We start from the raw sequence: 55,218 nt of genomic DNA, 5'->3' as shown, positions 1-55,218 counted from the left end.
TCGGGCGGAACCCCGACGGCCGCGGCGACAAGGATCCGGGCGAGCGGTTTCAGCCCGCGATCGCGGGCATATCCGGTGCTGGCGACGATGGCGGCGGCCGCGCCGTCGACCACGGCGGAGGAATTGCCGCCGGTCTGGACCCCGCCAAAGGCCGGGCGGATCTTGCCCAGCGCCTCGACCGAGGACGGCCGGATATGGCTGTCGAGCGCGACGTGAGCGCCCTTCTTCAGGTGGATGCCGCGCGGCGCGAGACCGTCGCGCTCGAAGGTCTCGTCGGTCACCGCGACGATTTCGCCGGCGAGGAACCCGCGCTCCTGGGCCGCGACTGCGCGGGCAAAAGAGCGCGCGGCATAGGCGTCGACCTCGTCCCTGGTGATCTGGTAGCGCCGGGCGAGATTTTCCGCGGTGCCGCCCATGGTGACATTGGCGGCCGGGTCCAGGAGCGCTTCCCAGAGGAAATCCTTGAACTCGACCTGGCCCATGCGGAAGCCGCCACGATGGGTATAGGCGGCCACCGGATTGCGGCTCATCGATTCCGCGCCGACGCAGAGCGCCACCTCGGCACGGCCGAGCGCGACAGCGTCGGCGGCCTGCGAGAGGACCTCGACGCCGGTGCCGCAGACGCGCTGGACCAGATGGGCCGGGACTTCGATCGGCGCGCCGGAATAGAGCCCGACATGGCGCGGCAGCATATAGGCGTCGTAACTGGCCTGGGCCATGGAGCCGCAAATGACGGTGCCGACGTCGCCAGCCTCGATGCCGGTGCGCTTCAGCACCTCGCGGCCGACCTTGATGCCAAGATCGATCGGCGAGACCAGGCCGAGCGCGCCATTATAGTCGACGAAGGGGGTGCGCAGGCCGTCGACCAGGACAACCTCCGACCAGCTTGAAACCAGGGGCTTGGGGCTCATCGAAACCTCACTCGGTGGCACGGATGACCCGCGCCGAGGGCACGGGTGCGTAGAGGTCCTCGACCAGGGCTTGCCGGCATTCGAGCACGGCGCGCTGGTTGATCGAGCCCTTGTCGGTGATCTCGCCGCGGTCGATCGACGGCGGCACGTCCATCAGGATGGCGCGGACGACCCGCGTGGCCGAGCCGGAAGCGCTGGCCGCCATGGCGGCGAGCCGGGCTTGGACGGCCGCGCGCAATGCCGGATCGGCAGTGATCGCGGCGAGGTCGCTGACCCCGCTCAGATGTGGCGAGGCGGCGCGCACGCCATCGAGATCGAGAATGACGATGGCCGACAGGTCCTGCCGGTCGATGCCGGCAATGACGACGTCGCGCACCAGCGGCGCGCAGGCGGCAATGATCTGGGCGCGCAAGGGGCCGACGCTGACCCAGGTGCCGGTGGCGAGCTTGAAATCCTCGGCGATGCGGCCGTCGAAATCGAAACCCTTGGAAAAATCCGTGGGATCGACCGGCTTCAGCGCGTCACCGAACTTGTAGAAGCCCTCTTCGTCGAAAGCCTTTTCGGTCATCTCCTGTTGGCGCCAATAGCCCGGCGTGACATTGGGCCCGCGCACGCGCACCTCGAGCTTGTTGCCCGAGGGCACCAGCTTGATCTCGTTGCCGGCGACCGGCAGGCCGACATGGCCGGATCGGCTGGTCTGCGGCGTCACCGACATGCAGAACGGCGCGGTTTCGGTGGCGCCGAGCCCGGTGAGCATGGGAATGCGCGCGCCCGTCTCGGCAATGGCGATCTGGTCGAGCGCGTCCCAGACATGGCGCGCCAATGATGCGCCGGCAAAGAACAGGCAGTTCAGCCGCGAGAAGAAGCTGCGGCGCAGGCTTGCATCGGCGCTGAGATAGGCGACCAGCGCCTCATAGCCCTTCGGTACGTTGAAATAGACGGTCGGCGCGATCTCGCGCAGGTTCCGGACCGTCGCCGCGATGCCGTCGGGCGTCGGCTTGCCGTCGTCGATATAAAGCGAGCCGCCGTTGAACAGGACGAGCCCGACATTGTGATTGCCGCCGAAGGTGTGGTTCCACGGCAGCCAGTCGATGATGACCGGCGGTTCGTGTTTCAGGAAGGCCAGCGTCTCGCGCAGCATGACCTGGTTGGCGCAGAGCATGCGCTGGGTGTTGATCACAGCCTTCGGCATGCCGGTCGAGCCGGAGGTCAGCAGGAATTTGGCGATGGTGCCGGAGTGGACCGCGGCCCTGGCCGCCTCGACCCTTGCATCGTCGGCCCTGGCCAGAAGCGCGGCAAGTGGCGTCACCGCGCGGCCGGCGATCTCACCGGTGGCGGCGACCACCTCGGTGCCGGCGGGCACGGTAGCATCGATCGCGGTGGCGTAGGCGGCCGCCTTGTCGACGAAGACGAGACCGGGCGTCAGAAGCCCGACGGCGTGTCGGAGCTTGCCGAAATCCTTCGATACCAAGGAATAGGCGGGCGAAACCGGACAGACGGGAATGCCGGCATAAAGCGCTGCCAGCGCCATCAGGCCATGATCGATCCCGTTGCCCGACAGGATCATCAAGGGCCGTTCGGGCGACAGGCCGCGCTCCAGAAGCGCACCGGCAATGGCGCGCGCTTTTGCCCGCGCGGTTGCATAGGTGACGCTCCGCCAGGCGGTCTCGCCAGCCCGTTCGGCCAGGAAGACGCGGTCCGGCGCCGCCGCGGCCCAATGGTCGAGCCGGTCGGACAGACGCTCCGGATAGGCCGCCAGCGGCTCGCGCGGGCGAAGCAGCATGACGCCATCGGGCCGGTGTTCGACGTCGACGGTCGGGCTGCCGAACTGGATCGGGCGCAAGGGCTGCGCCTGAGCGGCTGTCATGCCGTGTCTCCCCTTGATCATCCTTGCCGCGCCCTCTTGCTGGAGCGCTTTGACAATGCCGGTCCGCCAGGGTCTGGACCCTAGCTGTTTAGTCCCGGCATTTGATGGAGTGGATCGAGCCTGAATCGTTGAGGCTCTGTTGTCCAGAGTTTGCAGATGAATTCGTAGGGTGTGAGGCCCTTGAGGGTCTTCAGCCTCCGCCCGAAATTGTAGGCGCTGACGAAGTCGGCGAGATGCGCTTCGAACTGCCGGTGGCTGTCGTAGTGGTAACGCTTGACGGTGGCTTCTTTGATGGTGCGGTTCATGCGCTCGACCTGGCCGTTCGTCCAAGGGTGCTTCACCTTGGTGAGGCGGTGCTCGATGCCGTTCTCCTGGCAGCGCATGCCGAACATGTGCGTCACGTAGCGCGCCGTCGGACCATCGGCATACCGTGGCGGGAAGGTGAACTGGATGCCGTTGTCGGTGAGAACGGTATGGATCTTGTAGGGGACGGCCTCGATCAAGGCCGAGAGGAAGGCTGACGCGGAGGTCCGCCCCGTCTTCCTGACGATCTGTACGACGGCGAATTTGCTCGTGCGATCGATGGCGACATAGAGGTACAGCTTGCCCTCAGCGGTCTGCACCTCGGCGATATCGATGTGGAAGAAGCCGATCGGATAGGATTTGAACTTCGTCTTCGCCGGCTTCTCGCCTTCGACCTCGGGCAGGCGGCTGATCCCGTGACGCTGCAGGCAGCGGTGCAGGGATGACCGCGTCAGCGTCGGGATCGTCGGCTGTAGCGCATAGAGGCAGTCGTCGAGCGGCAGCAAAGTATGCTTCCGGAAGGCGACGATCACGGCCTCTTCCTCAATCGTCAGCACTGTCGAAGTCGGGTTCTTCGGCCCGGTCGGCACATCGGTCACCGAGGTCCGCTTCTTCCACTTCGCGACCGTCTTCTGGTTAATCCCGTAGCGCTTAGACAGAGCCCTCAGGCTCTCTTGACTATGTTGTATCGCTCGACGGACCGCCTCAGTCGTCGTGGCGCTCCCGTGGAGAACCTGGCCCATAGCGCGTCCCTCGATTCCTGCATCGAGATTGCACCATCAAAGCCCGGGATCAAACACCTAGCCCGGCTTCACCTTGCCGGCCTTCTTGGTCAGGAAGGCCTGGATCCGGCTCTTCGCCTCGTGGTCGTTCTGGGCGACCGCCGCCATCAGCGATTCCATCAGGAGGCCGGCCTGCGGGTCCAGGTCGGCAATGCGCGGCAAGGCCTGCACCACCGCAAAATTGGTCATTGGCGCATTGGCTGCGACCTTGGCCGCCAGATCGCGCGCGGTCGCGAGCCCCTGGCCATTGTCGACCAGATATTGCGAGAAACCGAGCGGCACGCCCTCTTCGGCGCCATAGGTGCGGCCGGTCAGCATCATGTCCGCCATCCGGGCAACGCCGATCAGGCGCGGCAGGCGAACCGAGCCGCCGCCGCCGACAAAGATGCCGCGCTGGCCTTCCGGCAGGGCATAGAAGGCGCTCCGCTCGGCGACCCGGATATGGCAGGCCGAGGCCAGCTCCAGGCCGCCGCCGATCACCGCGCCTTGCAGGGCGGCGATCACCGGCACCGGGCCGAACTGGATCTTGTCGAAGGCCCTGTGCCAGAGCCTGGAATGCATCAGGCCTTCGGTGGTGTCGCGCTCGGTCAGTTCCGACAGGTCGAGACCGGCGCAGAAATGCTCGCCGACACCATGGATGATCGCCACCCGGACACCCCCAGGGATGGCCTGAAAACAGCCGTCCAGCGCCAGCACGGTCGCGTCGTCGATGGCGTTGCGCTTGTGCGGCCGGTTGATGCCGACCGTCATCACGGCGCCTGCGACCACGACGGTCAGCGGGCCCGATAAGGGGCGGGCGGAAGCGGTTCCGGCTTTGGACATCGGCGAACTCCGACTGCAATATAACAATTATAAATCATAACTAAATGATCATGGCAAGTGGCAAGCGCTGCGCGGCATCCGGCGAACCGGCCCAGGGGCGCGGATGGCAGGTCTTGAAGGAGGTCAGGCCCGAAGGGGATCAGGTCTGGCGGTCGCGCCTGGCGCGGAACGCCGATGGCGGCTCGGGAGTGTCGAGCCGGAAGATCGCATCGGCCAGGCCCGATATCGCGCCGGCCTGGTGGCGCGCCTGGTCGGTCGGCAGCAGCACGGCCACCGGCCCGACACCGAGATCACGCAACTGGAAAGGCGTGCCATGGCCATATTCGAGATGGCCGCGGCCAATGATACCGACCACCAGCGGCGGTTCGGCTTCGTCGAGCACGCGGGCGATATTGCAGGCGAAAGCCCGGTCCCAGGTCTGCTGCGCCCGGACGAAACGATCAAAGGCCGGATCCTGGGCGCTTGCCGCCGTGCGGGCCGGGCCGGCGCCTCCGGTGATCGCGAACAGATAGTCGCGATAGGCAGGCGTCGCCGCAGCCGCCGGCGTCAGGCCGTCGCGTTCGTCCTCGGGGATCGCCTTCCAGCCCTCCTTGCCGACCCGCGTGACCAGCGGCCGATGGCAGTTCAGCGCCAGCATGCGGACGCGTTGCTGGCGGCAGAAATGCAACAGCGGCAGGTAGAGTTCGGCGTCGAAACCCCAGACATCGGGCCATTCGACCGCCTCGAGAAAGCCCGCGGTCGAATAGGCGCCCTCGACCCAGCGATCGAGCACCGGCTGTACGCGGCGCGGGAACATCTCGTAGCCGACCGCCAGATGGGGCCTCAATCCGTGCAGATAGGTCGTGACGTGCAGCTGCCAGCGGTGGATTTCAGCGACATCGTGGGTTTCGCCGAGCAGCACCACCTGCTGCCGGGCCACGGCGTGCATCAGTTCGGCCTGGTCGCGCAAACCTCCGGAGGTCGGATCGAGCCAGGTGGCGCGCGGGTGCTCAAGAAAGGTCATGTCGAGGGAACTCGCGATCGGGAGACGGGATCTGTCCGGATCGCTTGACGGCGCCGTGGACGCAGCTCTCCCAAGACGCATATTCGCGGCCGCCGTCAAGCCGCCGGCACTGCCGAGCGGAACCAAGGCGGCCGGTTCGCGTTGACCCGGGACCCTCGTTGCCCGTTGCGATGGGCCCTTTCCCGAAAAAGCAGAGGATGGCGTGATGGCATCCGGCTCCGGCCGCTTCGGCTTGTCGCTACCGGTGTCGCTCGCGATCGTGCTGATCGTCGCGGGCCATGCCTCGCCAGCCGAGGCCGCCCGCCGGTACCGGTCACGACCGGTGCCGGCCCGCATGGTGCCGCCAGCCCCGGTGCCGCTGCCAAGGCCGCCGGAGGCCCCGGCCGTCGCAGCACCTGGCCCGGCTGCGGCTCCGGCCGCCGCGGCCGCGGCCGAGACCCGATCCGGCGAGCCCGCCCCGGTGGCTCCAGCGACCGCCGCCTGTCTCGATCGGCTGCGCGCCATCGGCGTGCGTTTCGTGGCCGCGCCCGTGCCGGACACGGCGGCGAACATCTGTTCGATCGCTACCCCGGTTCGCCTCGAGGCCCTGGATCTCGGCGCCGGACAGGTGCTGGACCTGCCGGACCGGCCGCTGGTCGACTGCCCCTTCGCCGAGACGCTCGCGCTGTTCGCGCGCGACCTGATGGCGCCGCTGGCCAGGAGCCAGTTCGAGACACAGCTGGCGCGGCTCGGCACCGGCCCGGGCTTCGAATGCCGGCCGCGCAACCGGGTCGCCGGCGCCCGGATCAGTTCCCACGGCCAGGGCCGGGCCATCGACATCGCCTGGTTCGGGCTCGCCGACACCAAGCGGATCGTGGTCGAACATCCCGCCGACGACACGCAGAAGCGCTTCATCGACGCGGTCCGCCGCGCCGCCTGCGGCTGGTTCACCACCGTGCTTGGCCCGGGCTCCAACGCAGCCCATGCCAACCATCTGCATTTCGACCGCGAGCCCAGGGGCCGCAACGGCGAATCGCGCCTGTGTGAATAGCGGCTAGCGGCTCATTTGGCCGGCTATTCGCCCATCCGGTAACCGATGCCCGGCTCGGTCAGGATCAGCCTGGGCTCGGCCGGATCGGCTTCGATCTTCTGCCTGAGCTGGCCGACATAGACACGCAGATATTGGGTGTCCTCGACATGGGCCGGTCCCCAGACCGCCGCCAGGATCTGGCGATGGGTCATCACCTTGCCGGCATTGCGGGCGAGCAGCACCAGCAGTTCGAATTCCTTCGGCGTCAGTTTCAAATCGCTGCCGGCGCTGGTGGCCCGATGGGCCGGCACGTCGATCTCGATCGGCCCGACGGCGAAGACCGATTGTTCGGCCGCCCCGCCCTTGCGATGGCGCAGCGCGGCACGGACCCGCGCCAGGAGCTCGCCGATGCCGAACGGCTTGTTGACATAGTCGTCGGCGCCGAGATCGAGCGCCTCGATCTTCTCGGCCTCGCGGTCGCGCGCCGACAGCACGACGATCGGCACGTCGGAGAAGGCGCGCACCTTGGCGATCACCTCCTTGCCGTCCATGTCCGGCAGGCCGAGATCGAGGATCACTCCGTCGGGCGCCGAGCCGGCAATGCGGCGCACCGCGTCGCTGCCGTTGGTGACGCTGACCACCTGGTAGTCGGAGGCCTCCAGGGCCGGCGTCAGGAAGCGATGAATCGCGGCCTCGTCGTCGACCACCAGGATGCGGGTCTTCATGCTCATGACGCCTTCGTTTCCGCCGGTTTCGCGAGCCTGATGGTCAGCCGCGTCCCGCCCTGTCCATCCACCGGGCTTTCGGCCTGGATGGTTCCGCCATGCGCCTCGACAATGCCTTTGGCAATGGCCAATCCGAGCCCGGTGCTCTCGCCGCCGTCGCGCCGGTCGCGGGCGCCGCTGGAGGCGAATTTCTCGAAGATATGCGGCAGGGCCTCGGCGGTGATGCCGGCGCCGTCATCGGTGACGGCAATCACGGCATCGCCCGCCGCCTCGCGCACCGACAGGACGACGCGGGCCTCGGGCCCGCCATGCCTGAGCGCGTTCTCGACAATGTTGGACAGCGCCTGCTCGATCAGCGTGGCATCGGCCTCGACCAGCGGCGCGCCCGCCGCCAGGACATCGATGACCCGGCCGGGCCAGCGCCGGCGCGCCGCGATCGCCACCCGGTTGGCGGTTTCCTTCAGGTCGAGCCAATCGCGCCGGAGCTCGAGCCCGCCGGCCTCCAGGCGGGTGATGGCCAGGAGGTCGCGCACCATCCGGTCGAGATGTTCGGTCTCCTCCTTGATCTGGGTCAGCATGTCGGCCCGGGTCGTGCCGGCCATCTTGTCGCCAAAGGCGATCAGCGTGGTCGAAGCGCCGAGGATCGAGGCGAGCGGCGTGCGGAAATCGTGGCTGATCGAGGCGAGCAGCGTGTTGCGCACCCGCTCGGTCTCGGCCGCCGCCTTGACCGCGCCCATCTCGCGCGACAGCGAGGCACGCTCGATCGCCGCCGCCGTCTGCTCGGCCAGCGTGTCGAACAGCGAACGCGCCTCGGGGTCGAGCGGCGCACCGTCGGAAGCCTCCGATATACCGATGACGCCGACCCGGGCGCGCGGCGTCTTCAGCGGCACGAACAGCCAGGGCGCGGTCGGCAAGGTCTGGGTCTTGCTGCCGGCCGGCTCGTCATGTTCATGCGCCCAGCGCGCCGCCGCCATGCTGGCCGCGTCCAGTTCGTCGACCGGCGGCCACATGCCGGTCAGGGCAATGTCGCCATCGCGGGCAAGCAGGATCACCACATTGCGGGCGAGCGCCCCATGCATGTCGCTGGCGGCGGCCTCGGCAACCTCGTCGAGCGAGGCAATGCCGGAAATCCGCCGCGAGAAATCATAGAGCCTGCGCGTCGCGCGCATGCGGTCGGAGGCAATGCGGGCCTGGTCGCGGACCCGGCCGGCGAGCGTCGAGACCAGCACGGCGACGACCAGGAAGACCAACAGCGCCAGCAGTTCATGCGGCTGCGCCACGGTCAGCGTGTAGATCGGCTCGATGAAGAAGAAATTATAGGCGAGGAAAGACAGGGCCGAAGCGACGATCGCCGGCCAGCGGCCGAAGGCCACCGCGGCGCCGACCACCGCCGCCAGGAAGACCAGCGACAGGTTCGGCATGGTGGCATTGCCACCGATCACTTCGCCGAACAGCACGGCCGCGCCAACCAGCGCCGCCGATCCGAGATAGGGCCAGGCGCGGAGCCGGCGTGGCAACAGCCTGGCCGCCGGCCGTTCCTGCTTTTCCGGCGTCGCGGTCACCACATGGACGCTGATGTCGGCGGCCTGGCGCACCAGTTCCTGCGCCAGCGCCCGGCCGAACAGGACGGCGATGCGCCCGCCGGTCGACCGGCCGACGACGATCTGGGTGACGTTCTCGCGCCGGGCATAACGCAACACTTCGCTCGGGATGTCGGCACCGACAAGCCGCTCGGTCTCGGCGCCCAGGTCCTTGGCGAGCTGCAGCGTCTCGTCGAGCCGCCGGCGCTTGGCCTCGGCCAGGACATCGGTTGGCCGCTCGACCGAGATGACGGTCCAGGGGGCGTCCATGACATCGGCCATGCGCTTGGCCTGACGCACCACGAAAGGCGACAGGGGATCCGGGCCGACCAGCGCCAGAATGCGCTCCCCGGCGGCCCAGGGGCCCTCGATGGCGCCGGCGCGCATGCGTTCGACCAGCGAGGCGTCGACCGTCTCGGCGGTGCGCCGGAGCGCCAGTTCGCGCAGCGCCGTCAGGTTTTGCGGCTTGAAGAAGCTCTGCACCGCCTGGGTCGCGGTCTCCTGGACATAGACCTTGCCCTCGGCCAGCCGCTTCAGGAGCTCGTCGGGCGGCAGGTCGACCAGGACGACCTCGTCGGCCTCCTCGAACACCCGGTCCGGCACGGTCTCGCGCACCCGGACCTTGGTGATCTTCAGGACGACGTCGTTCAGGCTGTCCAGGTGCTGGACATTGAGCGTTGTCCAGACATCGATGCCGGCGGCCAGCAGTTCCTTGACGTCCATCCAGCGTTTCGGATGGCGCGACCCCGGCACATTGGTATGGGCGAGCTCATCGACCAGAAGCAAAGCCGGCCTGCGGGCGAGCGCCGCATCGAGATCGAACTCCGGCACCGCGCGGTTGCGGTAGACGATCAATTGCCGGGGAATGACCTCGAAACCCTCGACCAGCGCTTCGGTTTCGCGCCGGCCGTGGGTCTCGATGAGACCGGCGACGACATCGGCGCCGGCCGCCCGCTGCTCCCGCCCCGAGGCCAGCATGGCATAGGTCTTGCCGACGCCGGGCGAGGCGCCGAGGAAGATCTTCAGACGGCCACGGCCCGCCTTCCGGGCCAAGGCCAGGAGTGCATCGGGGTCGGGGCGATTCGTTTCGTCAACGGCCATCCGGTCAGTTTAGGACCGAAGTGCGTCGAGTGCGAGATTGAGCCGGAGCACATTGACCCGCCGCTCGCCGACCAGGCCGAGAGCGCGGCCCTCGACCTGCGCCTCGACCAGCTGGCGCACCCGGTCGGCCGGCAGATTGCGGGCGGCCGCGACACGCCCGACCTGGGTCAGCGCATTCTCCGGCGTGATATGCGGGTCGAGACCCGAGCCGGAGGTGGTCACCGCATCCGGCGGGATCGGTCCCTGGACGCCAGCCGCGCGCAGCGTCTCGATATCGGCCTTGACGCGATCGACCAGCTTGCCTGTCAGGGGGCCGAGATTGGAGCCGGTCGAGGCGGCGGCGTTATAGGGCGCGTCGACCGTCTTGGTCGCGTCCTGCGGATCGGCGGCCGAGGTCGCCGAGGGGCGCGGGTGGAAATAGCGCTGCGAGGTGAAGGACTGGCCGATCAGTTCGGAGCCGACGACCTTGCCGTCGCGAACGATCAGCGAGCCATTGGCCTGGCTCGGCAAGACCGCCTGGGCAATGCCGGTGATGGCGAGGGGGTAGACCAGGCCGGTCAGGACGGTGAACAGGGCCAGAAGCACGCATGCGGGTCGAAGATGGGCGATCATGATCGCTGTCCTCAGCTGAGACCAATGGCTGTGACGGCCATGTCGATGAGTTTGATGCCGACGAACGGCACGATGAGCCCGCCGAGCCCGTAGACCACCAGATTGCGGCGCAGCAGGGCGGCGGCGCCGACCGGCCGGTAGGCCACGCCCTTCAGCGCCAGCGGCACCAGGGCAACGATGATCAGCGCGTTGAAGATGACCGCCGACAGGATCGCCGATTGCGGGCTGGACAGCCCCATGACGTTGAGCGCGCCGAGCGCCGGCAGGGAGGCGACGAACAGCGCCGGCAGGATGGCGAAATATTTCGCGACGTCATTGGCGATCGAGAAGGTGGTCAGCGCGCCGCGGGTCATCAACAATTGCTTGCCGATGCCGACGACCTCGATGAGCTTGGTCGGGTCCGAATCCAGATCGACCATGTTGCCGGCCTCGCGTGCGGCCTGGGTGCCGGTCTGCATGGCAACCCCGACATCGGCCTGGGCCAGCGCCGGCGCGTCATTGGTGCCGTCGCCACACATGGCGACGAGGCGGCCCTTGGACTGTTCGGCGCGAATGAAGGCGAGCTTGTCCTGGGGTGTCGCCTCGGCGATGAAATCGTCGACGCCGGCTTCCGAGGCGATCGCCGCCGCCGTCGCCGGATTGTCGCCGGTGACCATGACGGTGCGGATGCCCATGCGGCGCAGTTCGGCGAAACGTTCCTTGATGTCGGGCTTGACCACGTCCTTCAGGTGGATGACGCCCAGGATGCGGTCGTTCTCGACCAGACCGAGCGGCGTGCCGCCCGAGCGCGCGATGCGGTCGACCGTCTCGCGGAAACCCGGCGGCTCGGTGATCGGCTGGCCACAGGTGGTCTGCCGGGCGAATTTCACCACGGAGTCGATGGCGCCCTTGCGCAGGCGACGGCCGTCCAGATCGACGCCCGACAGCCTGGTGGCGGCCGAGAATTCGATGAAGCTGGCGCCGGCCGGACGGTCGAGCGCGATGTTCATGGTGTTGCGGGCGAGCTCCAGGATCGAGCGGCCTTCGGCGGTCTCGTCGGCGAGCGAGGCCAGTACCGCGGCCTCCATCACCTGATGCGCCGAAATGCCCGGCATCGGGATGACCTCGGAGGCCATGCGGTTGCCGAAGGTGATCGTGCCGGTCTTGTCGAGCAGCAGCGTGTCGACGTCGCCCGACGCCTCGACCGCGCGGCCGGAGGTGGCCAGCACGTTGAACTTCAACAACCGGTCCATGCCGGCAATGCCGATGGCCGACAGGAGCCCGCCAATGGTCGTGGGAATGAGGCAGACCAGGAGCGCGATCAGCACCACCACCGGCATGGCCATGCCGTGATAGGCGGCAAAACCCGGCAGCGTGCCGACCGCGACGATGAACACCAGGGTCATGCCGGCGAGCAGCACGGTGAGTGCGATCTCGTTCGGGGTCTTCTGGCGCTCGGCGCCCTCGACCAGCGCGATCATGCGGTCGAGGAAGGAATGGCCAGGCTGGGCGGTGACCTTGACGATGATCCAGTCGGACACGACAGTGGTGCCGCCGGTCACCGCCGAGCGGTCGCCGCCGGCTTCACGGATGACCGGGGCGGACTCGCCTGTTATCGCCGCCTCGTTGACCGAGGCGATGCCCGCGACGATGTCGCCGTCGCCGGGGATCACGTCGCCGGTCTCGACCCGCACGAGGTCGCCGGGTTTCAGATCGAGCGCCGAGACCGTTTCGACGATCCGGTCATTGCTGGCCGAGACCAGCCGTTTGGCGCGGGTGTCGGTGCGGGTCCGGCGCAAGGCGTCGGCCTGGGCCTTGCCACGGCCCTCGGCCAGCGCCTCGGCGAAGGTCGAGAAGATGACGGTCAGCCACAGCCACAGTGCGATCTGGGCGGTGAAGGCCGTGGCGGCGCCGGTCAGGAGATCGCGGATCAGCACGATGGTGACGACCGCCGCCACCGCTTCGGTCACGAAGATGACCGGATTGGCGACGAGGACGCGCGGATCGAGCTTCCTGAAGGCATCGATGGTTGCCTGCTGGACGAGGGGACCGGCGAACAGCGCCGGCGCCGCATAGCGTTTACGGGTCATGATGTGCCTCAATTGGCGATCTGGCCGGAGAGCATCTGCATGTGCTCGAGAACCGGGCCGAGAGACAGGGCTGGGAAGAACTGCAGGCCGCCCAGGATCAGGATCACGCCGGCGAGCAGGCCGACGAACAGGGCCGTATCGGTCGGGAACGTGCCGGCCGACGGCGCGAGCTTCGGTTTGGCGACGATCGAGCCGGCAATGGCCATGACCGGCACGATGATGGCGAAGCGGCCGAGATGCATGGCGATGCCAAGGGTCGTGTCGTACCAATAGGCATTGGCGGTGAGGCCGGCGAAAGCCGAGCCGTTATTGCCGGCAGCCGAGGTGAAGGCATAGAGGATCTCGGAATAACCGCGCGCACCCGGGTTGGCGGTGCCGGCGAGCGCGGCGGGCAGCACCATCGACACCGCGGCGAAGCCGAGGATCAGGAGCGGCACGACCAGCACGCCGAGGACGGCGAGCTTGACCTCGCGCGATTCGAGCTTCTTGCCGAGATATTCCGGCGTCCGGCCCACCATCAGGCCCGCCACGAACATGGCGAGGATGGCATAGAGGATGATGCCGTAGAGACCCGAACCGACACCGCCCGGCAGGATTTCGCCAAGCTGCATCAAGAACATCGCCACCAGGCCGCCGAGCGGCGTGTAGGAGCCGTGCATGGCATTGACCGAGCCGTTGGAGGCGCCGGTGGTGAACACCGTCCAGACCGCCGACAGAGCCGGGCCGAAACGGACCTCCTTGCCCTCCATATTGGCGCCGTTGATGCCGAGCGCCGCCATTTGCGGCGTGCCGGAAGCCTCGGCCCAATAGACGATGCCGCAGCAGACCGCGAGAGACAGCATCATCACGGCGAACAGCGCCCAGCCGTCGCGCTCGCGGCCGATCATCCGGCCGAAGGCGATGGCGATGCCGAGCGGCATGGCGACGATCGCCCAGACGGTGAGCATGTTGCTCCAGGCGTTGGGGTTCTCGAAGGGATGCGAGGAATTGACGTTGAAGAAGCCGCCGCCATTGGTGCCGAGCTGCTTGATCGCGATCTGCGAGGCGACCGGCCCTTGGGCGAGCACCTGGTTGGCGCCTTCGAGCGTCGTCGCCTCGACTGAGCCAGCCAGCGTCTGCGGCAGGCCGAGGGCGACGAGCACGAGCGCCGTGACAATCGCGATCGGCAGCAGCAGGTAGAGCGTCGAGCGGGTCAGGTCGACCCAGAAATTGCCGAGCCCGTCGGTCTTTTCCCGCGCGAAGGCACGCGCCAGGGCGGCGAAGACCGCGATGCCGGTGGCCGCCGAAATGAAGTTCTGCACGGTGAGGCCGAGCATCTGGGTGAGATGCGACATGGTCGTCTCGCCGCCATAGCTCTGCCAGTTGGTGTTGGTGACGAAGGAGATCGCCGTGTTGAAGGCGAGATGGGCCGAAACCTCGCCCTGGCCGGCCGGATTGAGCGGCAACAGGGTCTGCAGGCGGATCAGGCCATAGAGGAACAGGAAGCCCGCGGCGTTGAACACCAGGACAGCGATGGCATAGTCGGTCCAGCGCTGCTCCTTCGCGGGGTCGACGCCGGCGAGCTTGTAGAAGCCGCGCTCGACCGGGGCCAGGACCGGATGGAGCCAGGTTTTCTGGCCATCGAGCACGGCTGCGAAGAACAGGCCGAGTGGCCGCGCGGTCGCGGCCACCAGAATGAGAAGAAGCAGGACTTGCAGCCAGCCGTTCACGGTCATGGCATCACCACAGCAAAAGCGCCGAAGGATCCAACGCGAGATGCGTCAGAACTTCTCGGGGCGGAGGAGGACAAGGATGAGATAGAAGGCGAGCCCGAGGCCCACCGTCCCGGCGAGAATGAGATCGAACATCGTGGTGCCCTCATGCTCGCGTCGCGGCGCGGACATAAACGATCATCAGGCCGAACAGCCCGAGACCCAGTGCGACATAGATGAGATCAGACACGGCAAACCCTTCCACGGCTTGGAATGAAGTCGGCCCTTATTGCGTCCGATCGGCATCAGGGAGCGATGCGGAAGGCGCCAGCCCGGCATAAAGAGCCTGTAAGGGTGCCGCCGCGGGACGGGTCGACATCGCCGCCGGCTGGCATCGCGCAAAAGCGATTGGCCCCGGCTGCAGGCCTGACCGAGGCGACCGGGCTGATCGTGTCGCGGAACCGGCAGCGGTGGCCGGCCCGTCAGTCGGACTTCTGGGCCCGCTCGCGATGCGCCTCGATCGCCTCCGGCTCCTGGTCGTCTATCTTGGTCAGGGCGTTCGACGCCAGCCGCTCGGCGCGCAGCAGTTCATCGAGCTTGGCCTGGATCGCCTGGGTGTCGCGATGTTCGGCGCGCTGGATCAGAAGCGTCATCAGCCAGGTCGCGAGCGTCGCGACACCGTGCCACTCCAGCGTCGCCGGCGACAGGATCAGCCAGGCGGCAGCGAACAGCCCGACCACGATGAAGGCGGCAGGGCGCGCCGTCAAGGTGCCGAGGGTGGTCAACAGGCGTCCGATCGGATGTTCGGTCATGGTTTGCCAACGCGGCGGCCGGCCGGCGGTTCCGTGGGCCCCGGCCTGGAGGCGTGATTGGTCGCCGAGCGTGTGATCGCTTCAGATCGAAGCGTTGCGCCCTCGGACTGCTCCCCTTCGAGATCTCGCACTGGAGCCATCGCCCTCACCTCGCCCCGGCGGGGAGAGGTCGGCCTGAGGAACGAAGGCCGGGAGAGGGGGCGTTGTGGCTTCCAAACCAAGCGCTGCCCGTTTCGCATGGTGATGTCTCGTCCAGCGCCTCGCCCGCCTCTCCCAACCGCTCGCTACGCTCACGGTCGACCTCTCCCCGCCGGGGCGAGGTGAGGGCGGTGGTTCCGGCGCGAGGTCGCGAAGGCGCGGAATCCTCGGTGCCATGCGCCTCAATGCGAGACGATCAGGCTCTAACGCAGCGGCGTCGGCGCCGCGTAGTCGCCGAGGCTCATCGCCTTGGCGGCATCGCCCATGCGCGCGGCGAGTTCGCTCGGATGGATGAATTCGTCCTTGAAACAGGCGTAGAGCGAGGGGTCGAAGATCCGCTTCAGCCAGTTCACCAGCAACATGTGCTTTTCCGAGCGCTTCAGCTCGGGATGATAGGTCAGCCACAGATCCAGGTGGTGGCGGATGCCGACATCGAGCGGCACGAGCCGGGCGCCGAGCGCGATCGAGCAGGTCGGCAGCATGCCGGCGCCGACGCCGCGCTCGACCGCATAAAGCGTGGCGGTCGACGAATTGGTGCGGATGCCGACGATGCCGGCGAGCGAATCGACGCCGAGCGCCCGCGCATAGGCGGTCTCGTCGAGCTGCGGCGCCACCTGCTGGATGATCCGGTGCTGGCGCAGTTCGGCGATCGAGGTGGGCACGCCGAAATCACGGGCGTAGTTTTCCGAAACGAAGGGATAGACGTGCAGCCGGCCGAGTTTGGCGATGATCAGGTCGGGATTGTCGGGCGGCGCGAACTGGATGGCGACATCGGCCTCCAGCCTGCCGACATCGGCCGGCTCCATCGCGCAGCGCAGATCGACCGTCAGCCGCCGGTAGGTCGCCTGGAAATCGATCAGCTTCGGCAGCACCCAATAGGTTCCGACGCCCTCGGTGACCGCCAGCCGCACGACGCCTTGCGGATCCGGGCCGGCATGGGCGGCGCGGCGGAAGATATCGAAGCTCAGGCGCTCCATCTTGCGGGCGTCGTCGAGGATCGCCCGGCCTTCGTCGGTCAGTTGCAGGCCGGCCTGATGCCTGACGAACAGCGCAAAGCCCAGGGCCTCCTCGAGGCGATCGATCCGGCGCATCACCGTGGTGTCGGTCATGCCCAGGATCTGGGCGCCCTTGCGGAAACTGTGGTGATCGACGCAGACGAGAAAGATCTTCAGATCGCCCCACGACGCGTCGATCGGCTCGATCGGCTTCTGACGCTGCACTGACGCAGCAGCCCGCTGCGTTTTCTCCTGCATCGCGCCTGCCTCCTCGCAACTAGCTTAACGATCGGTCTTGCTTGTTGGGGGGATTGTAGATGCCTGTCGGTGGTCACGATAGTGGTATGATTTTGCCACGACATTCCCTGGATCTGTTGAGCTCGGCGCAACTCGTCGATGCTTCGCCGGCACGCCATCACGAGCTTGCCGGCATGGCCGATCTGGCGCGGCAGTCGATTTCCGCGGTCAAGATCGGCAATGACGTGGTCGAGCGCGTCTACCGGCATCAGGCGCCGTCGATCTTTCCGTTCCGCGTCCGCGGCCGGATCAGAGGTGGCATCGCCTTCCTCTATCTCAATCAGGACGGCCTCGAACACGTCCTGCTCGATACCTTCGATTTCGCCGATCCCGACCTGGCTCTGCTTGCCGGGCGCAACGAGGGCCCGGCGGCGCTTTACGTCTGGGCGCTGGCCGCGCGCGGACGGGCGGCCGCCGGCATCGCCGATGTCGCGGTCAGGATGATGCGTGGCGCCTTTGCCGTGGCCGACTATTACGCCCAGCCGGCGACCGCCGACGGCGCGCGCCTGCTGCGCCAGGTCGGTTTCGAGCGGACACCGAGCTTTCAACCTGATCTGTGGATCTATCGGCGGCTGGCCAATCGGGCCGGCGGCGCGGTGGTGGGTGATCCGGCCTTGGCTGGCGGAGGCCCATCATGAGCAACGATGCCGACCCGGCCACCAAAGCCATCACGATCCGCATCGCCCGCAATGTTCAGGATCTGATGCTGGTCACCGCGATCCGCTCGGCGGTCTATCTGGCCGAGCAGGATTGCCCCTATGAGGAGGAATTCGACGGCAACGACCTGGTCGCCGCCCATTTCATCGGTTTCATCGGCGGCGAACCGGTGGCCTGCCTGAGGGCACGGTTCTTTGCCGACTTCGCCAAGGTCGAGCGGCTCGCCGTGCGCCACCAGTACCGTCGCTCCACCGTGGCCTTCCGGCTGGTGCGCGAATGCGTCGGCTTCCTCAAGCGCAAGGGCTACCGGCGGATCTACGGCCAGGCGCAGGACCGGCTGGTCGATTTCTGGGCGCGCTTCGGAGCCAAGCCCCTGCACCACAACCGGAAGGTCGTGTTCTCCGACTTCAGCTATACCGAAATGGTCCTGGACCTGCCGGCCGACCCGAACGCCATCACCATCGACAGCGACCCCTATGTGATCATTCGCCCCGAGGGCCAGTGGGACCAGGCCGGTGTGCTGGAACGCTCGGCCGACCGCAACGTCTCGAGCCCGCTGCGCGACCTGAAGGTTGCGGTCTAGTGCCGGCGCGATCCTTCGCCTCGGCCGCTGACCGGCTGCGCCAGCCGGCGCCCTTGCTGATCTGCTGCGACCTGCAGCAGGAATATATCGCGACCGGCCGCGCCCATACCGTGCGCGACGGCGATGCCGCGCTCGGCGCCTGCGGCCGGCTCTTGTCAGCCTGGCGCGACGGCATGTGGCCGATCGTCCATCTGAAGCGGGTCGCCCGGGCGGCCTGGTTCAACCCGGCGTCGAGCCTGACCGACTGGATCCCCGGCTGGCGGCCGCAGCCGGGCGAGCTGATCTTCGAGCACCCCCTGCCATCGGCCTACAGCTCGCCGCGCTTTGCCGACTACCTGGCCAATCTCGGGCCGCTGGACTGTTTCGTCATGGGCTTCTCGCTGGAGGAGACGATCCTCTCGACCGCTATCGAAGGGTTCCACCGCGGCCAGAGACTGATCTGCATTTCGGATGCCGTCGCGGGCTCCCGCCCCCGCGAGGACGCCGATCCCGATGCCTATCTGACCACGCTGATCGGGCTGGTCGCCCGGTTTGCCGAGATCCAGACCGAAGAACAGGCGCTTGCGGCCGTCGGCTGAGCCGGGGCCCATCGATGGGAGACTTGAATGACGACACCGAAGCGAAACCACCATCGATCGCCAGCCGACGAGCTGATCGTGCTGGACGACAATTTCGACATCACGCGGCTGCGCGAACTGGTCTATTGGAGCCAGGAACCGGGCCTTCTGGAACTGATGCGCGGCATTCTCGCCATGCCGGATCATGCGCTGTCGAGCCTGCAGACCTTCCTCGGCTCGGTCCAGGCGCCCGAACATCTGCGGGTCGACTATGGCGCCGACGGCCATATCAGGCTGACGGTGGCCAAACGGCACTCGTGAGCCGTCAAATCGCCGGAACAACCGCCCTAGAGGATTTACCTATGTGTGGGCGACTTGTGGACACCACGAAATATCGCAATAAATGCCACATAGTTCCGAGCAAACGTTGAGTTCCATTTCGAAGAGGCCGGTATCGATGCCTTGTGGCTGCATGAGTGCCTTCGTGCGTCAGGCGCCATCGAGAGCACGTCGGCGCAGATCCTGAGGAGACGCAATGTCGGTCAAGAATCCGAACCCGGTCGACCGGCATGTCGGAATGCGGGTGCGTATGCGGCGGATGATGCTGGGCATCAGTCAGGAAAAGCTCGGCGAGCGACTGGGTCTGACTTTCCAGCAGGTGCAGAAATACGAAAAGGGCGTCAACCGGATCGGGGCGAGCCGCCTGATGCAGATGTCCGGCATTCTGGGCGTTCCCGTGTCGTTTTTCTTCGAGGACGCGCCGACCGAAACGGAAATGGCCGAAGACATGCTGCCGACGCCGGGCGCGCTGCTGATCGTGCCGGGCGCCATCCAATTGCTCCAGGCCTATGCGCGCATCGAAGATCCGGCGGTGCGCCGGTCGCTGGTCAATATTGCCGAGAGTATCGCGCGACCCGCCAATTGAGCCGATCCGGGCTCACCGGCTGAACCCGGCCGCATGGCGCGAACCGTTGCTTGCCGCCCTGCGGCAACCCCTGAATTCTTCAGTATCCATTAACGTCCGGGCTCCCAGCGAATTGACGTGTCACGTCACGTGTGCTGCCGGCGCAACAGCATTGCCCGTTCCGCATCGCGACCTTCCGCTGGAGCTTGTACAAAATCGCCATGCGAAATACTCAGATTCTCAGCATTCGGAAAATACATCGCTGGGGATTGCCATGAAGAAGATCTTGCTTGCCGCCGTTGCTGTCGGCGCGCTTTCGACCGGCGCCTTCGCCGCCGACCTCGGTGGCGCGCGCGGCCCGATCGCCGCGGTCGTCGTGGCGCCGGTGTTCAACTGGACCGGCTTCTACCTGGGCGGCCAGGTCGGTTACGGCTGGGGTTCGGCCTCGCAGCCCTATGGCGTCCCGTCGACGGCGACGACCTTCCCCTTGATCCAGGATGCGGCCCGCCAGTCGGGCATCGTCGGCGGCCTGCATGCCGGCTATCTCTATCAGTTCAACCAGTTCGTGATCGGTCTCGAAGGCGATATCGAAGCCTCGGGCATCAACGGCAATGACCGCGGCTCGGGCGGTCACATCAACGGCCTGAAGCATCGCTGGAACGCCTCGGTGCGCGCCCGCGCCGGTTTCGCCATCGACCGCGCCCTGGTCTACGCCACCGGCGGCGTGGCGTTCCTGGGCGCCAACGCGACCAATCTCTCTTTTGTACCGGCGGAATCGATCGGCACCAGCTTCACCGGCTGGACCCTGGGCGCCGGCGTCGAATACGCCTTCACGCCGAACCTGTCGGCCCGCATCGAATATCGCTACACCGATTACGGCAAGTCGACCGCCCGCTTCATCGGTTATGCCGAGCGCATCAACCCGCAGATCCACACGGTCCGGCTCGGCCTGTCCTATCACTTCACCACCGGCCCGTCGGCCGTGGTCGCCCGCTACTGATCGTCTTTCAGCCATCAGCATCGGCAACGGGCTGCCTTCGGGCGGCCCGTTTTTTGAGGTGGCACCAGCCCGGGCGGCGCGATTGAGCGTTCCGCTCTCCACCGGCTACACTCCGGCCCGACCTGAACCATCGGGAAGGAGCCGCGCCTGTGGACAGCAAGAAGAACAAGGCCGAGATCTCCCGGCGCAGCCTTACCGGGCTTGCCGGCCTGGCGATGCTGTTGCCGGCGAGCGAAGCCTTTGCCGCGGCCCGGACGCTGCGCGGGACGGTCATCTACCGCGAGCGCATCGCCCTGCCGCCAACCACCATTGTCGAGGTCAAGCTGCTCGACGTGTCGCTGGCCGACGCGCCGGCACGCACCATCGCCGAAACGCGCATTGCCGCGGGACCGCGCAACCCGATCCGCTACATCCTCCGCTTCGACAGCGCGCAGATCCAGCCGCGGCGAAGCTATGCGCTGCAGGCGCGCATCACCGACGGCGACCGGCTGATGTTCATCAACACCACGCGCCATCCGGTTTTTGCCGGCGGCCGCAACCAGACCGAGATCCGCGTCGAGCGCGTCGGTGGCCAGGCGGAGGCCCCGCGTCAGCCAAGCCCGGCCGGCCGATGGCTGGCCGAGGACATCAGGGGTGGCGGGGTCATCGACCGGCTTCAGTCGGTCCTGGAGATCGCCCCTGACGGCCGGGTCTCGGGCACCGGCGGCTGCAACCGGATCGGCGGCCGCGCAACGATATCAGGCGCGACGATTGCGTTCGGCCGCATGATCTCCACCCAAATGGCCTGCACGCCGGCGGCCATGGACCAGGAGCGGAAATTCCTCCTGGCGCTCGAGGATGCACGCGGCTGGCGGGTCGATCCGGTGCGCCAGAAACTGGTGCTCGCCGATGCCCGGGGCACACCGGTCCTGGTGCTGGCGCGGATGTGAATCAGGTTCAGCGGCTCTCCGCCACCGGGCCTTGGTCAAGTGCCTGGTGTCTGCAGCCAAAAATCGGGGACGTCGAGCGCCTCGGCCAATTTTGCCAGCGTCTCGGGCGTGCCTTTCTTCCGGCCGCCTTCGATATCGGAAAGGTAGCCCTGAGCCAGCCCGGTATGCGCGGCAACCTGCTCTTGCGTGAGCAGTCGCCATTTCCGGATCGCCTTGATCAGGCTGGCGCCGGCGAGCATTCGCCGGCTAACCTCGGGCGGCAGGACAACGTCAGCCGCCGTGGCGAGCGCGGCTTTGGCGCGGTCATAAGTGGCGACATCCTCGGCGTCTTCGTCGATCTCGGCGGCCAGCGCCACCAGTCGATCATATTCGGCGCGCGGAATGATCACCATCTCGTCGCCGGACGGCGTCACGAAGCGCTGTGCGGTCGGTGCCTGAAACGACATTTCGGTTCCCCTTGTCCGTGGTGGTCGCCCCGCGGCCGATATAGATGGCGAGGATCGTCGTACTGTCCTCGCCGAAGATCACCCGGTACTGGCCAACACGCATCCGGTAGCCTTGGCGGCCGGAGAGCGCCTTGACGTCGCCCCGCCCATGGATCGCGTAACCAACCAGCGCTTCCGTCACCGCCAAACGCGCTTGACCCGGTAGGGCATCGAGTTCCCTGGCTGCCGAAGCGGTGAGGATGATCGTTTTCAAGAGAGATAATATCTCAGACGATATCGCCGGTGGCAAGCGATATTATCTCTAGCCCGAAACGTCGACGGGCAGAGAAATGCGCGAGCGCGTTCGGGGCAAGCTCAAGGCGAGATGGCGGGTATGGACGAAAAACTGGTGCTGCGAGAGAGGATTGAACTCTCGACCTCTCCCTTACCAAGGGAGTGCTCTACCACTGAGCTACCGCAGCCAAACCAGGCGCCGAGGTCGCTCGAATGCGGCCCCCGACGATCGGGACGCTTCCCTGCCACAGGGCAACCGGGGATGCAAGAGGCCGGTGACGTGTTTAGCGGTTGGCAGCACAAAGAGATGTGCCGATAATCATCCACGCCATGACCGACCAGGCTTCGAAACCCAGCGAAAAATCACCCGCCGACGACAAGGCGGCCGAACAGCGCGGCCGCGATCGGCGCGCCGAACGGCTGGCGGCGCAGTTGAAGGCCAATCTCAAGCGGCGCAAGGCGCAGGCGCGCGGACGGGCCCAAACCGGAACCGGGGCTGGCGAGCCGGAGGAGCAGGGCTGACCGGCCGCGTGCATGACGTTCATGCATCGCTGCATGGCCGGGGCGGCCGCCACGCCGCGCGGCCGGATCGAAGCCGGCCGCCACGCCGCCGCCGAACTCCCTTCCTTGTTTCGCCCTGTTTCGTCGGCTAGACCGGTCATCAGGCAGCGCCGGCATATCGTGGAATCGCGCGGCCGTTCTGTTGTCTTGAGCCAGACCGGCGCCGTCGCGCCGCGCCGGCATCGTTCAGCCCCAAGGAGTTCGGCATGGATCGCATCCGCATCACCGGCGGCCGCCCGCTTCACGGCACCATTCCGATCTCCGGCGCCAAGAACGCCGCGCTGCCGCTGATGATCGCCTCGCTCCTGACCGAGGACGAGCTGACCCTGACCAATGTGCCGCGGCTGTCGGATGTCTCCAACCTGGCGCGCATCCTGGGCAATCACGGCGTCGACGTGACCATTGCCGGCAAGCGCTCGGGCGACGACGTGCTGATGGGCCAGACGGTCCGGCTGAACGCCCGCTCGATCGTCGACACCACAGCGCCCTATGAACTCGTCTCGACCATGCGCGCCAGCTTCTGGGTGATCGCGCCGCTGGTTGCCCGCATGGGCGTCGCCAAGGTGTCGCTGCCCGGCGGCTGCGCCATCGGCACCCGGCCGGTCGACCTGTTGCTGCAGGCGCTGGAGCGGCTCGGCGCCCAGATCGACATCGATGCCGGTTATGCCGTGGTCAAGGCCCCGACAGGCCTGAAGGGCGCCGAGATCGATTTCGGCAAGGTGACCGTCGGCGGCACCCATGTCGCGCTGATGGCGGCCTCGCTCGCCGACGGCACGACGGTCATCCACAATGCCGCGCGCGAGCCCGAGATCGTCGATCTCGCGGAATGCCTGATCAAGATGGGCGCCAAGATCAAGGGCGCCGGCACCGGCACGATCGAGATCACCGGCGTGACCCGGCTGAAGGGCACGCACCATGCCGTCGTCGCCGACCGCATCGAGACCGGCACCTATGCCATGTGCGTCGCCATGACCGGCGGCGACGTGATGCTGGAGGGCGCCCGGCCGGAGCTGCTGCAGTCGGCGCTCGACGTGCTGGTCGAGGCCGGCGCCGAGATCACCACCACCAACGAGGGCATCCGGGTCCAGCGCAACGGCCACGGCCTGTCGCCGGTCTCGGTGACCACCGATCCGTTCCCGGGCTTCCCGACCGACCTGCAGGCCCAGCTGATGGGCCTGATGACCCGCGCCAAGGGCACGTCGAAGATCACCGAGACGATCTTCGAGAACCGCTTCATGCATGTGCAGGAGCTCGCCCGCCTCGGCGCCCATATCCACCTGGACGGCCAGACCGCCACCATCGAGGGGGTCGACACGCTGAAGGGCGCGCCGGTCATGGCGACCGATCTGCGCGCCTCGGTCTCGCTGGTCATCGCGGCACTCGCCGCCCAGGGCGAGACCATGGTCAACCGGGTCTATCATCTCGATCGCGGCTTCGAGCGGCTGGAAACCAAGCTTGCCGCCTGCGGCGCGGACATCGAGCGCATTTCCGGCTGAGCGCCCGGCCGGCGGCCTTTGCGCCGGCGGTTCCACCATTGCGAAAGCATTGCCTGCTAGACCGCCTGATGCCGGTCCGCGCTTCGGCGGGCCGGGACAGGAGCATTTGCCTTGCTGAAGCCGGGCCCCGTTCGAGCCAAGCGCGCGCGACCGCGTGTCGGCGAGCCCGAGCCGCGCCAGGCCAGCCGCCGCGACCTGCGCTACGCCGCCGCCATCGAAAACCTGGCGGACGGCAGCACCAGCCCCTGCCAGATCCTGGATATTTCCGCGAGCGGCGCGCAACTGGCGCTCGCCGGCGATGGCGCGCTTGCCGAGCGGTTCATTCTGCGGCTGGGGCGCAACCGCAGGCCGAACCGGCTGTGCCGCCTGGTCTGGCGCCAGGGCCGAACCCTCGGGGTCGCCTTCATCGACCAGGACCCGGACGCCTGAGCCGTGATCCCTTGGCCGAAGGCCGTCATGGCGGCCGTGGATTTCTGCGACTTGAGCCCGGCCAGCCCATAGCTCCCCGGCGAAATCGGGGCCCTCGAAAGGCCGCCGGATCGAACCGTTGCCAAGCTGGCGCGATGCAGTCGAAGCGGGCGCGAGGGCGACACCGGCGCCCTGCGCCGCGGCCGCCACCAGCGCGAGCGACGAACCGCACGCGATGGCGCAGGCGAGCTGCGGCCAGGGTTCTGCGCCAGCGGCGGCAGACCAGCGCGATGCCCGGCCGAGGCCGCGAATGGCCGCAAGGCGTTCGGCGACAGGACGGGCCGAACCATCGACACCAGAATTTTTCTAATGACTCAGCCCAGATATCATCGTTTGCCAGGGGCCTGGAAGGGGTCATAGACGGCGTGCTGGTCCGACACCTCAGGAGGTTCCCTTGTCGCCACGACTGTTGCCCCGGATAGCCGCCAGCCTTGTTGCCATGGCGCTCGCGAGCGCTCCCCATGCCTCTGCCGGCGCCCTGCGCGACGCCGACGTGAAGCAGGCGGTCGATGACGCGATGACGCCGATCATCGAACAATTCGGCATACCCGGGCTCGCCGTGGCCGTCACGATCAACGGGCAGCGCCATTTCTTCGACTATGGCCTGGCCTCGCGGGAGCCACGGGTCCCGGTCACCCGCGACACGCTGTTCGAACTCGGGTCGATCAGCAAGACCTTCACCGCGACGCTCGCCACCTCGGCGGAGGTCGCCGGCAAGCTGTCGCTCGATGGCAATATCGGCGACCACCTGCCCGAACTCGCGGGCACGCCGCTCGGCCGGGTCAGCGTGCGCGATCTCGCCACGCATACGGCCGGCGGCTTCCCGCTGCAGGTGCCCGACACGGTCCGGGATCGTGACCAGCTGATGGCCTATTTCCGCAACTGGAAACCGCAGTTCGCCGCGGGAACGCGGCGAAGTTATGCCAATCCGAGCGTCGGCCTGCTCGGGGTGATCGCCGCCAGGAGCATGGGCGACAGCTTCGAGAACCTGATGGAGCGCCGGCTGTTCCCGGATCTCGGCCTGCGCCGGACCTATATCAACGTTCCGCCCAACGAGATGAAATCTTATGCCTGGGGCTACACGCGCGCCGACGCGCCGGTCCGGGTCGGTCCCGGCATGCTCGCATCCGAAGCTTATGGGGTGAAGTCGAACAGCGTCGACATGATGCGCTTCCTGGAGGTGAATATGGGCCTCGGCGAGGTGCCGGAACGGGTCAGCCGGGCGGTCATGGCGACCCACACCGGATCGTTCCGGGCGGGTCCCTTCGTCCAGGACCTGATCTGGGAACACTATCCCTATCCCGTCGCACTCGCGAACCTCGTCGCGGGCAACGCGCCGTCGGCCAATCGCGAGCCGATGCCGGTCGAAAGGATCGAGCCGCCAATGGCGCCACGCCAGGACGTCCTCATCAACAAGACCGGATCGACGAACGGCTTCGGCGCCTATGTCGCCTATATCCCCGCAAGACGCATCGGGATCGTCATGCTCGCCAACAAGAACTACCCCAACGAGGCCCGCGTGAGGGCGGCCTTCGCCGTCCTGTCCCGGCTGGCGCCATAGCCGGGCGCGCAAAAGGTCCGGGCCGGCGCTCCCGGCACGTGCTGGCACGCGATCCCGCAAACGACAGGCTCCGCGGTCCACGGTTTCGTCGCGGCGCCGAAATCGGCCGCCTCGGGGAACGGCCGGCACAACTCCCGCGTTTCATCGATATCCCGCCGCATGGGCCGGCCGCCGCGCCGGTCCACGCGACCACGGGTCACGTCTTTTCGATGACAAGGGAGATCACAATGACCCGGAACAGTCTGGCTATCGCCTCGGTCCTGGTTGCGCTGAGCGGCGCCGCCATGGCCCAGACCGCACCGCAAACGACGCCGCAGACCGCACCGGCGGCGCCTCAGACAGCGCCGGCACCTCAGACGGCACCGGCGGCGCGTCCGGTGCAGAGTTCAATGTCACCCAATGAATTCACCACCCGCAGCCTGATCGGCATGACCGTCTATGCGCCGAAACCGGCCAATGCGGCGAGTGCTGCCGATCCGACGACCACGGCATCGACCGTGCCGGCGCCGTCGGCCGCGCCAGCCACCATGGACGACGCCCAGTGGCGCGCCATGCGCGAGCGTCACGACAATATCGGCGAGGTCAACTCGCTGGTGCTGACCAATGACGGCCGGGTCAAGCAGATCGTTCTCGGCGTCGGCGGCTTCCTCGGCATCGGCGAGAAGGCGATCGCCCTCGACTGGCAGGATCTCCGGCTGATGCGTGATACGAACGGCAAGATGTTCGCCATCGTCATGCGCACCAAGGATCAGCTGAACGCCATGCCGCGCTTTATCGAGGGCAGCCAGTAACAGGCGCGGTCGAGAGCCGAAAGCAGATCTAGCCAGCCCGCGTCGAGCCATCGGCGCGGGTTTCCTTGTTGCTTTATGTCCCAGTGATGGGCCGCATGGGAAGCCTTCGATCGTCAAACTTCACCAAGTCGCGCCATCTCGGTATCGAAGACGAGGCGGAACTGGGCAGCTTCCCCCTCTGGCAGCCAGAGGGTCATCTGCGGCACGACGGTTTGGTGATAGCGGCGCTTCTCAGTATCCCACGGCATTGAACCGGCCGCCTTCAGCTCTGCCAGAATGCGCTCCAGCCGACGGCGCACCCGATCCGGGTCGGCCCGATAGGACGTGGGCGCGACCGGAAACAGGTCGTCTTGACCCGAGAACATGTCGAGCTGTGCCTTACCCATGGGAGCCTTTGCTGCATCCTGACCGAATCACAGCCCATGATCGGCGTCGGACGCCAGCGTCTCAAGCCTGATCAGCGGCTTGTCCAGAACCTCTTTGAGCAATTCAGCCTGCGCCGGCTCCAGCTTCACCAGCCGGCCGATGACGTGCAGCAGGTCGATGAGGTCACTGTCATATTCGGCTAGCCAATGGTCGGGCTGGATGGCGTCAAGGGGCGAGGGCGGCCGCCGATCACCGATGATCGGGCGGGTCCGATCGCGCCGGCGGTAGCTGAACCATTGGCGGATCACTGGTTTACCGGAAACCTCATAGGCCCACATGGCTGGCGTCACCCGGTCAACATGGCCCTTGCCGATGATAAGATGGCGCGTGGAGGCATCGTAGCTGATCGTGTCGGGCAGTGGCTCCGGAGCCCCGGGAATAGCGCCGCTCTCGGGAAGGAAGGGGCCCTCCTCCACAGGTAGGCGCGGTGGACCCTTCGGACGGCCGGCGGCCGGGTTGACGAAGCGCTCGCCATGGCAGTGCAGCCAGACTACCTCGCCGCCGATCTCTACGGCTCGGCCAAAGAGTCCGGCGTCGGCGGTGAGCGGGACGCGCAAGCCGGGTTGTATTAGGTCGCGCTCAAAGCGCTCCGTAAAGGCCGGATGGGCCATGAGCGCGGCCAGATATGCCATGACGTCTTCGGGAGTGACCTCGCGGCCGTAGGATTCAGCGAGGAAGGCAAGGGCCTCGGAGCGGATGTTCGTCAGGCTCGCCGCCGCATCGCGCCAGAGCGGCATGGTCCGGCCACCACGGCCGTTGTAGTGGTGCAAGTCCGGGATGAGGCCGAGAAATGTCAGCGCCGGACCGTTCGAAGGCGAGCGGTCGTCTGGCGCGGTCAGAAACACCTGCTTGTCGGAATAGTCGTCCCAAAGCGAAGGGTTCGATTGGTTGATCAGCCGGGCATCGGGAATGATCCACTGCCGGTCCAAGGAGCGGAACCCATACCGCACTGGTTTGATGACCGACTGGGTCTCGCTGATCACTGGTGACAACCTCTGCTCATGGTTCGCCAGCCCCTTCTTAAGGTCCTTGCGGACATGTTTGTCCCCCGGCTCGCCTCCCCGTAGATGCGGATGGAAGAGCACTTCTTTCCTGTCAGCATCCTTTTCAGCAATGAGCCGGTCCCAGCGGCGCGACAGGGTCCCGCGATCCGGCGCGATCACCCAGGTGCGACCCGGCATGACGCCGGACCCGTCATAGACGAACAGGTCGGTGAGCGCCGGCATCTCGGCCCAGAGCCCGGTGGCGGCTGGCAGAAAAGGTTCGCGCCAGCCCGTAGGGCAGGCGACCCACGCACCGTCTGCGAGCGACAGCCTTGCGAGGGCTGAGAACTTGTCCTCGCGGCGGCCCTCGGGCAAGGTGATATATTGAACCGACGCGGGCGCGTCGGCCTGCTTGCCCTTCTTTCGGGCCGCAACGACGATGCAAACCGGCTGTTGCACGCCCTGGAATATGCGTGTTGCGACCTCCGGCTGGTGGCCCTCCGGCGAGCAGTCAATCACCCAGATGGCGGAGGCGGTCCGGCGCAGGTCCTGCCGCATCTTCTCAAAGCCTTCGCCATTCAGGAACCCGGCGACCGTGATGTAGCAGATGATGCCCTCCTCATCCCTGTCCGGCTGGCCGGCGGCTGCCGCATGGCCGGTGCCGAAGACCTTCCAGGTCGCCCAGCGCCAGAAATAGATGTAGAGGTTCTTCAGATGTTTGGTGTGCGCGCCAACACCCCATTCCGCGGGCGGGCGCCACCAGTCCAGAGGTGCCGCGCGCCCGGCGGAGCCGGCCTCGATCCAGCCTCCGCGCCCCTCGGCCTTCTCCTTGTAGGGCGGGTTTCCGATCACCACGGTGATCGGCTGGCCCTTCTTGATGGCGTTGGCCTCCTGCCGCGAGCGCGCGATAGGTTGCATGAACTGCGGTAGCCATTCGTCCTCGACGTAAGGGTTGCCAAGCGTGTCGGTGATGAAGAGCTTCAACGCCGGCAGGGTCGAGGTCTCACTGTCCTTGACCTTCATCAGCGTCTGGAATTCGGCGATGAGACGAAGCTGGGCGACAGCAAAGGGGCCGAATTGCAGTTCGAACCCGATCAGCCGGTCGGCCGCCGCAGCAATAGCTCCCCTCACCGCGCCCGGCCCCAAGTCCGCGGTGACATTTGGCCTGCTGCCGGTTTCACGGACACCGAGTTTGGGTGTCAACTGTGAAGCCGGAGGTGGCCTATGCAACGACGAAAGTTCAGCCGGGAGTTCAAGCTCGAGGCTGTGAAGCTGATCAAGGAGCGCGGGGTTGCGGTCGCGCAAGCGGCGCGCGACCTGGATGTGCATGAGAACGTGCTGCGCAAATGGGCCAAGGATTTTGTGGCCGATCCGCAGCAGGCGTTCCCCGGCCAGGGCCAGATGAAGCCCGAGCAGTTGGAGATCGAGCGGCTGAGACGCGAGGTTGCCAAGCTCAAGGCCGAACGAGATATCCTAAAAAAAGCCGCGGCCTACTTCGCGAAGGACTCGATATGAAATTCGGGTTCGTCGCGAAACATCGGGGGATCTGGCCGACGGCATGGTTGTGTGAGGCGCTCGGGGTCTCGCGTTCTGGCTTCTACGCCTGGCTCACAAGGTCCCCGAGCCAGCGGGCCAAGGACGATGAGGCGATCGGCGCGAAGGTGCGAGCGAGCTTCGTTGCCAGCGACAGAACCTATGGTGCTCGCCGGGTCTGGCATGACGTTCTCGCCGATGGCGTTTCCTGCGGGCTCCACCGGATCGAACGTCTGATGCACGGTCAAGCTCTTCGCGCTCGGCCGCGGCGCCGTGGCCTTCCCCCTGATACGGGGGAGCGGGTCAGCGTCGGCATCGCGTCAAACCTGCTCGATCGCCAGTTCCAGGCATCGGCGCCGAACCAGAAGTGGGTGGCAGACTTCACCTATGTCTGGACGGCCGAAGGCTGGCTCTACGTGGCCGCGGTTGTCGACCTCTTCTCGCGGCGGGTGGTTGGCTGGTCCATGAACGCGTCGATGATGGCACAACTCGTCACCGATGCGCTCATGATGGCGATCTGGCGCCGGGGCAAGCCCGACGCCCTGCTGCATCACTCCGACCGGGGCAGCCAATACACCAGCGCGCCGTTCCAGCGTCTGATGGCCGATAATGGCGTCATCTGTTCGATGAGCCGCTCCGGAAACGTCTGGGATAACGCCGCAATGGAGAGCTTCTTCTCCTCGCTCAAGACCGAGCGTACGGCTCGCAAGGTCTACCGCACGCGCGATCAGGCCAAGGCTGACGTGTTCGATTACATCGAACGCTTCTACAATCCACGCCGGCGTCATTCGACGCTCGGCTATCTCAGTCCGATGGAGTTCGAAAACCAAGCGAATTTAGCTTAGGAACGTGTCCACGGAACCGGCAGCAGGCCAATTGGCGGCAATTTTCCGAAGCACGCCCAGCAGGAAGGTGCCTGTGCCGACAGCGGGGTCAGCCACCGTTACTTCCGCCGAGGCGAGACCGGCAGCACGTCCGAACAGGGGTCCGCGGAGCACATCGTCGACAAACCGAACCATGGCGTTCACCACTTCCGGCGGGGTGTAGTAGGAGCCCGTCCGTTTACGAAGGGTGTTGTCGTAGACCTCAAGGAAGTGCTCGTAGAAATAGAGCCAGGCATCGGGGTCATCCTTGCTGACCTCCGCCCAATTCACCTCGTTCAGCACGCGCGTCATGGCGCCAAGTGAGGTGGCGAGTGCCTTCTGGTTGACCGGATTGTCCGTCAGGAGGCCGAGCGCCGTGCCGATGAGCGAGTTCGATTTCTTCAGGTCAGATGCAGCGTGCTCGATGCCGTCCGCGAGTGAGATGTCGCGGGTGCGAGCGATCAGCAGGCCGAAGGTCACAGCCTGGGCGTAGCCATCGGCGAACTGGGCGTCGTCGGCCTGCGGAAAGAGCAACTTCCGCCAGTCGTCGGCAAGGCCTGTCAGGCCCGAGCTACCACGCTCGAGTTGCTCACTCACCTCATCACGCAGCAGCCGACAGAGGCGGGCACTGATCTCGGCGAGCCGCCTCGGCGATTTCGGCGGGATGGGGCTCCAAGACAGGAAGTCACTGAACAGGGCCACGAGCTCACCGGGCGCCTTCAACTTGACCCCGGAGATTTCCACGTCGCCTTCAAGACGGATGATGGACCCCTGGGGCGCTCCGTCGCGCCATAGGCTGAAGGCATTGCCGTCAGTGTAAAGGAGGTTGGGGAGGGACTTCAGTCGCGCCCACTGGTCCTTGTCGTGCGGGTCCTGGAATTTGCGGGGATCGGCGCCCTTACCGGGCGCCTTGAGCTCGATAAAGCCAACCAGTACTTTCCCAACGGTGACTGCATAATCCGGCCGCGTCTTAATGTCGGCAAGGCCGGTTTCGCCGACGAGGCTCACCTGGCCGACTGCATGCCCGGCGATGGGCGCAAGCCCCTGCTCAATGAGGACTTCAAGCGGACTGCGGAGTTGGTCCTCCGGCGCGCCGGCGATGGCCGGATTAGACAGCTTGGCCTTGGCGCTCTGGCCGAAGGTCGAAACGACAGTATCGAGCGACGGACCTGACATGATTTCCCCCAAGCTCATCACTCTAGGTTGCGGCGGAAAAAATCAAACCCTCCTGAACGCCACCCCGTCTCCTCGTTCTCCCCCACCTCTTGCGACTGCCGATGTGCTCGACGCAGTGCGAGATATCGAAGCCGGTTCAAGGACGGCGACCGGGCCACTCAGCGTATCGAGCGCGGGCTCCGGCTCTTTGCCGCAGGACCTGCCCACAGGTCGCCATTGTCGAGCGTCAAGACTCGCTCAAACCAGCCCGCGTCGAGCCATCGGCGCGGGCTTTTTGCGGTTTCGCCGGCGCCCCTGACGCAAAAACGCCCGCCCCTTGGATCAAGGGACGGGCGCTTGAGAATTGGTGCCCAGAAAAGGACTCGAACCTTCACACCTTGCGGTACACGGACCTGAACCGTGCGCGTCTACCAATTCCGCCATCTGGGCGAGGCGCGTGTCATAGCCATGCCGAGCCGGCGCGTCAACGCAGGCGTGAAACTTATTCACGCCTGGAAGACAAAGACCCGCTTCGGCACCAGCTCGCCGCGCTCGACTTCGCAGACCGCGATCGGATCGCCACCGGCGGAAACCCATACGGTTCCGCCGACCGGCGCGTCGCGCCCGCGCAGAATGGCGCTCTGGCCGCGCACCAGCCGCGCGGCGACATCACGGGTCACCTGCACCTCCGGCACCTCGGCCAGGGCCGCCTCGACCGGCAGCAAGGCATCGTCGAGGGTCTGGCTGTCGATCTTGCCGTCGAGCAATTCGCGCAGTTCCTCCAGCGTCACGGTGTCGTTCTCGCCGAACGGCCCGACGCGGGTGCGGCGCAGCGCGGTGACATGGCCGAAACAGGCGAGGTCGCGACCGATATCGCGGGCGATGGCCCGGACATAGGTGCCCTTGCCACATTCCGCCTCGAACTCGGCCGAGGTCTCGGAGAGCGATACCAAGGTCAGGCTGTCGATGGTGATCGGCCGGGCGGCGAGCGTCACCTCCTCGCCGTCGCGGGCGAGATCGTAAGCACGCTCGCCATCGACCTTGATGGCCGAAAATTTCGGCGGCACCTGCATGATGGTGCCGGTATAGCGGGGCAGCAGCGCCTCGACCGCCTCGCGGCTCGGACGCAGGTCGGAGCGGGCGGTTACCTCGCCCTCGGTGTCGTCGGTCGTGGTCTCCGACCCCCAGGTCACCGTGAAGCGATAGGTCTTGCGGCCGTCCATGACGAAGGGCACGGTCTTGGTGGCTTCGCCGAGCGCGATCGGCAGGAGGCCCGAGGCGAGCGGGTCGAGCGTGCCGGCATGGCCGCCCTTCTTGGCGTTGAACAGGCGGCGGACCGCCGAGACGGCATGGGTCGAGGTCTGGCCGAGATCCTTGTCGAGCACGATCCAGCCATGGACGTCGATCTTCTTCGAGCGCGGCTGGTTCATCGTTCGTCCTCGTCCTGGGTGCCGTCCTTGCGGTCGAGGTCGCGGCGCACCGCATCGCTGTCGAGCAGGCGATCGATGCGCGAGCCTTCGTCGAACGAGCCGTCGATGCGGAAGCGCAGGTCGGGGGCGAATTTCAGATTGGTGCGATGGGCGAGCTCGCCGCGCAGATAGCGCTTGTTGCGCGCCAGCGCCTCGATCACCGCTTCCTTGTCCTTGCCGCCCAGCGGCATGATGAAACAGGTGGCGATCTTCAGGTCGGGCGACATCTTCACCTCGGGCACGGTGACGACATGGGCCGTCAGCACCGGGTCGTGCACTTCGCCGCGCGAGAGCACGTCGGCGAGCGCGTGGCGCAGCAGTTCGCCGACGCGCAATTGCCTTTGGGACGGGCCGGTGCCCGTATCGAAACGTTTGGCCATGATTTTTGTCCTTCTCCCGGGATCGGACCGGGGGGAAGCGAAAAGGAGGCGGCGGAATACACCCGGCCGGGCCCGAAGGGAAGCCTCTTGAAGCGAAACCTCAGTTTGCCGCTGCGATCGCGGCTTCCGCTTCGCCGATCGCCTCGGGCGTGCCGACATGCAGCCAGAGCCCGTCCAGCGGCAGGCCGAAGAGCCGGCCCCGGGCAATCGACGCATTCCACATGTCGTTGAGCGAGAAGGCTTCGCCCGGCTGCCGGCCGGCGAAATCGGCGGCCTGCATGATCGCCGCGCCGGCATAGGCGAAAGGCGCCGTGGACCGTTTGCCGCGCCGCTCCAGGCGTCCGGCATCGTCGCGGAAAAAATCACCGGCGCCGTCGAAGCCGACACTGTCGGTGAGCGAGGCCAGCAGCAGGAGCGTGTCCATCCGCGCGGGATCGAAGGCCTGGATCAGCCTTGTCACGTTCGACTGCGTCCGGTCGGTCCAGAAGCTGTCGGCATTGCGGATGACGAAGCTGTCACCCAGCCACGGCAGGGCCTTGACCACGCCGCCGCCGGAATCGAGCAGGGCCTGGCGCTCGTCGGAAACGACGATCGCTGGCCTGGCGCGGCGCGCCACCGCTGCCTCGATCTGATCGGCCAGGTGGTGGACATTGACCACCGCGGTCTCGATGCCGGCCGCGGCGAGCGGATCCAGCACGTGATCGAGCATGGTCTTGCCGGCGACCTCGACCAGCGGCTTGGGGATCCGGTCGGTGATCGGCCGCATGCGCGTGCCGAGGCCGGCGGCCAGCACCATGGCGGTGTTGATCGAAGTGACGGCACGACTCACGGCACGACTCACGGTTTGGGCACGCGATCGTCGACCCAGCGCTTGACCTGGGCCAGCGCCGGATGGGCCAGGCAGCGGTGCAGATAGGCCCAGATGCGCGGGATGTGCTTGAGGTATTGCGGCTTGCCGTCGCGCTTGTCGAGACGGGCGAAGATGCCGAGGATCTTGGTGGCGCGTTGCGCCCCCATGATGGCGTAGAGCCTGGCGAAGGCCGGCATGTCGAAATGCGGATCGGCCGCCCGGCGCGCGGTGGCGTAACGCGACAGCAATTGCAGTTCCAGCACCTCCGGCACGGTGACCCGGGCGTCCTGCAGGAGCGATGCGACGTCATAGGCCGCCGGCCCCATCACCGCATCCTGGAAGTCGATCAGGCCGACCTTCTCGATGCCGTCGCGCTCGCCGAGCCAGATCAGGTTGGGCGAATGAAAGTCGCGCAGCGTCCAGGTCTTCGGGGCGCTCTCGACTTCGGCGAACAGGTCGGCCCAGTGCTTCAGGAAGACATGTTTTTCGCTCGCCGGAATGCGTGCCTGGGTCATCGGAATGTACCAGTCGAGCAGGAGTTCGACCTCCGCGCCCAGGGCGTCGCGGTCGTAATCCGGCAACGTGTAGGGCCCCTTGGGCGTGCCGAGCGTATCCGGCCTCGGCCGTGAATGCAGGTGCGCCAGCACGTCGATCGCGGCCATGTAGCGTTCGGCGATCGGCGCGCCGTCGGCGGCCACGCCGACCTCGCCGAGGTCTTCGAGCACCAGGAAACCCTGGTCGAGATCGACCGCCTCGATTTCCGGCGACGACAGCCCGGCATCGCGCAAGCCCTCGGCCAGCGCCACGAAGGGCACCATGTCCTCGGCGAGATGGGCGATGCGGCTATAGGGCAAGCCGTTCTTGACCGGCGGGCCGTCGGGCCGGCGCGGTGCGTTCATCAGCACGGCCCGGCGCTTGCCGTCGATCAGCCGCTCGTAGGAGCGGGTCGAGGCATCACCTTGCAGGTGCCGGCGGGTTGCCGCGCTCCAGCCGGCATTGTCGATGAAACCGCGCAGCGCCACCAGGCGAGCCAGGCGCTGGGCCCAGCCGCCATGGCCGACAAGGGTTGCCGCGCGCGCGGTCTGGCCATGGGCCGGGCTCGATGCCAGCTCCACCTCCAGCCGGTCGCCGGACAGGGCGCCGCCCAGCCGATCCGGCCATTCGACCAGCAGCAGGGCATTTTCCGAGACGTCGTCCCAGCCGAGTTCGGTGATCTCGTCGGGCGAAACGACCCGGTAGAGATCGGCATGGATCACCGGAAAGCGCTTGATGTCATAAGGCTGGATGATCGCGAAGGTCGGGCTCGGCACTTCGAGCTTGTCGTCTTCGGCCAGCGCCCGCACCAGCGCGCGGGCCAGCGTCGATTTGCCCGAGCCGAGCTCGCCGCTCAAGGTGACGATATCATTGACCTGCACCGCCATGGCGAGATCCATGGCGAGCTGGCGCGTCGCCGCCTCGTTGGCGAGCAGGATGGAGTGACGCAACGGATCGGTCATTCGGCGGCCTTTGAATAATCGCCGAGATGGGCCGGGAAGGTCACTTTGACCTGCGTGCCCTGGCCAGGCGTGCTTTCGACGGAAACGTGGCCCTTATGCAGCGCGACGAAGGATTGGACAATGGACAGTCCGAGGCCGGCGCCACGATGGCGCGAGCCGGTCGTCCTGGTCTCGAACCGGTCGAAGATGCGGCCGATCATTTCCGGCGCGATACCGGCACCCTGGTCGCGCACCTTGAAGACGATCTCCTCGTCCTGGCGGGTGGCGTCGAGCACCACCATGCCACCACGCTCGGAGAAGCCGATGGCATTGGACAGAAGATTGAACAGCACCTGGCGGACCCGCTGGCCATCGGCGCGGAACGTGCCGATATCCTTGGCCGAGCGCAGCTCGATCCTGACCTGGCCTTCGGCGAGCCGGTCCTTCACCGCGTCGGCGGCGGTCTGCATGGCGGCGCGAATATCGACATCGCCGAGTTCGAGCTGCATGACGCCGGCATCGATGGTGGCGAGATCCAGCACGTCGTTGATGATCGACAAAAGCGCCGAGGACGACACGCCGATATAGCCGAGATATTCGCGCTGCTTGTCGTTGAGCGGGCCGACCGCCGCGTCGTCGAGCACCTGGGCGAAGCCGATAATGGTCGTGAGCGGCGTGCGCAGTTGATAGGAGACGTGGTGGACGAAGTCGTTGCGCATCTTCTCGGCGGTCTCGAGCGCTTCGTTGCGCTCGGTCAGGGCGCGCTCGACCATCACCATATTGGTGACATTGCGGAAGGTGACCAGCGTCGCGCCGTCGGGCAGCGGCGCGGTGACCGCGTCGAGCACCGCGCCGTCGTTGCGGTCGATGCGGAAACTTTGCGGCCGGCGCTGGTCGTCGAGGGCGGCCACCGCCGTCTTGATCTCCGGCCAGGCGCTGGCATCCTTGACATAGGGGATGCACAGCCCGGCGATCTGGTCGATATGCGGCCGCGCCTCGAGCACGTCCTGGTCAATGTCCCAGAGGGTGGCAAAGGCGCGGTTGTGCAATGACAGCCGGCCGTCGGAACCGAACACCGCGACCGCCTCGTCCAGATGGTCGAGCGTCTCACGCTGCACCTTGCCGAAGGCCGCGACCTGGGTCTCGAGCTGCAGGCGGCGGGTCTGGTCCTCGAAGACATAGGTGACGCCGCCGGCGGGGTCGGGGTTCTGCACGACGCGCAGGAACCGGCCGCTCGGCAGCACCCATTCATGGCTGCGCGGCTCGGTGTCGATCGCCTCATAGACCGTGTGCAGCGATTTCTTCCATTCGCGGAAATTCGACTGCTCGGGAATCTTGCGCTGCTCGCGCAGCTTGTCGAGCACGTCGCCGTCGGTCGGCACCTGATGCAGGAAGGCCGGATCGAGATCCCAGAGCAGGCGGAAGGCCTCGTTGTGGAAGACCAGCCGCTTGTTGGCATCATAGATGGCAACGGCGGTCGCCAGCTGATCCAGCGTGCGCTTGTGGGTTTCCATCTCGACGGCGAACTGCGCGCGCACCGCTTCAAGCTCGGTCACGTCGACCGCCAGGCCGGCCGCGCCACGCGCCGCCGGGCGCTCGATCGCGTCGAAGACGCGCCGGGCGCCGGCCGAAACCGCGGTCACCCGCCGGGCGAAAGGTTCGCGGGCCGTGCGGCAGCGCGCCGCTTCGGCCCGGTCGGCCGGTTCCAGCAGCTCGGCCGCATTGGCCACCGCCTGCGGCCCGCTTTCGGTATCGGTCGCCCGCGCATAGGCCTGGTTGACCCAGGTGAGCCGGCCTTCGGCGTCGCGGATCCAGACCGGCATGGGCAGGCCGCTCAGGAAGGCGCGCACCGTCTCGGTCTCGCGGACGAATTCGCCATGCCGCTCGCGCAGCTTGGCGAGCTCCTCGCGGATGCCGGCCATCAAACGCAGGCGCAACACCGCCCGGCCGCCGATCGGGCGGCCCTCGGCCTCGACCGGCCGACCTTCGGCGGTGAGGAATTCCTGCCTGAAGGGCGTGCCGGCGCGGCGCAGCAGCTCGACCGCCCGGTCGAGTTCGGCTGCCTTGTCGGCGGCAAGCCAGGTCCCGAACGCCAGCACCCGGCGCGGCGCCGGCAGGTCGATGAGCAATGCGACGTCGCCGGCGATCTCCGGTTCGTCGTCGTCGCCCCAGACCACCACCACATGGGGGTCGAGCGTCAGCAGTTCGTTGGCGCGGTCGAGCGACAGCTTGAGGGCGTTGATCTCCTGACGCGCCTTGAGTTCGTCGGCAGCCGCCCGCGCGCGGGTGCGCAACAGCCCGATGCCGGTGACGACGCCAAAGATCACCACGCCGACATGCAAGCCGAGCACCGCCCATTCGTGCGGCGCAAGCAGGCGCAATGCGTCGGACACCGGCATGACGGCCTCGGCCGCCGAAACGAGAGAGGTGGTCGCAAGCAGGGCCGAAGCGGCCCCCGAGAGGGTGGCTCCGGCGCGTCTCGATCGCGCACCCACCCACGAATTGCCGTGCCCGGATGCGTCGTCGACCTTGTCCAGGTCCGGCATCGCCTATCCTTCGTCCGGCGGGCCGTCGTCAAACTCCGCGCAAGCGGTTTCGCGACGGTGCCGCTCCGCGCCGCGAATCAGTGCCACTCTACCCCTGGCGTGACTCGTGGTTTAAGAGTCCGAAACGAGAACGACGACACGAAAATTTCAGTGTTGCCCGCGCGCCGTGCCGACACCATCAGCGCGATCAGATCGGCGGCAGGGCCTTTCGCATCATCACCGCGTCGCTCGTGCCCGATGCGGTCTTGTAATAACCCTTGCGCCGGCCAATGACGGTGAAGCCCTGGCGCTGATAGAGTTTCAGCGCCGGCGCGTTTTCCGCCTCGACCTCCAGGAACAGGGTGGCGATGCCGGCACGCATCAGATCCTTGACATGGGTGTCGAGCAGGCGAGCGGCGAAGCCGCGGCCACGCAGGCGCGGCAGCACGGCAACGGTCAGGATCTCGGCTTCGTCGGCGGCCAGCCGGCTGAGCACGAAGCCGCCGACCGGGGCGGCCGGCCGGCGGCGGATGACATGGCTGAGAACCGCCCGGTCGACCAGCATGGTTTCGAACTCATGGGCGTCCCAGCCGCGATGGAACGACGCGCCGTGGATCGCGGCAAGTTCGCGCGCATCGGCCATCTCGGCGCGGCCGAGCGCCGGTTCGGCGGCCGGCCACCAGGCCCAGAAATCATAAAGCGTCATCATGACGCCCTCGCCGGCCGGAGCGGCGAGCGGACCTGAGGCTTGGCATCGGCCTCCTTCAGATAGAGCGGCCGGCAGGGAGCGGTGCGCGGGTCGGCTTTGGCGCCGAGGCCGGCGACCCAGCCAATATCGGGAAAGCCTGAGGGTTCGACCAGGCCGGGCTGCGGCACGCCTTCGGGCCAGGCCGCCAGAAGCACCGTCGCGCCGGGGCCGATGATCGCGGCGGCATGGTTGGCGGCGGCAGCCGCCGCGACCGCCGCGGGCCAATAGCCGGGCGCCAGGATGGCGCCTCCGTCGGCACCGGCCAGCGCCGCATAGACATGGCCGTGGCGGGCATCGATGACCGACAGCACCGGCCCGGGATCGGCGGCGGCAAGGCGCGGCGCGGCCAAGGCATCGAGCGTCGAGATGCCGACCGCGTCGCCGCCGGCCGCCAGCGCCATGCCGCGGGCCGCCGCGATGGCGACGCGCAGCCCGGTGAAACTGCCGGGTCCGATGGTCGCCACGAAACGCCGGCAGTCGCGCGGCGCAAGGCCGGCGCCGGCGAACAGGTCAGCGACCATCGGCAACAGCCGTTCGGCATGGCCCCGATCCATCGGTTCGGAAACGCGCGCCACGACGCGGTCGGTGGCCGTGTCCAAGATGGCGGCTGACGAGGCGCCGAGCGCCGTATCCAGGGCAAGCAGAAGCATAAAAGACATCTATACCGGCCCGGGCGCGGCGCGAAGGGGGCGAGCATCCGGAATCAAAGACCTTGAATTCCACGCTAGGCCGGCGCGCCGTGACCCGGCGGCCGCGCCGGCGGCACCGTCAGGGCCGCCGCAGCCGGCTCGCATCGAGGCCGGCGACGAACAGCGCCAGGCCGACCAAAAGCAGGCTGAGCATGCTGAACAGCATGCGCAGGCTGTTCCACCAGGTCCACCGCAGCGAATAGTCCGACCAGAGCCTTGCGGCCTCCCGCGGATCGGCGGGAATGCTCAGGCCGGCGAGCGCGTCGTTCATCGCCACGTTGACCAGGAAGGTCGGCGCCATCGCGCCGCAGACATAGGTCGCCGATGCCAGCAGCAAGAGGCGGCCCGCGCGTTTCTGCCGAAGCGCCATGAAGCCGAGGCCTGCGGCAAGTGCCGCGACCGGCGTGCCGAAAAAGGCCGGGGCGAAGCTCGGATTTCGGACCGTGGCGTTGATGCCTTGCATGGCGATCAGCGCCGCCTGGGGCGCGGCGGCGTCGAGACCGCCCATCACCGAACTGGAATAGGCATAAAAGAAGCCGGCGATCGCGCCGGCGCAAACGAGCGCCGCCATCGCGAGGAGAAAGACGAGCGCCGGTCCGATCGAGGCGGCGGACCGGAAGGAACCGTCATGATGAACCGTCATGGCACTGCCTCCGCGTATCAGTACCGAACGGTACTTGCGCTTTCAGTACCGCATGGTACTGGTACTCGCAAGCGAGAATTTTGAGCCGGGACCGAGAGCGCGACGTGCCGAACCGAATGACCGCCGACCGGCGGAACGACATCCTGGATGCCGCGCTGCTGCTGTTGAGGACCGGCGGGCTGCCAGCCGTGACCACTGCGGCGCTGGCGCGCGACGCCAGATGCTCCAAGGACACGCTCTACCTGTTGTTCAGGGATCGGGACGCCATCCTGGCGGCGCTTGTCGAGCGGCAGGCCGGACAGCTGAATGCGACCATGCAGGCGGTGGACCCGTCGGCCTCGGCGCGTGACGGCCTGATCGCGGCCGGCACCCGATTGCTCGAACTGCTCACCTCGGACGCATCGCTTGCGATCAACCGCGCCGCGCTGGCCGATCAGAGCGGGGCCTTGAGCCGGATCCTGATCGAAACCGGCAAGAACCGGTCGGCGCCGCGGCTCATCGCGTTGATCGAGCAGATGCGCGCGCAGGGCGATATCGCGGCCGCCGATGTCGGCGAGGCCTACGCGACCTTCTACGGGCTCCTGGTCGGCGACCGCCAGATTCTGGCGCTGCATCGGGTCCAGGGCACAGACCGGGACGATTGCGAAGCGGTTGCCCGGCGCGCAGTGCAGCGCTTTGTCCTGATCTATTCGGGTGAACGCTCTCGACCTTGAGCCGGCCGGTGGCTCAGCCGGCGACGCCGATCGCGCGCCAGCGGCCGGGCGGCAGGCCGAAGGCTTGCTTGAACTGGCGGGTCATATGGCTCTGGTCGGCAAAGCCGCTGGCCAGGGCGGCCTCGGCCAGCGACCGGCCGGCGCGGATGCCGGCGCGGGCATGGTCGAGACGGCGCATGGTGAGATAACGATAGGGGCTGGTGCCGAGCAGCGCCCGGAAATGCCGCGCCAGGGCGAACCGGTCGAGGCCGGCGGCGGCTTCGAGTTCGTCGGAGCCGACCTGACGGTCGAAATGCACGTCGAGAAACTGCCTGACACGCTCGACCGCGACGGCTGAGGCTGTCATCCGCCCGGCGCCGCCGGCCGAACCGTCGCGCGCCAGCAGGGCTTCGGCAATGGCCAGCACGATCTGGTCGGCCTCCAATGGCTCGAGCGGCCGGTCAAGGCTGTCGAAAGCCGGCCGCAACGCGTCGAGCAGGCGGCCATCGGCCGAAACCGCGGCCTTCACGAAAGGCAGGCTATGCGCCCGCCCGGCCAGCGCGTCGCGGACCAGGCGCGGCTCGAGATAGAGCATGCGGTAGCGAAAGCCCGATTCGACCCCGGCGCGGCCGTCGTGCCGCTCGTCGGGATGCAGCACCATGACATGGCCGGTGGCACTGTCGGCGCGGGCGCCGCGATAGGTGAAGGATTGCACGCCGGCCAGGGTATAGCCGATGGCGTAGGTGTCGTGCCGGTGCGGGTCATAGGCATGGCCGGCGAAAAAGGCTTCGAGCCGCTCGAGACCGGGCTGGGCCGGCGCAAGCCTGATCCAGTCGGCCGGCGACGGCCCGCACGATCGTTCAAGACGCATGCGCGTCTCCTCGTCCACGCTGTCACTCATGCGCTTTGAAACCAAGATCGCCATCGTGGTGCGCGACGATCTCGCCACCTGGCAGAAACTCAACGTCACCGCCTTCCTGTCGGGAGGCCTGGTCGGAGCCTATCCGGAATTGCCGGGCGAACGCTATGCCGATGCGTCCGGCCGCATCTACGGCCCGCTGATCCGCCAGCCGGTGTTGATCTTCGCGGCCTCCGGCGACGAATTGACCCGCACCTTGAAACGGGCGGCGGAGCGCGGACTGACGCCGTCGCTCTATACAAGCGCGCTGTTTTCGACCGGCAACGACAGCGACAACCGGGCAGCGGTCGCCGCGGTGCCGACCGATGCGCTCGACCTGGTCGGGCTCGGGCTGCATGACGACCGGCGGCAGATCGACCGGATCGTCAAAGGCCTGGCGCTGCATCCCTGACGGCCGGGCGCGGCCGGCGCTTTTGCGCCAGCCCGACGGTCAGACCGACTGGACCTCGCGCACGTCGGGCAGGAAGTGGCGCATCAGGTTCTGGATGCCGTGCTTGAGGGTGGCCGTCGACGACGGGCAGCCGGCGCAGGAACCCTGCATGTTCAAATAAACAATGCCGTCCTTGAAGCCGCGAAACGTGATGTCGCCGCCATCGGCGGCAACCGCCGGGCGAACCCGGGTTTCCAACAGTTCCTTGATCGTATCGACGGTCTCGGCGTCGGCCGGATCGAAAAACTCGTCGTCGCTGTCAGGCGCGATCGGCGTCTCGTTGCGCAGCAGCGGCAGGCCCGACATGTAATGTTCCATGATCGCGCCGAGGATCGCCGGCTTCAGGTGCTGCCATTCGGCCGTGCCCTTGGTGACGGTGATGAAATCATTGCCGAAGAACACCCCGGCGACACCCTCGATGCCGAACAGCTTCTCGGCCAGCGGCGACTGCCGGGCGGCGTCGACATTCGGCATATGCAAGGTGCCGTCCTCCAGCACGGTGCGGCCGGGCAGGAACTTCAGGGTCGCCGGATTTGGCGTGGCTTCGGTCTGAATGAACATCGTCAAGGTCTCCTCGGACGACCGGGTCAAGGCCGGCGCCGGATTGGAATGATTCAAGCAGAACCATTCCAAGAAATCCATCTGGTTCTGATGTGGCGATGGCAGGCATGCCCGTCAACCGGCGAACCGGGCGAAAACCCGCGCAGGCCGATCCGGCAGTGACGCCTAAGCCAGTGCCTCGATCTCCTCATCGGTCAATTGTCCGGGCACCAGCGCGACGGGAATGGGGAAGGTGCCGGCCGAGCGGGCAAGGCTCGAGACCAGGGGACCCGGGCCGTCCTTGCCGGTGCCGGCGGCGAGGATCAGGATCGCCACGTCGGGATCCTCCTCGATCTGGGCCAGAATGGCCTCCGCCATGGCGCCGTCGCGCACGACCAGCTCGGGCTCGACGCCAACCAGCTTCATGGCCCGGTCGGCGGCGGCGTCGAGCTTGGCGCGGGCCTCGGCATGGGCCTCGGCGCGCATCACTTCGGCGACGCCGAACAGGCCCTGGCCGTCACCCAGCTGCGGGTCGACCACGGCCAGCATCTGCAAGCCATGGCCGGTGCGCGAGGCGCGCCGGGCGGCAAACACGATGGCGCGGTCGCATTCCGGGCTGTCGTCGACGACAACCAGGAATTTCGGCGCGTGGCCTGACTGATAGCTCGTGCGCTTGCGGGTCATCCGGCCTCCATCGATCCGCAAACCGTCAATCTCGCACCTGCGTTGAAGAGCCGCAAGAAGGGGAAATTACCGCCCGCACCTGCGGATGCGACCGGAAAGGCAAGGTGCCAGCGAAGCCCGGCCCGGCATCGGCATCGCCGGATCGACGGGCGGCCCGGCGCGACCTGGCGCGACCCGGCGCACCATCGGCCGGTGCGTCGCCGGTATGGCCTGCGCCAGTGTGACGTGCCGCACAGCGGCGGCGAGCCACGCCTGACATCCTTCTCGCATGCCCTGGCGAGGAGGCGGCCGTGAAGACATCCACTTTCATCCTGTCGTTCGGCGCCACCCTTCTGGCACTCGGTATCGTCACCGGCGCGCTGCGCGGCACGCGCCCCATCGCCCGCCAGATCCGCTACGAACTCGGCTCGTCGGCAACCGTTGCCCGGTCCATCGACAGCTGATCGCGACGCTCAATCGACGGCCACGCGCGCGGCAAACCTTTAAACTTCGGTCCAGCGCTGCTATGTGCGGCCCTATGACCGACACGCCGCTCGAACTGATCCGCAATTTCTCCATCGTCGCCCATATCGACCATGGCAAGTCGACGCTCGCCGACCGTCTGATTCAGACAACCGGCGGCCTGACCGCGCGCGAGATGACCGAACAGGTCCTCGACAACATGGATATCGAAAAAGAACGCGGAATCACCATCAAGGCGCAGACGGTCCGGCTGAACTACACGGCCCATGACGGCAAGACCTATGTCATGAACCTCATGGACACGCCCGGCCATGTCGACTTCGCTTACGAAGTGTCGCGCTCGCTCGCCGCTTGCGAAGGTTCGCTCCTGGTCGTCGACGCCTCCCAGGGCGTCGAGGCCCAGACGCTCGCCAATGTCTACCAGGCGCTGGATGCCGGCCATGAGATCGTGCCGGTGCTCAACAAGGTCGACCTGCCGGCGGCCGAACCGGAACGGGTGAAGCAGCAGATCGAGGAGGTGATCGGCCTCGACGCTTCCGAGGCCGTGCCGATCTCGGCCAAGACCGGCCTGAACATCGAGGCCGTGCTGGAGGCGATCGTCACCCGCCTGCCGCCGCCCAAGGGCGATCGCAATGCGCCGTTGAAGGCGATGCTGGTCGACTCATGGTACGATGCCTATCTGGGCGTCATCGTGCTGGTCCGGGTCATCGACGGCAGCATGAAGAAAGACAGCCGGATCAAGATGATGGGCACCGGCGCCGTCTATAACATCGACAAGATCGGCGTGTTCACCCCGAAAATGACCGATATCGCCGATCTCGGGCCGGGCGAGGTCGGTTTCATCACCGCTTCCATCAAGGAGGTCGCCGATACCCGCGTCGGCGACACCATTACCGACGAGAAGAAGCCGACCGCCCAGGCCCTGCCCGGCTTCAAGCCGGCGCAGCCGGTGGTGTTCTGCGGCCTGTTCCCCCAGGATGCGGCCGATTTCGAAGATCTGCGCGCCGCCATGGGCCGGCTGCGCCTCAATGATGCGAGCTTCTCGTTCGAAATGGAGAGTTCGGCGGCGCTCGGCTTCGGCTTCCGCTGCGGCTTCCTCGGCCTGTTGCACCTGGAGATCATCCAGGAGCGGCTGGAACGCGAGTTCAATCTCGACCTGATCGCCACGGCGCCGTCGGTCATCTACCAGATCCTGCTCAGGAACGGCGAGCTGATCGAGCTGCACAATCCGGCCGACATGCCGGATCCGATGAAGATCGAGACCATTTCCGAGCCCTGGATCCGTGCCAAGATCATGACGCCCGACGACTATCTCGGCTCGGTCCTGAAGCTTTGCCAGGATCGCCGCGGCGTCCAGATCGACCTCAACTATGTCGGCAGCCGCGCCATGGTCACCTATGACCTGCCGCTCAACGAGGTGGTGTTCGATTTCTACGATCGGCTGAAATCGATTTCCAAGGGTTATGCCTCGTTCGATTACCAGATCACCGACTATCGCGACGGCGACCTGGTGAAGATGTCGATCCTGGTCAATGGCGAGCCGGTCGACGCCTTGTCCATGCTGGTGCACCGGGCGCGCGCCGAGCAACGCGGCCGGGCCATGTGCGAAAAGCTGAAGGACCTGATCCCGCAGCACCTGTTCAAGATCCCGATCCAGGCCTCGATCGGCGCCAAGGTGATTGCCCGCGAAACCATCTCGGCCCTGCGCAAGGACGTCACCGCCAAATGTTACGGCGGCGACATCTCGCGCAAGCGCAAGCTCCTGGACAAGCAGAAAGAGGGCAAGAAGCGCATGCGCCAGTTCGGCAAGGTCGACATTCCCCAAGAGGCGTTCATCGCCGCCCTGAAGGTGGATGTGTAGGGCCGTCGCCGGATAAAGGACGCCGCGGCCGACGAGGCAAATCACCGTCGGCCGAGCGAGGCTGTTGTTACCCTTTCACCAGCACCAGCCGGTGCAAGGTCGCCTGCTTCAGGTTGAAGAAGGCCCAGGACGAGGCGAAAAAGGCCAGGTATTTGTTGGTCTGCTGAATGCCGACCAGCTCGTGGGCCCGGTCGCGGTTGGCCACGAGATTGTCGAACCAGGCGCGCAGCGTCGGCCGGTAGTCGTGCTCGGAATCATTGGTGAGGGTGAAGCCGGCCTCGCGCGCGGCGGCCAGGTGCTGTCCGTGCAGCGACAGGATCGAGCCGGGGAAGAACAATTGCGCCGTGACCATCGAGGTCGCCGTCGGATCGTCGCCGTTCAGCGAGAAGAAATGGTGCACGGCGCGGCCGCCCGGCTTCAAGGCAGCATAGATCTTCTTCGACAATGGCAGGATCTCGTCCGGACGGACATGCTCGATCGCCCCGATCGAATAGATCTTGTCATACCGCTCGCGGCCGAGATCCGTGGTGACGAAGTCCTCGAGCATGACGTTGAAGCCGAACTTCTCCTCGATATAGCGCTTCTGCTCGCGCGACAGCGTGTAGCCGGAGAGGTTCTGCTTGTCGCCGGTATGGGCATCGATATGGCGCAGCATCGAGCCCCAGCCGCAGCCGAGCTCGAGGATCGCCTCGCCCGGTTTCGGATCGATCAGCGACAGGAGATGGTTGGCCTTGTTCAGCTGGGCCTGCTCGAGCGTGTCGCCAGGCGATTTGAAGTCGGCGCAGCTGTAGAACATGAAGGTCTTGTCGAGGAACAGACGGTAGAAGTCGTTCGACAGATCGTAGTGATATTCGATGCCGCCGGCATGGGACTGCTCGAGCATGCGGGCAACCAGCCGCTGGCGCCGGGCTGCCGGCGGATAATTGTCGACAATCGACTGGATGAAATCCGGATAGGGATAGGTGAAGAAGCGCCAGACCGTCTCCGGATCGACCGGCCGCTGCGAGCCGGTGAAAAAATTCACCGCGGCCGAAGGCGGTCCGTAGGTCAGGGCATCGGAGACCAGATGCAGCCAGCGTCTAAGCCAGGCCGTCGGCGGCACAACCAGCCGGGGCGCGGCACCAACCTGTTCAACAGGGGCCATGGCGAGCTCCTCCTGTTTGAAAGATGGGGACGCTAACACGTCGATTCACCCCGTCTATCCGGATGAATCGTAAGGCAGCCATGCTGTCTCTTCGTGCGCAAGAACGCGTGATCAGGCGCGCCCGCGCGCCGATCGGGTCGGCCGCACCATGGCGTCGATCCACCGGCCGATCTCGCTGCGGCGCTTCGACTTGACCAGGATTTCGGCATCCAGGCCGTGGCGCCAGGCGACCGCCTTGTTGGCCGGGTCGGCCTCCAGGAGGTCGAGATCGGCGCGCCAGCGCATGAGCGTCGACAGGTCCTCGAAGAAGCCCTCGTCGATCAGGCGGCCGCCCAGCGCGCCACCAATGGCCGAGACCTCGCCGAAGGAGAATTCGGGATGGTACTGCACCGCCCAGGCGGTGGCGCGGCCGGCCTTGATCTCGACCGCCTGGACCTCGCTCATGCTGTTGGAGGCGAGCAGCGTGGTGCCCGGCGCCATGGTCTCGATCTCGTCCTGATGCACCGCCAGGGCGTCGAAAGCGGCGGGCCGCTCGGCCAGCATCGGATGGGCCTTGCCGCTATCGTTCGGCGCGATCTTGCGGGCAATGCCCATTTCGCGACCCCGGGGATTCCTGCGCACGACGCCACCGGCAGCGGCGGTCAGCACCTGCAGGCCCCAGCAGGAGCCGAACACCGGCGTGCCGGCGGCAAAAACCGCGCGCGCCAGGTCGATCTGCGCGGTAATCTCCGACGTCATGTCGTAGAGGTTGAGCGACGAGCCGGTCAGCGCCACGCCGTCATAGCCTTCGAGACCGGCGGCATCGGGCAGATTGGCTTGGCGGTCGGCTGGAAAGCACAGGTCGACGACCGCGTCGGGGGCGAGTTCACGCAGCACCTCGGCATAAGCTTCCGAGGGCATGGCGCCGCGCGACCGGGCATGGCGGGCGCGGTCGGCGGCGGTGTTGCCTTCGACGACGAGCAGGCGGAGGGTCATGGGTGAAGCTTCCAGGCGGGACAACGGCATGTACCGCGACAAGGAAGCCGCGAAAAGAGGCCGGTACGCATCACAGACCCGGCCGTGCCGTGACCCAATATCACGCTTTTGTTTCTGTCCGGTGCCCGGGCCCGGGCACCCTTGTTGCGCGAGGCGACATCCGCCTGGCGGCTGAGGCGGAGTTGCTCTTCGGCCGGAAAGGCGGCATCACGTGCGGTGACCGCACGTGACCGGCGAGGCTCTCTTGGATATCCCCACCGACAGCTTCAAGCAGATCGACCGCGACCACATGCTCGGGCTGGAAAAGGGCCTGGCGGTGATCGCCTGTTTCGACGCGGACCATCAGCGCCTGACCATTGCCGATGTCGCGCGCATGACCGGCCTGACGCGGGCCACCGCCCGACGCTGCCTGATCACGCTCAACCGCATCGGTTATGCCGAAACCGACGGCAAGTTCTTCCGGCTGACGCCGCGCGTGCTGAAGCTCGGTTATGCCTATCTGTCCTCGACCCCGCTCACCGCCATCCTGCAGAGCGCCCTGGAACGGCTGAGCGAGGCGATCGGCGAGAGCTGCTCGGCCTCGATCCTCGACGGCAACGAGATCGTCTATGTCGCACGCTCCGCGACCAAGCGGATCATGTCGGTCGGACTGTCGGTCGGCGCGCGGCTGCCGGCCTTCTGCACCTCGATGGGGCGGGTGCTGCTCGCAACCCTGCCCGAAGAGACGGCGCGCCGGCATGTCGAGACCTCGGTCCGCCGGCCGCTGACACCGAAGACCCGCACCGAGGTCTCGGCGATCATGGCGGCGATCGCGGCGGCGCGCAGCGACGGCTTCGCCATCATCGACCAGGAACTGGAGATCGGCCTGACCTCGATCGCCGTTCCCGTGATCGATATCCGCGGCCGGACGCTCGCGGCCGTCAATGTCGGCACCCATGCAACCCGTTTCTCGCCCGACATGCTGGTGCGCGACCTGTTGCCGAAGCTCAGGACGGTGCAGGCCGAGCTGTCGCGCATCATCGGCTGATCGCCTGTGGGCGGATCGACCCTGGCGGTTGAATTCGCCGTCCTCACCTGCCAGCGTCCGTCGCCATGCTGACCCAGACGCCCGCTGATTCCGAAACCGCCCCCGACGTGCCGGTGGACAACCGCGTCACGCCGATGATGGAGCAATATATCGAGATCAAGGCGACCAATCCGGACAGTCTGCTGTTCTACCGGATGGGCGATTTCTACGAGATGTTCTTCGACGACGCGGTGGCCGCGTCGCGCGCCCTCGGCATCACCCTGACCAAGCGCGGCAAACATCTCGGCCAGGACATTCCGATGGCCGGCGTGCCGGTCCATGCGGCGGAGGACTATCTGCACCGGCTGATCCAGCAAGGTTTCCGCGTCGCGGTGTGCGAACAGACCGAGGATCCGGCGGAAGCCCGCAAGCGCGGCTCGAAATCGGTGGTCAATCGCGGTGTGATCCGGCTGGTCACGCCGGGCACGCTGACCGAGGATTCGCTGCTGGAAGCGCGGCGCAACAATTACCTTCTGGCGGTGGCGCGGGCCAAGACCTCCTCGGTCGCCAGCGTCGACGCCTTCGCGCTGGCCTGGCTCGACATGTCGACCGGCGAGTTCCGGGTCGCCGAGACCGATGGCGGGCGGCTTTCGGCCGACATCGCCCGGATCGACCCGGGCGAGATCGTCGTCTCCGACGCCTTGTTCGCCGATGCCGATCTGGCGCCGTTCTGGCGCTCGTTCAAGGCGGTGTCGCCGGCCCCGCGCGACGTTTTCGACGGCGCCAGCGCCGAACGGCGCCTCGCCACCTATTTCGGCGTCAGGACGCTGGATGGTTTCGGCACGTTCTCGCGGCTGGAGCTGACCGCGGCGGCGGCGGCCGTCACCTATGTCGAACGCACCCAGCTCGCCTCACGCCCGCCGCTGTCGCCGCCGGTGCGTGAGGCCCAGGGCGCGACCATGCTGATCGACGCCGCGACGCGCGCCAATCTGGAGCTGGTGCGCACGCTCGGCGGCGAACGCGCGGGCTCGCTGCTGGCGGCGATCGACCGGACGGTGGTCGCCGCCGGCGCCCGCCTGCTGGCCAACCGGCTGGCCAATCCGCTGACCGATCCGGACGCCATCGCCGCCCGCCACGACGCGGTCGAGGCGCTGGCCGCGGCAACGGCGCTCAGGGCCGAAATCCGGGCCCGGCTGCAAAGCGCGCCCGACATGGCCCGGGCGTTGACCCGCATCGCCATGGGCCGGGGCGGGCCGCGCGATCTCGCCGCGATCGGCCAGGGCCTGGTGGCGGCCGGCGGCCTTGCCGAACTGATCGCCAGCGAAACGGCAGGCGAACTGGCGACGGTGGCCCATGGCCTGTCGCAGCCGGATCCGGCGCTTGCCGGCATGCTTGCCGACGCGCTCGCCGACGACCTGCCGCTGTTGAAGCGCGATGGCGGTTTCGTGCGGGCCGGCCATCTCGCCGATCTCGACGAGGCACGCGGGCTTCGCGACGAAAGCCGGCGCATCATCGCGGGGCTGCAGACGCGTTATGCCGAGGAGACCGGCATCCGGGCGCTGAAGATCAAGCACAACAACGTGCTGGGCTATTTCGTCGAGGTGGCGCAGCAGCATGGCGACGGCTTCCTGAAGCCGCCGCTCAACGCCACCTATATCCACCGCCAGACGCTGGCCGGCGTCATGCGTTTCACCACCACCGAGCTCGGTGCGCTGGAGGCGAAGATCGCCGGGGCCGCCGACCGGGCGCTGGGGCTGGAACTGGAGGTCTTCGACCGGCTGAGCCAGACCGTGCTCGGCCATGCCGGGCCGATCAAACAGGCGGCGGAAGCGATCGCCACGCTCGATGTCGCCAGCGCCAATGCGACGCTGGCCGTCGAGCAGGCCTATGTCCGGCCGCTGGTCGACATGTCCTTGGCCTTCGCGGTCAAGGGCGGCCGCCACCCGGTGGTCGAGCAGGCGATCGCCCGCACCGCGCCCTTCGTCGCCAATGACTGCGAGCTGTCGGGCCATGACGGCAAGGGCCGGATCTGGCTGATCACCGGCCCCAACATGGCCGGTAAATCCACCTTCCTGCGGCAGAACGCGCTGGTCGCGGTGCTGGCCCAGATGGGCTCCTTCGTCCCGGCGGCCTCGGCCCATATCGGCATGGTCGACCGGCTGTTCTCGCGTGTCGGCGCCGCCGACGACCTGGCGCGCGGGCGCTCGACCTTCATGGTCGAGATGGTCGAGACCGCGGCGATCCTCAATCAGGCCGGCGCGCGGGCCCTCGTCATCCTCGACGAGATCGGCCGCGGCACCGCGACCTTCGACGGCCTGTCGATCGCCTGGGCGGCGGTCGAACATCTGCATGAGACCAATCGTTGCCGGTCGCTGTTCGCCACCCATTTCCACGAATTGACCGTGCTGTCGAAACGGCTCAACCGGCTGCACAACGCCACCATGCGGGTGAAGGAATGGCAGGGCGACGTGATCTTCCTGCACGAGGTGACCGAAGGCGCCGCCGATCGCTCCTACGGCATCCAGGTGGCCAAGCTCGCCGGCCTGCCGCCCTCGGTGATCGAGCGGGCCAAACACGTGCTGGCCGAATTGGAGGCGACCGACCGGGCCGCCCCGGTCCGGCGCCTGGTCGACGACCTGCCGCTGTTCGCCGCCGCGCCGCGGCCGCAGGCCGGGCCCGCCAAGCCCGAGCCGGCGCTGGACCTGCTCGACACCATCGACCCCGACGACATGACGCCGCGCGAGGCGCATGAGGCGCTCTACGCGCTGAAAGCCAAGCGGGCGAGCCTCAGGAAAGCCTGATGCGGTTGGCGGCCAGGAGCGCGAGCGACCAGAACACCGGGACGGCGAGGCCGACCAGGAGCCCGGTCCAGACCTGACCCGCCGCGGCGAACAGATGGATCGCCAGCAGGAAGCCGACAAAGCCGACCAGCATGACCAGGCCGTTGATCATGGCAGCCGCCACCACCGGTCCGCCGAGCCGGCGATGCATCAGCAGGATGAAACTCGAAAAGCTCGCCGGAAACAGGGTGGCGGTGCCGGTCACCGCCGGGCCGATCCGCTCCGACACGGTGACCACCAGCACCACCAGGGTGACCACCAGCGCGACGCGCAGCGGGATGTCGTACCAGCGTCGCCGCGGCGGCAGGCCGAGCTTAGCCTTGCGCCAGGGCCAGGTGGCCACAATGGCGATGCCGAAGACGACGGCATTCAGCACCAGGGCCGGAACCAGCGTCCAGTCGGCCAGCTGGATCAACAGGGCGGTGGCGAGCCAGGCCGACAGCATGGCGGCGAACGAGGCGGCAAGGCCGAAGCCGCGGCGCGCCAGCAGCGCATAAGCGATCCCCGCCGGCACGATCGAGACATTGACCGAGAGGCTGGACAGGCTCGCCGCGGCAATGAACGGCGCGTCGTGGTCGAGCGCCAGCATGACATAGGCCGGGCCGGTGGAGACCGGCAGAGCCAGAACCATCGCCGCAAGGAACGGCCGGGTGCGTTCGGCGACGACGGCGGCCGAGACGACGATTGCCGCCGTCGTCAGGGCTTTGAGCGCGAGGGGGAGAAGGGACAATGGGGCAAGAGCCGATGCGAAGGCGGGTGACCGGTTTAGCCGGTTCGCCCGCACTCGGGCAGCCCGGTCAGTGCAGGACCCGCCCGCCCTTGGCGTGCATCTCGGCGACCAGCGCCGCGACCCCTTCCAGGTGCGGATTGATGCCCAGCGCCACTTCGAAGGCGGCGAGCGCGTCGGCCTCGCGGCCATGGCGCAGGCAGATCTGCGCGAAACCCGAGATTGCGCCGAAATGCCGCGGCTCGCGCTTCAGGGTTTCCATCACGTCGGCGACGGCATTGGCATCGTCGCCCCGGATGAAATGCAGGGTCGCCCGCTTGTTCCAGGCCTCCGACCAATCCGGGCGGGCGTCGACCAGCGCGTCGAGCACCAGATGCGCCATGTCGTAATGTTTCACCGCCATGGCATTGATCGCCTGCTCCATGGCTTCGTCGGCATGCGGATCCCGGTGATTGGTCCAGATCGCCCAGATCAGGTCCTGCAGCTCATAGGCCGGCCGACGCGGCTGGAACCGCGACAGGTCGCGAAACAAACTGTCGAGCCGCTTCGGCTGAGCCGCGGCCGGCGTCGTCGCATCAAGCGACAGCACAAGTTTGAGGCAGTCCTCGAAGGCGATCGGGTCGGACACGAAGTCTCCGCGCAATTGATGTGCGAGCTCGGGGGTAGCTAAGCACTCGCACTGCTGGCGCCAAGAGCTGAACCAACAACCATGGTGGAATTGGGGTCTGATGGTCAGCGCATGGCCGCCGCGCGCGCCGCGGCGAGCCGGGTGATGGCCTCGACCAGTCCCGGGCCGGGACAGACGGTCAGCACATCAGGGATGACGATCCGGCGGTCCGGCGGATAGAGCCTGGCCAGCACCGGATGGGCGAGCAGCGCCGTGCCCTGATCGGCGGCGCGGGCCGGCGGGCCGTTGAGAACAAGGACGTCCGGCCGGAGCAGCACGATGGCCTCGAGGCTGACGAAGCCGCCAAAACCCGCCGCCGGCCTGGCATGGCGGAAGCCGGCCCGCGCCAGGGCATCGCCGAGCATGGTCGTGGGACCGGCGGCATAACCGCGCCGCTCATAGGGCAGCGCGCTCGGCGCGGGTCCAGGCGGGGCGGTCGCGGCATCGAGGCGGGCAGCCAAGGCCTCGCCGCGTTCCGGATGGCCCAGGATCGCGGCCGTGCTGCGGATGATCGCCTTGGCGTCGTCGAGCGAAGTGGCGAGCGGCATGCGCTCGACGCGAATGCCGCGGCCGCCGAGCAATTGCCCGGTGGCGAGCCGGTCGCGGGGGCCGAGGAAAACCAGGTCGGCGCCGAGCGCCAGCGCTTCTTCGGCCGATCCGGAGGTCACCGGAAAGGCGCGCGCGGCCTCGGCCGCCGCGGATATGCCGACATGTCTGGCATAAGGCGAAAGCGCGGCGATCTGGCTGGGATCAGCCAGCGCCAGGACCAGCTGATCGGCGCAGAGATTGAACGAAACGACGCGGCTGGGCGCGGCGGCGGCGGCCGAGGTCAGAGCCAACAGCGCAAGCGGCGCCGCCAGCCAGCGCCTCATGCGGCGTTGGAGGTGATCGGCTGGGCGAGCAGCAGGCGCAACGTCGCCTCGTCGCGGGCCGCCCGCAGCTTCTGGACATTGCCGGGGTCGCGGGTCAGCCGGGCGATGCGCGACAGCGCCTTCAAATGATCGGCGCCGGCGCCTTCGGGCGCCAGCAGAGCGAAGACCAGGTCGACCGGCTGGCCGTCGATCGCGTCGAAATCGACGGGATGGTCGAGGCGGGCGAACAGGCCGGTGACACGCTCGAGCTTCGGCAGCTTGCCGTGCGGAATGGCGATGCCGCTGCCGGCGCCGGTCGACCCCAGGCGCTCGCGCTCGTTCAGGGTGTCGTAGATCTCACGGGCCGAACGGCCGGTCAGTTCCGCGGCCTTGGCGGCAATCTCCTGGAGCAGCTGCTTCTTCGATTCCACGTGAAGGAGGGGGATGATGGCGCCGGCGGCGATGATGTCATGGATCGGCATTGGCTGCCTTCTTGGGATAGCGTGTTGGACGCGGGCCTCTATCTCGGCCCATGCAATGACGATGCCATGACGGGTCAGGACGGCCCGCTCGGCTCCGCCGCCGGAGGATCCACCCAGCCGACATGCCCGTCGGCCCTCCGGTACACGACATTCACCCTTCCGTGCACTGCGTGGTGAAAGACAATGGTTCGCGCCC

At 67.1% G+C, this 55,218-nt stretch carries 55 protein-coding genes, 2 tRNA genes and 2 pseudogenes (2 of these 59 only partly in view); 20 read left to right on the top strand and 39 right to left on the bottom strand.

Translation table 11 applies throughout. The features are described 5' to 3' along the window. The 5 genes from E8M01_RS13650 to E8M01_RS13630 form a co-directional block, all read right to left on the bottom strand. Nucleotides 1-911, bottom strand: the 5' portion of a protein-coding gene (locus tag E8M01_RS13650) for a thiolase family protein (RefSeq protein ID WP_136960611.1). 340 nt of this gene lie to the left of the window's left edge; the window shows 911 of its 1,251 coding nt (coding positions 1-911); it begins with the start codon at nt 909-911; the stop codon falls past the left edge of the window. A gap of 7 nt (nt 912-918) precedes the next feature. Beyond that, entirely contained in the window at nt 919-2,778 is a 1,860-nt protein-coding gene (locus tag E8M01_RS13645) for a feruloyl-CoA synthase (protein WP_136960610.1), read from the bottom strand. Nucleotides 2,779-2,858: 80 nt separating this feature from the next. Further along, nucleotides 2,859-3,824, bottom strand: coding sequence for an IS481 family transposase (locus tag E8M01_RS13640; RefSeq protein ID WP_136959355.1), 966 nt, complete (start codon nt 3,822-3,824; stop codon nt 2,859-2,861). A 57-nt stretch (nt 3,825-3,881) separates the two neighbouring features. Continuing rightward, nucleotides 3,882-4,685: a crotonase/enoyl-CoA hydratase family protein gene (locus E8M01_RS13635; protein ID WP_136960609.1), complete on the bottom strand. Its 804-nt coding sequence runs from the start codon at nt 4,683-4,685 to the stop codon at nt 3,882-3,884. Between the two features lie 139 nt (nt 4,686-4,824). After that, entirely contained in the window at nt 4,825-5,688 is an 864-nt protein-coding gene (locus E8M01_RS13630) for a ChaN family lipoprotein (RefSeq protein ID WP_136960608.1), read from the bottom strand. A 205-nt stretch (nt 5,689-5,893) separates the two neighbouring features. Between E8M01_RS13630 and E8M01_RS13625 the strand changes: the two genes are divergently transcribed. Next, a complete protein-coding gene (locus E8M01_RS13625; RefSeq protein ID WP_136960607.1) occupies nt 5,894-6,718 on the top strand; it encodes an extensin family protein in 825 nt (274 codons plus the stop codon). Nucleotides 6,719-6,741: 23 nt separating this feature from the next. On the opposite strand, the gene E8M01_RS13620 is transcribed toward E8M01_RS13625, so the two are convergent. From E8M01_RS13620 to E8M01_RS13585, 8 genes are all read right to left on the bottom strand, one after another. Further along, entirely contained in the window at nt 6,742-7,428 is a 687-nt protein-coding gene (locus E8M01_RS13620) for a response regulator (protein ID WP_136960606.1), read from the bottom strand. Further along, the gene (locus E8M01_RS13615; protein ID WP_136960605.1) at nt 7,425-10,103 is read right to left on the bottom strand and encodes a sensor histidine kinase; all 2,679 of its coding nucleotides are present in this window, start codon (nt 10,101-10,103) and stop codon (nt 7,425-7,427) included. The genes E8M01_RS13620 and E8M01_RS13615 overlap by 4 nt, the downstream gene beginning before the upstream one ends. Before the next feature lie 9 nt (nt 10,104-10,112). Next, complete coding sequence (gene kdpC / locus E8M01_RS13610; protein ID WP_136960604.1) at nt 10,113-10,715, bottom strand: potassium-transporting ATPase subunit KdpC; 603 nt, start codon at nt 10,713-10,715, stop codon at nt 10,113-10,115. Between the two features lie 11 nt (nt 10,716-10,726). Beyond that, nucleotides 10,727-12,784, bottom strand: coding sequence for a potassium-transporting ATPase subunit KdpB (gene kdpB, locus E8M01_RS13605; RefSeq protein WP_136960603.1), 2,058 nt, complete (start codon nt 12,782-12,784; stop codon nt 10,727-10,729). Nucleotides 12,785-12,792: 8 nt separating this feature from the next. Beyond that, on the bottom strand, nt 12,793-14,499 hold the full coding sequence (gene kdpA / locus E8M01_RS13600) for a potassium-transporting ATPase subunit KdpA (protein ID WP_136960602.1): 1,707 nt from the start codon (nt 14,497-14,499) through the stop codon (nt 12,793-12,795). Between the two features lie 45 nt (nt 14,500-14,544). After that, nucleotides 14,545-14,667, bottom strand: coding sequence for a potassium-transporting ATPase subunit F (locus E8M01_RS13595; RefSeq protein ID WP_211596723.1), 123 nt, complete (start codon nt 14,665-14,667; stop codon nt 14,545-14,547). A gap of 290 nt (nt 14,668-14,957) precedes the next feature. Continuing rightward, the gene (locus E8M01_RS13590) at nt 14,958-15,287 is read right to left on the bottom strand and encodes a low affinity iron permease family protein (protein ID WP_136960601.1); all 330 of its coding nucleotides are present in this window, start codon (nt 15,285-15,287) and stop codon (nt 14,958-14,960) included. A gap of 401 nt (nt 15,288-15,688) precedes the next feature. Beyond that, nucleotides 15,689-16,738: a LysR family transcriptional regulator gene (locus E8M01_RS13585; protein WP_136960600.1), complete on the bottom strand. Its 1,050-nt coding sequence runs from the start codon at nt 16,736-16,738 to the stop codon at nt 15,689-15,691. A gap of 86 nt (nt 16,739-16,824) precedes the next feature. Here E8M01_RS13585 and E8M01_RS13580 point away from each other — a divergent pair, with 86 nt between their 5' ends. The 7 genes from E8M01_RS13580 to E8M01_RS13550 all read left to right on the top strand — a co-directional run bounded on the left by E8M01_RS13580 (nt 16,825) and on the right by E8M01_RS13550 (nt 21,407). Then, nucleotides 16,825-17,415 (top strand): hypothetical protein, encoded by a 591-nt coding sequence (locus tag E8M01_RS13580; RefSeq protein ID WP_136960599.1) that lies wholly within the window; start codon nt 16,825-16,827, stop codon nt 17,413-17,415. Then, the gene (locus E8M01_RS13575; RefSeq protein WP_136960598.1) at nt 17,412-18,017 is read left to right on the top strand and encodes a GNAT family N-acetyltransferase; all 606 of its coding nucleotides are present in this window, start codon (nt 17,412-17,414) and stop codon (nt 18,015-18,017) included. The genes E8M01_RS13580 and E8M01_RS13575 overlap by 4 nt, the downstream gene beginning before the upstream one ends. Next, a complete protein-coding gene (locus E8M01_RS13570) occupies nt 18,017-18,595 on the top strand; it encodes an isochorismatase family protein (protein ID WP_246088725.1) in 579 nt (192 codons plus the stop codon). Before E8M01_RS13575 ends, E8M01_RS13570 begins: the two co-directional genes overlap by 1 nt. A 27-nt stretch (nt 18,596-18,622) precedes the next feature. Further along, nucleotides 18,623-18,895: a hypothetical protein gene (locus tag E8M01_RS13565; protein ID WP_136960597.1), complete on the top strand. Its 273-nt coding sequence runs from the start codon at nt 18,623-18,625 to the stop codon at nt 18,893-18,895. A 214-nt stretch (nt 18,896-19,109) separates the two neighbouring features. Further along, a complete protein-coding gene (locus tag E8M01_RS13560) occupies nt 19,110-19,499 on the top strand; it encodes a helix-turn-helix domain-containing protein (RefSeq protein ID WP_136960596.1) in 390 nt (129 codons plus the stop codon). 253 nt (nt 19,500-19,752) lie between these two features. Continuing rightward, a complete protein-coding gene (locus E8M01_RS13555) occupies nt 19,753-20,478 on the top strand; it encodes an outer membrane protein (protein ID WP_136960595.1) in 726 nt (241 codons plus the stop codon). 149 nt (nt 20,479-20,627) lie between these two features. Then, nucleotides 20,628-21,407, top strand: a complete 780-nt coding sequence (locus E8M01_RS13550) for a YbaY family lipoprotein (RefSeq protein WP_246088724.1) — start codon at nt 20,628-20,630, stop codon at nt 21,405-21,407. A gap of 35 nt (nt 21,408-21,442) precedes the next feature. Here the strand turns inward: E8M01_RS13550 and E8M01_RS13545 are convergent, their stop codons facing one another. From E8M01_RS13545 to E8M01_RS13535, 3 genes are all read right to left on the bottom strand, one after another. After that, complete coding sequence (locus tag E8M01_RS13545; RefSeq protein ID WP_136960594.1) at nt 21,443-21,853, bottom strand: helix-turn-helix domain-containing protein; 411 nt, start codon at nt 21,851-21,853, stop codon at nt 21,443-21,445. Continuing rightward, nucleotides 21,771-22,106 carry a type II toxin-antitoxin system RelE family toxin gene (locus E8M01_RS13540; RefSeq protein WP_246088723.1) on the bottom strand — a complete coding sequence of 112 codons (336 nt, stop codon included), beginning with the start codon at nt 22,104-22,106 and terminating at the stop codon, nt 21,771-21,773. The genes E8M01_RS13545 and E8M01_RS13540 overlap by 83 nt, the downstream gene beginning before the upstream one ends. Before the next feature lie 133 nt (nt 22,107-22,239). After that, nucleotides 22,240-22,314 (bottom strand) — tRNA-Thr (locus E8M01_RS13535). Between the two features lie 142 nt (nt 22,315-22,456). On the opposite strand from E8M01_RS13535, the gene E8M01_RS13530 reads away from it, so the two are divergent. From E8M01_RS13530 to E8M01_RS13520, 3 genes are all read left to right on the top strand, one after another. Further along, nucleotides 22,457-22,648: a hypothetical protein gene (locus tag E8M01_RS13530; protein WP_136960593.1), complete on the top strand. Its 192-nt coding sequence runs from the start codon at nt 22,457-22,459 to the stop codon at nt 22,646-22,648. A 245-nt stretch (nt 22,649-22,893) separates the two neighbouring features. Then, the gene (gene murA, locus E8M01_RS13525) at nt 22,894-24,183 is read left to right on the top strand and encodes a UDP-N-acetylglucosamine 1-carboxyvinyltransferase (protein ID WP_136960592.1); all 1,290 of its coding nucleotides are present in this window, start codon (nt 22,894-22,896) and stop codon (nt 24,181-24,183) included. A 111-nt stretch (nt 24,184-24,294) separates the two neighbouring features. Then, nucleotides 24,295-24,612: a PilZ domain-containing protein gene (locus E8M01_RS13520; protein ID WP_136960591.1), complete on the top strand. Its 318-nt coding sequence runs from the start codon at nt 24,295-24,297 to the stop codon at nt 24,610-24,612. A 75-nt stretch (nt 24,613-24,687) separates the two neighbouring features. Here the strand turns inward: E8M01_RS13520 and E8M01_RS35985 are convergent. Next, nucleotides 24,688-24,903 (bottom strand): annotated as a pseudogene (locus E8M01_RS35985) (LysR substrate-binding domain-containing protein); the annotation flags it as partial. A gap of 187 nt (nt 24,904-25,090) precedes the next feature. Between E8M01_RS35985 and ampC the strand changes: the two are divergent. Both ampC and E8M01_RS13505 read left to right on the top strand, forming a co-directional pair. Continuing rightward, nucleotides 25,091-26,212: a class C beta-lactamase gene (gene ampC, locus E8M01_RS13510; RefSeq protein WP_136964619.1), complete on the top strand. Its 1,122-nt coding sequence runs from the start codon at nt 25,091-25,093 to the stop codon at nt 26,210-26,212. Between the two features lie 227 nt (nt 26,213-26,439). Further along, the gene (locus tag E8M01_RS13505; RefSeq protein ID WP_170181890.1) at nt 26,440-27,003 is read left to right on the top strand and encodes a PRC-barrel domain-containing protein; all 564 of its coding nucleotides are present in this window, start codon (nt 26,440-26,442) and stop codon (nt 27,001-27,003) included. A gap of 113 nt (nt 27,004-27,116) precedes the next feature. Here E8M01_RS13505 and E8M01_RS13500 read toward each other — a convergent pair whose 3' ends face one another. Beyond that, nucleotides 27,117-27,389 carry a hypothetical protein gene (locus tag E8M01_RS13500; protein ID WP_136960589.1) on the bottom strand — a complete coding sequence of 91 codons (273 nt, stop codon included), beginning with the start codon at nt 27,387-27,389 and terminating at the stop codon, nt 27,117-27,119. Nucleotides 27,390-27,416: 27 nt separating this feature from the next. After that, nucleotides 27,417-29,615, bottom strand: coding sequence for a type ISP restriction/modification enzyme (locus E8M01_RS13495; RefSeq protein ID WP_136960588.1), 2,199 nt, complete (start codon nt 29,613-29,615; stop codon nt 27,417-27,419). A 21-nt stretch (nt 29,616-29,636) separates the two neighbouring features. Here E8M01_RS13495 and E8M01_RS13490 point away from each other — a divergent pair. Next, a protein-coding gene (locus tag E8M01_RS13490) for an IS3 family transposase (RefSeq protein WP_136960587.1) occupies nt 29,637-30,790 on the top strand; the annotation gives its coding sequence in 2 pieces (ribosomal slippage) (nt 29,637-29,895 and nt 29,895-30,790; 1,155 coding nt in all). Here E8M01_RS13490 and E8M01_RS13485 read toward each other — a convergent pair. From E8M01_RS13485 to E8M01_RS13440, 10 genes and pseudogenes are all read right to left on the bottom strand, one after another. After that, entirely contained in the window at nt 30,782-31,984 is a 1,203-nt protein-coding gene (locus E8M01_RS13485; RefSeq protein ID WP_136960586.1) for an N-6 DNA methylase, read from the bottom strand. The two genes, E8M01_RS13490 and E8M01_RS13485, sit on opposite strands and share 9 nt — an antisense overlap. A 344-nt stretch (nt 31,985-32,328) precedes the next feature. Continuing rightward, nucleotides 32,329-32,413 (bottom strand) — tRNA-Leu (locus tag E8M01_RS13480). Between the two features lie 56 nt (nt 32,414-32,469). Then, nucleotides 32,470-33,471, bottom strand: a pseudogene (gene truB / locus E8M01_RS13475) (tRNA pseudouridine(55) synthase TruB); the annotation flags it as partial. Beyond that, complete coding sequence (rbfA, locus tag E8M01_RS13470) at nt 33,390-33,812, bottom strand: 30S ribosome-binding factor RbfA (protein WP_136960584.1); 423 nt, start codon at nt 33,810-33,812, stop codon at nt 33,390-33,392. The gene rbfA and the pseudogene truB, both read right to left, overlap by 82 nt. Before the next feature lie 100 nt (nt 33,813-33,912). Continuing rightward, nucleotides 33,913-34,641, bottom strand: a complete 729-nt coding sequence (locus E8M01_RS13465; RefSeq protein ID WP_246088722.1) for a nucleotidyltransferase family protein — start codon at nt 34,639-34,641, stop codon at nt 33,913-33,915. Nucleotides 34,642-34,649: 8 nt separating this feature from the next. Beyond that, nucleotides 34,650-36,158, bottom strand: coding sequence for a tRNA (adenosine(37)-N6)-threonylcarbamoyltransferase complex ATPase subunit type 1 TsaE (tsaE, locus tag E8M01_RS13460; protein ID WP_136960583.1), 1,509 nt, complete (start codon nt 36,156-36,158; stop codon nt 34,650-34,652). Continuing rightward, nucleotides 36,155-38,536, bottom strand: coding sequence for a sensor histidine kinase (locus tag E8M01_RS13455; protein ID WP_246088721.1), 2,382 nt, complete (start codon nt 38,534-38,536; stop codon nt 36,155-36,157). The genes tsaE and E8M01_RS13455 overlap by 4 nt, the downstream gene beginning before the upstream one ends. 334 nt (nt 38,537-38,870) lie before the next feature. Continuing rightward, nucleotides 38,871-39,371 (bottom strand): GNAT family N-acetyltransferase, encoded by a 501-nt coding sequence (locus E8M01_RS13450; RefSeq protein ID WP_246088720.1) that lies wholly within the window; start codon nt 39,369-39,371, stop codon nt 38,871-38,873. After that, nucleotides 39,368-40,060, bottom strand: coding sequence for a tRNA (adenosine(37)-N6)-threonylcarbamoyltransferase complex dimerization subunit type 1 TsaB (gene tsaB, locus E8M01_RS13445; RefSeq protein ID WP_136960581.1), 693 nt, complete (start codon nt 40,058-40,060; stop codon nt 39,368-39,370). Before tsaB ends, E8M01_RS13450 begins: the two co-directional genes overlap by 4 nt. 118 nt (nt 40,061-40,178) lie before the next feature. Further along, nucleotides 40,179-40,742 carry an anthrone oxygenase family protein gene (locus E8M01_RS13440; protein ID WP_246088719.1) on the bottom strand — a complete coding sequence of 188 codons (564 nt, stop codon included), beginning with the start codon at nt 40,740-40,742 and terminating at the stop codon, nt 40,179-40,181. 104 nt (nt 40,743-40,846) lie between these two features. Here E8M01_RS13440 and E8M01_RS13435 point away from each other — a divergent pair, with 104 nt between their 5' ends. Then, a complete protein-coding gene (locus tag E8M01_RS13435) occupies nt 40,847-41,455 on the top strand; it encodes a TetR/AcrR family transcriptional regulator (RefSeq protein ID WP_136960580.1) in 609 nt (202 codons plus the stop codon). Between the two features lie 13 nt (nt 41,456-41,468). Here the strand turns inward: E8M01_RS13435 and E8M01_RS13430 are convergent, their stop codons facing one another. Further along, nucleotides 41,469-42,305 (bottom strand): AraC family transcriptional regulator, encoded by an 837-nt coding sequence (locus tag E8M01_RS13430; protein WP_246088718.1) that lies wholly within the window; start codon nt 42,303-42,305, stop codon nt 41,469-41,471. A gap of 28 nt (nt 42,306-42,333) precedes the next feature. On the opposite strand from E8M01_RS13430, the gene E8M01_RS13425 reads away from it, so the two are divergent. After that, entirely contained in the window at nt 42,334-42,744 is a 411-nt protein-coding gene (locus E8M01_RS13425) for a DUF2000 domain-containing protein (protein WP_136960578.1), read from the top strand. 39 nt (nt 42,745-42,783) lie between these two features. On the opposite strand, the gene E8M01_RS13420 is transcribed toward E8M01_RS13425, so the two are convergent. Together E8M01_RS13420 and E8M01_RS13415 are read right to left on the bottom strand one after the other, a co-directional pair. After that, nucleotides 42,784-43,344 (bottom strand): NifU family protein, encoded by a 561-nt coding sequence (locus E8M01_RS13420; protein WP_136960577.1) that lies wholly within the window; start codon nt 43,342-43,344, stop codon nt 42,784-42,786. A 165-nt stretch (nt 43,345-43,509) separates the two neighbouring features. After that, nucleotides 43,510-44,007 (bottom strand): universal stress protein, encoded by a 498-nt coding sequence (locus E8M01_RS13415; protein WP_136960576.1) that lies wholly within the window; start codon nt 44,005-44,007, stop codon nt 43,510-43,512. Nucleotides 44,008-44,297: 290 nt separating this feature from the next. On the opposite strand from E8M01_RS13415, the gene E8M01_RS35050 reads away from it, so the two are divergent. Both E8M01_RS35050 and lepA read left to right on the top strand, forming a co-directional pair. Next, complete coding sequence (locus E8M01_RS35050) at nt 44,298-44,450, top strand: hypothetical protein (protein WP_170181889.1); 153 nt, start codon at nt 44,298-44,300, stop codon at nt 44,448-44,450. A gap of 74 nt (nt 44,451-44,524) precedes the next feature. After that, a complete protein-coding gene (lepA, locus tag E8M01_RS13410) occupies nt 44,525-46,330 on the top strand; it encodes a translation elongation factor 4 (RefSeq protein WP_136960575.1) in 1,806 nt (601 codons plus the stop codon). 67 nt (nt 46,331-46,397) lie between these two features. Here the strand turns inward: lepA and E8M01_RS13405 are convergent, their stop codons facing one another. Both E8M01_RS13405 and E8M01_RS13400 read right to left on the bottom strand, forming a co-directional pair. Continuing rightward, complete coding sequence (locus E8M01_RS13405) at nt 46,398-47,474, bottom strand: class I SAM-dependent methyltransferase (RefSeq protein WP_136960574.1); 1,077 nt, start codon at nt 47,472-47,474, stop codon at nt 46,398-46,400. Between the two features lie 111 nt (nt 47,475-47,585). Beyond that, the gene (locus tag E8M01_RS13400) at nt 47,586-48,449 is read right to left on the bottom strand and encodes a type 1 glutamine amidotransferase (RefSeq protein WP_136960573.1); all 864 of its coding nucleotides are present in this window, start codon (nt 48,447-48,449) and stop codon (nt 47,586-47,588) included. Between the two features lie 289 nt (nt 48,450-48,738). Here E8M01_RS13400 and E8M01_RS13395 point away from each other — a divergent pair, with 289 nt between their 5' ends. Together E8M01_RS13395 and mutS are read left to right on the top strand one after the other, a co-directional pair. After that, on the top strand, nt 48,739-49,476 hold the full coding sequence (locus E8M01_RS13395; RefSeq protein WP_136964615.1) for an IclR family transcriptional regulator domain-containing protein: 738 nt from the start codon (nt 48,739-48,741) through the stop codon (nt 49,474-49,476). A 65-nt stretch (nt 49,477-49,541) separates the two neighbouring features. After that, nucleotides 49,542-52,256: a DNA mismatch repair protein MutS gene (mutS, locus tag E8M01_RS13390; RefSeq protein ID WP_136960572.1), complete on the top strand. Its 2,715-nt coding sequence runs from the start codon at nt 49,542-49,544 to the stop codon at nt 52,254-52,256. Here mutS and E8M01_RS13385 read toward each other — a convergent pair. From E8M01_RS13385 to hpf, 5 genes are all read right to left on the bottom strand, one after another. Further along, the gene (locus tag E8M01_RS13385; protein ID WP_136960571.1) at nt 52,243-53,025 is read right to left on the bottom strand and encodes a hypothetical protein; all 783 of its coding nucleotides are present in this window, start codon (nt 53,023-53,025) and stop codon (nt 52,243-52,245) included. The genes mutS and E8M01_RS13385 overlap by 14 nt on opposite strands. Nucleotides 53,026-53,092: 67 nt before the next feature. Beyond that, nucleotides 53,093-53,650, bottom strand: a complete 558-nt coding sequence (locus tag E8M01_RS13380; protein ID WP_136960570.1) for a tetratricopeptide repeat protein — start codon at nt 53,648-53,650, stop codon at nt 53,093-53,095. A gap of 104 nt (nt 53,651-53,754) precedes the next feature. Further along, on the bottom strand, nt 53,755-54,561 hold the full coding sequence (locus E8M01_RS13375) for an ABC transporter substrate-binding protein (protein WP_136960569.1): 807 nt from the start codon (nt 54,559-54,561) through the stop codon (nt 53,755-53,757). Then, on the bottom strand, nt 54,558-55,022 hold the full coding sequence (gene ptsN / locus E8M01_RS13370) for a PTS IIA-like nitrogen regulatory protein PtsN (protein WP_136960568.1): 465 nt from the start codon (nt 55,020-55,022) through the stop codon (nt 54,558-54,560). The genes E8M01_RS13375 and ptsN overlap by 4 nt, the downstream gene beginning before the upstream one ends. A 74-nt stretch (nt 55,023-55,096) precedes the next feature. Further along, nucleotides 55,097-55,218, bottom strand: the end of a protein-coding gene (hpf, locus tag E8M01_RS13365) for a ribosome hibernation-promoting factor, HPF/YfiA family (protein WP_136960567.1). It continues 478 nt past the right edge of the window; 122 of the gene's 600 nt are visible here — the last part of the coding sequence; its start codon lies beyond the right edge, outside the window; it ends in the stop codon at nt 55,097-55,099.

This window comes from Phreatobacter stygius (genome assembly GCF_005144885.1).
GTDB classification, from domain to species: Bacteria; Pseudomonadota; Alphaproteobacteria; order Rhizobiales; family Phreatobacteraceae; genus Phreatobacter; species Phreatobacter stygius.
Note: the sequence above shows the minus strand (reverse complement) of the source record. Positions and strands in the feature narration are given on the sequence as shown.

What these genes read in the sequence shown, in the direction of transcription:
- E8M01_RS13645 (WP_136960610.1), bottom strand. Translation starts at nt 2,778, where the DNA reads ATGACAGCCGCTCAGGCGCAGCCCTTGCGCCCGATCCAGTTCGGCAGC.
- E8M01_RS13640 (WP_136959355.1), bottom strand. Translation starts at nt 3,824, where the DNA reads ATGGGCCAGGTTCTCCACGGGAGCGCCACGACGACTGAGGCGGTCCGT.
- E8M01_RS13635 (WP_136960609.1), bottom strand. Translation starts at nt 4,685, where the DNA reads ATGTCCAAAGCCGGAACCGCTTCCGCCCGCCCCTTATCGGGCCCGCTG.
- E8M01_RS13630 (WP_136960608.1), bottom strand. Translation starts at nt 5,688, where the DNA reads ATGACCTTTCTTGAGCACCCGCGCGCCACCTGGCTCGATCCGACCTCC.
- E8M01_RS13625 (WP_136960607.1), top strand. Translation starts at nt 5,894, where the DNA reads ATGGCATCCGGCTCCGGCCGCTTCGGCTTGTCGCTACCGGTGTCGCTC.
- E8M01_RS13620 (WP_136960606.1), bottom strand. Translation starts at nt 7,428, where the DNA reads ATGAGCATGAAGACCCGCATCCTGGTGGTCGACGACGAGGCCGCGATT.
- E8M01_RS13615 (WP_136960605.1), bottom strand. Translation starts at nt 10,103, where the DNA reads ATGGCCGTTGACGAAACGAATCGCCCCGACCCCGATGCACTCCTGGCC.
- kdpC (WP_136960604.1), bottom strand. Translation starts at nt 10,715, where the DNA reads ATGATCGCCCATCTTCGACCCGCATGCGTGCTTCTGGCCCTGTTCACC.
- kdpB (WP_136960603.1), bottom strand. Translation starts at nt 12,784, where the DNA reads ATGACCCGTAAACGCTATGCGGCGCCGGCGCTGTTCGCCGGTCCCCTC.
- kdpA (WP_136960602.1), bottom strand. Translation starts at nt 14,499, where the DNA reads ATGACCGTGAACGGCTGGCTGCAAGTCCTGCTTCTTCTCATTCTGGTG.
- E8M01_RS13595 (WP_211596723.1), bottom strand. Translation starts at nt 14,667, where the DNA reads ATGTCCGCGCCGCGACGCGAGCATGAGGGCACCACGATGTTCGATCTC.
- E8M01_RS13590 (WP_136960601.1), bottom strand. Translation starts at nt 15,287, where the DNA reads ATGACCGAACATCCGATCGGACGCCTGTTGACCACCCTCGGCACCTTG.
- E8M01_RS13585 (WP_136960600.1), bottom strand. Translation starts at nt 16,738, where the DNA reads ATGCAGGAGAAAACGCAGCGGGCTGCTGCGTCAGTGCAGCGTCAGAAG.
- E8M01_RS13580 (WP_136960599.1), top strand. Translation starts at nt 16,825, where the DNA reads ATGATTTTGCCACGACATTCCCTGGATCTGTTGAGCTCGGCGCAACTC.
- E8M01_RS13575 (WP_136960598.1), top strand. Translation starts at nt 17,412, where the DNA reads ATGAGCAACGATGCCGACCCGGCCACCAAAGCCATCACGATCCGCATC.
- E8M01_RS13565 (WP_136960597.1), top strand. Translation starts at nt 18,623, where the DNA reads ATGACGACACCGAAGCGAAACCACCATCGATCGCCAGCCGACGAGCTG.
- E8M01_RS13560 (WP_136960596.1), top strand. Translation starts at nt 19,110, where the DNA reads ATGTCGGTCAAGAATCCGAACCCGGTCGACCGGCATGTCGGAATGCGG.
- E8M01_RS13555 (WP_136960595.1), top strand. Translation starts at nt 19,753, where the DNA reads ATGAAGAAGATCTTGCTTGCCGCCGTTGCTGTCGGCGCGCTTTCGACC.
- E8M01_RS13545 (WP_136960594.1), bottom strand. Translation starts at nt 21,853, where the DNA reads ATGTCGTTTCAGGCACCGACCGCACAGCGCTTCGTGACGCCGTCCGGC.
- E8M01_RS13530 (WP_136960593.1), top strand. Translation starts at nt 22,457, where the DNA reads ATGACCGACCAGGCTTCGAAACCCAGCGAAAAATCACCCGCCGACGAC.
- murA (WP_136960592.1), top strand. Translation starts at nt 22,894, where the DNA reads ATGGATCGCATCCGCATCACCGGCGGCCGCCCGCTTCACGGCACCATT.
- ampC (WP_136964619.1), top strand. Translation starts at nt 25,091, where the DNA reads ATGGCGCTCGCGAGCGCTCCCCATGCCTCTGCCGGCGCCCTGCGCGAC.
- E8M01_RS13505 (WP_170181890.1), top strand. Translation starts at nt 26,440, where the DNA reads ATGACCCGGAACAGTCTGGCTATCGCCTCGGTCCTGGTTGCGCTGAGC.
- E8M01_RS13500 (WP_136960589.1), bottom strand. Translation starts at nt 27,389, where the DNA reads ATGGGTAAGGCACAGCTCGACATGTTCTCGGGTCAAGACGACCTGTTT.
- E8M01_RS13485 (WP_136960586.1), bottom strand. Translation starts at nt 31,984, where the DNA reads ATGTCAGGTCCGTCGCTCGATACTGTCGTTTCGACCTTCGGCCAGAGC.
- rbfA (WP_136960584.1), bottom strand. Translation starts at nt 33,812, where the DNA reads ATGGCCAAACGTTTCGATACGGGCACCGGCCCGTCCCAAAGGCAATTG.
- tsaE (WP_136960583.1), bottom strand. Translation starts at nt 36,158, where the DNA reads ATGACCGATCCGTTGCGTCACTCCATCCTGCTCGCCAACGAGGCGGCG.
- E8M01_RS13455 (WP_246088721.1), bottom strand. Translation starts at nt 38,536, where the DNA reads ATGCCGGTGTCCGACGCATTGCGCCTGCTTGCGCCGCACGAATGGGCG.
- E8M01_RS13450 (WP_246088720.1), bottom strand. Translation starts at nt 39,371, where the DNA reads ATGATGACGCTTTATGATTTCTGGGCCTGGTGGCCGGCCGCCGAACCG.
- tsaB (WP_136960581.1), bottom strand. Translation starts at nt 40,060, where the DNA reads ATGCTTCTGCTTGCCCTGGATACGGCGCTCGGCGCCTCGTCAGCCGCC.
- E8M01_RS13440 (WP_246088719.1), bottom strand. Translation starts at nt 40,742, where the DNA reads ATGACGGTTCATCATGACGGTTCCTTCCGGTCCGCCGCCTCGATCGGA.
- E8M01_RS13430 (WP_246088718.1), bottom strand. Translation starts at nt 42,305, where the DNA reads ATGCGTCTTGAACGATCGTGCGGGCCGTCGCCGGCCGACTGGATCAGG.
- E8M01_RS13425 (WP_136960578.1), top strand. Translation starts at nt 42,334, where the DNA reads ATGCGCTTTGAAACCAAGATCGCCATCGTGGTGCGCGACGATCTCGCC.
- E8M01_RS13420 (WP_136960577.1), bottom strand. Translation starts at nt 43,344, where the DNA reads ATGTTCATTCAGACCGAAGCCACGCCAAATCCGGCGACCCTGAAGTTC.
- E8M01_RS13415 (WP_136960576.1), bottom strand. Translation starts at nt 44,007, where the DNA reads ATGACCCGCAAGCGCACGAGCTATCAGTCAGGCCACGCGCCGAAATTC.
- lepA (WP_136960575.1), top strand. Translation starts at nt 44,525, where the DNA reads ATGACCGACACGCCGCTCGAACTGATCCGCAATTTCTCCATCGTCGCC.
- E8M01_RS13405 (WP_136960574.1), bottom strand. Translation starts at nt 47,474, where the DNA reads ATGGCCCCTGTTGAACAGGTTGGTGCCGCGCCCCGGCTGGTTGTGCCG.
- E8M01_RS13400 (WP_136960573.1), bottom strand. Translation starts at nt 48,449, where the DNA reads ATGACCCTCCGCCTGCTCGTCGTCGAAGGCAACACCGCCGCCGACCGC.
- E8M01_RS13395 (WP_136964615.1), top strand. Translation starts at nt 48,739, where the DNA reads ATGCTCGGGCTGGAAAAGGGCCTGGCGGTGATCGCCTGTTTCGACGCG.
- mutS (WP_136960572.1), top strand. Translation starts at nt 49,542, where the DNA reads ATGCTGACCCAGACGCCCGCTGATTCCGAAACCGCCCCCGACGTGCCG.
- E8M01_RS13375 (WP_136960569.1), bottom strand. Translation starts at nt 54,561, where the DNA reads ATGAGGCGCTGGCTGGCGGCGCCGCTTGCGCTGTTGGCTCTGACCTCG.
- ptsN (WP_136960568.1), bottom strand. Translation starts at nt 55,022, where the DNA reads ATGCCGATCCATGACATCATCGCCGCCGGCGCCATCATCCCCCTCCTT.